The sequence below is a fragment of the Bradyrhizobium sp. CCGB01 genome, from assembly GCF_024199795.1.
Lineage (GTDB): Bacteria > Pseudomonadota > Alphaproteobacteria > Rhizobiales > Xanthobacteraceae > Bradyrhizobium.
In genome coordinates this window covers 6,175,096-6,228,500 of the sequence record NZ_JANADK010000001.1, presented here as the reverse complement: position 1 = coordinate 6,228,500, position 53,405 = coordinate 6,175,096, and the positions used below count along the sequence as shown (strand labels likewise).

General features: G+C 65.2%; 59 protein-coding genes and 2 tRNA genes (1 of these 61 running past the window's edge). 38 read left to right on the top strand and 23 right to left on the bottom strand.

Going from position 1 to position 53,405, the window contains the following annotated elements:
• Positions 1-127 precede the first annotated feature (127 nt).
• From NLM25_RS29100 to NLM25_RS29060, 9 genes are all read left to right on the top strand, one after another.
• Positions 128-613, top strand: a complete 486-nt coding sequence (locus NLM25_RS29100) for a (2Fe-2S)-binding protein (protein WP_008137528.1) — start codon at positions 128-130, stop codon at positions 611-613.
• A gap of 32 nt (positions 614-645) precedes the next feature.
• Positions 646-1,452, top strand: coding sequence for a xanthine dehydrogenase family protein subunit M (locus tag NLM25_RS29095; RefSeq protein ID WP_254120978.1), 807 nt, complete (start codon positions 646-648; stop codon positions 1,450-1,452).
• A gap of 61 nt (positions 1,453-1,513) precedes the next feature.
• Positions 1,514-2,452: a MoxR family ATPase gene (locus tag NLM25_RS29090; protein ID WP_254120976.1), complete on the top strand. Its 939-nt coding sequence runs from the start codon at positions 1,514-1,516 to the stop codon at positions 2,450-2,452.
• Positions 2,453-2,521: 69 nt separating this feature from the next.
• Complete coding sequence (locus NLM25_RS29085) at positions 2,522-3,724, top strand: VWA domain-containing protein (protein ID WP_254120974.1); 1,203 nt, start codon at positions 2,522-2,524, stop codon at positions 3,722-3,724.
• A 10-nt stretch (positions 3,725-3,734) separates the two neighbouring features.
• On the top strand, positions 3,735-4,058 hold the full coding sequence (locus NLM25_RS29080; protein ID WP_008564652.1) for an XdhC family protein: 324 nt from the start codon (positions 3,735-3,737) through the stop codon (positions 4,056-4,058).
• Between the two features lie 2 nt (positions 4,059-4,060).
• Positions 4,061-4,762, top strand: a complete 702-nt coding sequence (locus tag NLM25_RS29075) for an XdhC family protein (RefSeq protein ID WP_254120972.1) — start codon at positions 4,061-4,063, stop codon at positions 4,760-4,762.
• The gene (locus NLM25_RS29070; protein WP_254139277.1) at positions 4,759-6,363 is read left to right on the top strand and encodes an NTP transferase domain-containing protein; all 1,605 of its coding nucleotides are present in this window, start codon (positions 4,759-4,761) and stop codon (positions 6,361-6,363) included. The genes NLM25_RS29075 and NLM25_RS29070 overlap by 4 nt, the downstream gene beginning before the upstream one ends.
• Before the next feature lie 189 nt (positions 6,364-6,552).
• On the top strand, positions 6,553-6,942 hold the full coding sequence (locus tag NLM25_RS29065; RefSeq protein WP_254139276.1) for a DUF4189 domain-containing protein: 390 nt from the start codon (positions 6,553-6,555) through the stop codon (positions 6,940-6,942).
• An 80-nt stretch (positions 6,943-7,022) separates the two neighbouring features.
• Positions 7,023-7,433 carry a DUF2000 family protein gene (locus NLM25_RS29060; protein WP_254120969.1) on the top strand — a complete coding sequence of 137 codons (411 nt, stop codon included), beginning with the start codon at positions 7,023-7,025 and terminating at the stop codon, positions 7,431-7,433.
• 152 nt (positions 7,434-7,585) lie between these two features.
• Here the strand turns inward: NLM25_RS29060 and NLM25_RS29055 are convergent, their stop codons facing one another.
• Genes NLM25_RS29055 through NLM25_RS29045 form a run of 3 tightly spaced genes read right to left on the bottom strand, consistent with a single transcriptional unit; the run spans position 7,586 to position 8,805 of the window.
• Positions 7,586-7,999 (bottom strand): GFA family protein, encoded by a 414-nt coding sequence (locus tag NLM25_RS29055; RefSeq protein WP_254139275.1) that lies wholly within the window; start codon positions 7,997-7,999, stop codon positions 7,586-7,588.
• Between the two features lie 12 nt (positions 8,000-8,011).
• Positions 8,012-8,473, bottom strand: coding sequence for an SRPBCC domain-containing protein (locus NLM25_RS29050; protein ID WP_254139274.1), 462 nt, complete (start codon positions 8,471-8,473; stop codon positions 8,012-8,014).
• Positions 8,470-8,805 carry a helix-turn-helix transcriptional regulator gene (locus tag NLM25_RS29045; protein WP_212343221.1) on the bottom strand — a complete coding sequence of 112 codons (336 nt, stop codon included), beginning with the start codon at positions 8,803-8,805 and terminating at the stop codon, positions 8,470-8,472. The genes NLM25_RS29050 and NLM25_RS29045 overlap by 4 nt, the downstream gene beginning before the upstream one ends.
• 109 nt (positions 8,806-8,914) lie before the next feature.
• Between NLM25_RS29045 and NLM25_RS29040 the strand changes: the two genes are divergently transcribed.
• From NLM25_RS29040 to NLM25_RS28995, 10 genes are all read left to right on the top strand, one after another.
• Positions 8,915-9,610 (top strand): TetR/AcrR family transcriptional regulator, encoded by a 696-nt coding sequence (locus NLM25_RS29040; protein ID WP_254139273.1) that lies wholly within the window; start codon positions 8,915-8,917, stop codon positions 9,608-9,610.
• Positions 9,607-10,524, top strand: coding sequence for an HlyD family secretion protein (locus tag NLM25_RS29035; RefSeq protein WP_254139272.1), 918 nt, complete (start codon positions 9,607-9,609; stop codon positions 10,522-10,524). Before NLM25_RS29040 ends, NLM25_RS29035 begins: the two co-directional genes overlap by 4 nt.
• Entirely contained in the window at positions 10,521-11,453 is a 933-nt protein-coding gene (locus NLM25_RS29030; protein WP_254139271.1) for an ABC transporter ATP-binding protein, read from the top strand. Before NLM25_RS29035 ends, NLM25_RS29030 begins: the two co-directional genes overlap by 4 nt.
• Positions 11,450-12,613: an ABC transporter permease gene (locus tag NLM25_RS29025; RefSeq protein ID WP_254120958.1), complete on the top strand. Its 1,164-nt coding sequence runs from the start codon at positions 11,450-11,452 to the stop codon at positions 12,611-12,613. The genes NLM25_RS29030 and NLM25_RS29025 overlap by 4 nt, the downstream gene beginning before the upstream one ends.
• Positions 12,614-12,643: 30 nt before the next feature.
• The gene (locus NLM25_RS29020) at positions 12,644-13,951 is read left to right on the top strand and encodes an adenylate/guanylate cyclase domain-containing protein (protein WP_254139270.1); all 1,308 of its coding nucleotides are present in this window, start codon (positions 12,644-12,646) and stop codon (positions 13,949-13,951) included.
• Between the two features lie 145 nt (positions 13,952-14,096).
• Entirely contained in the window at positions 14,097-14,324 is a 228-nt protein-coding gene (locus tag NLM25_RS29015; RefSeq protein ID WP_254139269.1) for a hypothetical protein, read from the top strand.
• Positions 14,325-14,451: 127 nt separating this feature from the next.
• Positions 14,452-15,183: a GntR family transcriptional regulator gene (locus NLM25_RS29010; protein ID WP_254139268.1), complete on the top strand. Its 732-nt coding sequence runs from the start codon at positions 14,452-14,454 to the stop codon at positions 15,181-15,183.
• Positions 15,184-15,234: 51 nt separating this feature from the next.
• Positions 15,235-16,476 carry an MFS transporter gene (locus tag NLM25_RS29005; RefSeq protein WP_254139267.1) on the top strand — a complete coding sequence of 414 codons (1,242 nt, stop codon included), beginning with the start codon at positions 15,235-15,237 and terminating at the stop codon, positions 16,474-16,476.
• Positions 16,477-16,498: 22 nt separating this feature from the next.
• Entirely contained in the window at positions 16,499-17,398 is a 900-nt protein-coding gene (locus tag NLM25_RS29000; RefSeq protein WP_254139266.1) for an amidohydrolase, read from the top strand.
• A gap of 122 nt (positions 17,399-17,520) precedes the next feature.
• Entirely contained in the window at positions 17,521-18,435 is a 915-nt protein-coding gene (locus tag NLM25_RS28995; RefSeq protein WP_254139265.1) for a PhzF family phenazine biosynthesis protein, read from the top strand.
• Positions 18,436-18,481: 46 nt separating this feature from the next.
• Here the strand turns inward: NLM25_RS28995 and NLM25_RS28990 are convergent, their stop codons facing one another.
• Positions 18,482-18,943, bottom strand: a complete 462-nt coding sequence (locus tag NLM25_RS28990) for a DUF488 family protein (RefSeq protein WP_254139264.1) — start codon at positions 18,941-18,943, stop codon at positions 18,482-18,484.
• A gap of 9 nt (positions 18,944-18,952) precedes the next feature.
• A complete protein-coding gene (locus NLM25_RS28985; RefSeq protein WP_254139263.1) occupies positions 18,953-19,789 on the bottom strand; it encodes a DUF72 domain-containing protein in 837 nt (278 codons plus the stop codon).
• Between the two features lie 101 nt (positions 19,790-19,890).
• On the opposite strand from NLM25_RS28985, the gene NLM25_RS28980 reads away from it, so the two are divergent.
• The 4 genes from NLM25_RS28980 to NLM25_RS28965 all read left to right on the top strand — a co-directional run bounded on the left by NLM25_RS28980 (position 19,891) and on the right by NLM25_RS28965 (position 23,476).
• Positions 19,891-20,286, top strand: coding sequence for a hypothetical protein (locus NLM25_RS28980; RefSeq protein WP_254139262.1), 396 nt, complete (start codon positions 19,891-19,893; stop codon positions 20,284-20,286).
• 88 nt (positions 20,287-20,374) lie between these two features.
• The gene (locus NLM25_RS28975; RefSeq protein WP_254120941.1) at positions 20,375-20,572 is read left to right on the top strand and encodes a hypothetical protein; all 198 of its coding nucleotides are present in this window, start codon (positions 20,375-20,377) and stop codon (positions 20,570-20,572) included.
• A gap of 260 nt (positions 20,573-20,832) precedes the next feature.
• Positions 20,833-21,966 carry a glycosyltransferase family 2 protein gene (locus NLM25_RS28970; RefSeq protein ID WP_254139261.1) on the top strand — a complete coding sequence of 378 codons (1,134 nt, stop codon included), beginning with the start codon at positions 20,833-20,835 and terminating at the stop codon, positions 21,964-21,966.
• 7 nt (positions 21,967-21,973) lie between these two features.
• The gene (locus NLM25_RS28965; protein ID WP_254139260.1) at positions 21,974-23,476 is read left to right on the top strand and encodes a glycosyltransferase family 39 protein; all 1,503 of its coding nucleotides are present in this window, start codon (positions 21,974-21,976) and stop codon (positions 23,474-23,476) included.
• Positions 23,477-23,666: 190 nt separating this feature from the next.
• On the opposite strand, the gene NLM25_RS28960 is transcribed toward NLM25_RS28965, so the two are convergent.
• Positions 23,667-25,556, bottom strand: coding sequence for a CHASE2 domain-containing protein (locus NLM25_RS28960; RefSeq protein WP_254139259.1), 1,890 nt, complete (start codon positions 25,554-25,556; stop codon positions 23,667-23,669).
• A 61-nt stretch (positions 25,557-25,617) separates the two neighbouring features.
• Positions 25,618-26,142: a FecR domain-containing protein gene (locus tag NLM25_RS28955; RefSeq protein ID WP_254139258.1), complete on the bottom strand. Its 525-nt coding sequence runs from the start codon at positions 26,140-26,142 to the stop codon at positions 25,618-25,620.
• A gap of 665 nt (positions 26,143-26,807) precedes the next feature.
• Between NLM25_RS28955 and NLM25_RS28950 the strand changes: the two genes are divergently transcribed.
• Positions 26,808-27,893, top strand: coding sequence for a DUF2778 domain-containing protein (locus NLM25_RS28950; RefSeq protein ID WP_254120932.1), 1,086 nt, complete (start codon positions 26,808-26,810; stop codon positions 27,891-27,893).
• 75 nt (positions 27,894-27,968) lie between these two features.
• Here the strand turns inward: NLM25_RS28950 and NLM25_RS28945 are convergent, their stop codons facing one another.
• From NLM25_RS28945 to NLM25_RS28935, 3 genes are all read right to left on the bottom strand, one after another.
• Positions 27,969-28,793 carry an SDR family NAD(P)-dependent oxidoreductase gene (locus NLM25_RS28945; protein WP_254139257.1) on the bottom strand — a complete coding sequence of 275 codons (825 nt, stop codon included), beginning with the start codon at positions 28,791-28,793 and terminating at the stop codon, positions 27,969-27,971.
• Positions 28,794-28,870: 77 nt separating this feature from the next.
• Positions 28,871-29,509 carry a glutathione binding-like protein gene (locus tag NLM25_RS28940; protein WP_254139256.1) on the bottom strand — a complete coding sequence of 213 codons (639 nt, stop codon included), beginning with the start codon at positions 29,507-29,509 and terminating at the stop codon, positions 28,871-28,873.
• Positions 29,510-29,521: 12 nt separating this feature from the next.
• A complete protein-coding gene (locus NLM25_RS28935; protein ID WP_254139255.1) occupies positions 29,522-30,115 on the bottom strand; it encodes a cysteine hydrolase family protein in 594 nt (197 codons plus the stop codon).
• Between the two features lie 127 nt (positions 30,116-30,242).
• On the opposite strand from NLM25_RS28935, the gene NLM25_RS28930 reads away from it, so the two are divergent.
• From NLM25_RS28930 to lepB, 5 genes are all read left to right on the top strand, one after another.
• Positions 30,243-31,076: a LysR family transcriptional regulator gene (locus NLM25_RS28930; RefSeq protein ID WP_254139254.1), complete on the top strand. Its 834-nt coding sequence runs from the start codon at positions 30,243-30,245 to the stop codon at positions 31,074-31,076.
• 194 nt (positions 31,077-31,270) lie between these two features.
• Positions 31,271-31,341: transfer RNA gene (locus tag NLM25_RS28925), tRNA-Ser, on the top strand.
• Between the two features lie 4 nt (positions 31,342-31,345).
• A tRNA-Asn gene (locus NLM25_RS28920) sits at positions 31,346-31,411 on the top strand.
• A 335-nt stretch (positions 31,412-31,746) separates the two neighbouring features.
• Entirely contained in the window at positions 31,747-32,898 is a 1,152-nt protein-coding gene (locus tag NLM25_RS28915) for a slipin family protein (RefSeq protein ID WP_254139253.1), read from the top strand.
• Between the two features lie 155 nt (positions 32,899-33,053).
• Entirely contained in the window at positions 33,054-33,812 is a 759-nt protein-coding gene (gene lepB, locus NLM25_RS28910; protein ID WP_254120925.1) for a signal peptidase I, read from the top strand.
• A 136-nt stretch (positions 33,813-33,948) separates the two neighbouring features.
• On the opposite strand, the gene groL is transcribed toward lepB, so the two are convergent.
• Both groL and NLM25_RS28900 read right to left on the bottom strand, forming a co-directional pair.
• The gene (groL, locus tag NLM25_RS28905; protein ID WP_254120924.1) at positions 33,949-35,589 is read right to left on the bottom strand and encodes a chaperonin GroEL; all 1,641 of its coding nucleotides are present in this window, start codon (positions 35,587-35,589) and stop codon (positions 33,949-33,951) included.
• Between the two features lie 45 nt (positions 35,590-35,634).
• On the bottom strand, positions 35,635-35,949 hold the full coding sequence (locus NLM25_RS28900) for a co-chaperone GroES (RefSeq protein ID WP_008139213.1): 315 nt from the start codon (positions 35,947-35,949) through the stop codon (positions 35,635-35,637).
• A gap of 379 nt (positions 35,950-36,328) precedes the next feature.
• Between NLM25_RS28900 and NLM25_RS28895 the strand changes: the two genes are divergently transcribed.
• Both NLM25_RS28895 and NLM25_RS28890 read left to right on the top strand, forming a co-directional pair.
• Positions 36,329-36,616, top strand: coding sequence for an usg protein (locus NLM25_RS28895; RefSeq protein ID WP_254120922.1), 288 nt, complete (start codon positions 36,329-36,331; stop codon positions 36,614-36,616).
• A gap of 178 nt (positions 36,617-36,794) precedes the next feature.
• Positions 36,795-37,334 (top strand): cupin domain-containing protein, encoded by a 540-nt coding sequence (locus NLM25_RS28890; protein WP_254139252.1) that lies wholly within the window; start codon positions 36,795-36,797, stop codon positions 37,332-37,334.
• 124 nt (positions 37,335-37,458) lie between these two features.
• Here NLM25_RS28890 and NLM25_RS28885 read toward each other — a convergent pair whose 3' ends face one another.
• Positions 37,459-38,709 (bottom strand): NupC/NupG family nucleoside CNT transporter, encoded by a 1,251-nt coding sequence (locus NLM25_RS28885; RefSeq protein WP_254139251.1) that lies wholly within the window; start codon positions 38,707-38,709, stop codon positions 37,459-37,461.
• 159 nt (positions 38,710-38,868) lie between these two features.
• On the opposite strand from NLM25_RS28885, the gene NLM25_RS28880 reads away from it, so the two are divergent.
• A complete protein-coding gene (locus NLM25_RS28880; protein WP_254139250.1) occupies positions 38,869-40,107 on the top strand; it encodes an MFS transporter in 1,239 nt (412 codons plus the stop codon).
• 61 nt (positions 40,108-40,168) lie between these two features.
• Here the strand turns inward: NLM25_RS28880 and NLM25_RS28875 are convergent, their stop codons facing one another.
• From NLM25_RS28875 to NLM25_RS28845, 7 genes are all read right to left on the bottom strand, one after another.
• Positions 40,169-40,927 carry an SDR family oxidoreductase gene (locus tag NLM25_RS28875; protein WP_211385151.1) on the bottom strand — a complete coding sequence of 253 codons (759 nt, stop codon included), beginning with the start codon at positions 40,925-40,927 and terminating at the stop codon, positions 40,169-40,171.
• Between the two features lie 24 nt (positions 40,928-40,951).
• Positions 40,952-41,710 carry a proteasome-type protease gene (locus tag NLM25_RS28870; RefSeq protein WP_254120914.1) on the bottom strand — a complete coding sequence of 253 codons (759 nt, stop codon included), beginning with the start codon at positions 41,708-41,710 and terminating at the stop codon, positions 40,952-40,954.
• An 83-nt stretch (positions 41,711-41,793) separates the two neighbouring features.
• A complete protein-coding gene (locus NLM25_RS28865; RefSeq protein ID WP_254120908.1) occupies positions 41,794-42,201 on the bottom strand; it encodes a carboxymuconolactone decarboxylase family protein in 408 nt (135 codons plus the stop codon).
• Positions 42,202-42,254: 53 nt separating this feature from the next.
• Complete coding sequence (locus tag NLM25_RS28860; RefSeq protein ID WP_254139249.1) at positions 42,255-43,454, bottom strand: acyl-CoA dehydrogenase family protein; 1,200 nt, start codon at positions 43,452-43,454, stop codon at positions 42,255-42,257.
• Between the two features lie 111 nt (positions 43,455-43,565).
• On the bottom strand, positions 43,566-44,414 hold the full coding sequence (locus NLM25_RS28855) for a transglutaminase family protein (protein WP_254141285.1): 849 nt from the start codon (positions 44,412-44,414) through the stop codon (positions 43,566-43,568).
• Positions 44,415-44,481: 67 nt separating this feature from the next.
• The gene (locus NLM25_RS28850; protein ID WP_008143144.1) at positions 44,482-45,426 is read right to left on the bottom strand and encodes an alpha-E domain-containing protein; all 945 of its coding nucleotides are present in this window, start codon (positions 45,424-45,426) and stop codon (positions 44,482-44,484) included.
• A gap of 4 nt (positions 45,427-45,430) precedes the next feature.
• On the bottom strand, positions 45,431-46,849 hold the full coding sequence (locus tag NLM25_RS28845; RefSeq protein WP_254120904.1) for a circularly permuted type 2 ATP-grasp protein: 1,419 nt from the start codon (positions 46,847-46,849) through the stop codon (positions 45,431-45,433).
• Positions 46,850-47,070: 221 nt separating this feature from the next.
• On the opposite strand from NLM25_RS28845, the gene NLM25_RS28840 reads away from it, so the two are divergent.
• The 3 genes from NLM25_RS28840 to NLM25_RS28830 all read left to right on the top strand — a co-directional run bounded on the left by NLM25_RS28840 (position 47,071) and on the right by NLM25_RS28830 (position 49,094).
• Complete coding sequence (locus tag NLM25_RS28840; RefSeq protein WP_254139248.1) at positions 47,071-47,808, top strand: molybdopterin-binding protein; 738 nt, start codon at positions 47,071-47,073, stop codon at positions 47,806-47,808.
• A gap of 34 nt (positions 47,809-47,842) precedes the next feature.
• Entirely contained in the window at positions 47,843-48,370 is a 528-nt protein-coding gene (gpt, locus tag NLM25_RS28835; RefSeq protein WP_254120900.1) for a xanthine phosphoribosyltransferase, read from the top strand.
• A gap of 106 nt (positions 48,371-48,476) precedes the next feature.
• A complete protein-coding gene (locus NLM25_RS28830) occupies positions 48,477-49,094 on the top strand; it encodes a hypothetical protein (RefSeq protein WP_254120898.1) in 618 nt (205 codons plus the stop codon).
• Here the strand turns inward: NLM25_RS28830 and NLM25_RS28825 are convergent.
• A complete protein-coding gene (locus tag NLM25_RS28825; protein WP_254124465.1) occupies positions 49,091-49,321 on the bottom strand; it encodes a hypothetical protein in 231 nt (76 codons plus the stop codon). The two genes, NLM25_RS28830 and NLM25_RS28825, sit on opposite strands and share 4 nt — an antisense overlap.
• Complete coding sequence (locus tag NLM25_RS28820; protein WP_254139247.1) at positions 49,321-50,343, bottom strand: methionine synthase; 1,023 nt, start codon at positions 50,341-50,343, stop codon at positions 49,321-49,323. The genes NLM25_RS28825 and NLM25_RS28820 overlap by 1 nt, the downstream gene beginning before the upstream one ends.
• A 145-nt stretch (positions 50,344-50,488) precedes the next feature.
• On the opposite strand from NLM25_RS28820, the gene NLM25_RS28815 reads away from it, so the two are divergent.
• The 3 genes from NLM25_RS28815 (at position 50,489) to NLM25_RS28805 (ending at position 52,910) form a co-directional block, all read left to right on the top strand.
• Positions 50,489-51,190: a glutathione S-transferase N-terminal domain-containing protein gene (locus NLM25_RS28815; RefSeq protein ID WP_254139246.1), complete on the top strand. Its 702-nt coding sequence runs from the start codon at positions 50,489-50,491 to the stop codon at positions 51,188-51,190.
• 134 nt (positions 51,191-51,324) lie between these two features.
• Positions 51,325-51,933: a 2-hydroxychromene-2-carboxylate isomerase gene (locus tag NLM25_RS28810; RefSeq protein WP_254139245.1), complete on the top strand. Its 609-nt coding sequence runs from the start codon at positions 51,325-51,327 to the stop codon at positions 51,931-51,933.
• The gene (locus NLM25_RS28805) at positions 51,933-52,910 is read left to right on the top strand and encodes an NADPH:quinone oxidoreductase family protein (protein WP_254139244.1); all 978 of its coding nucleotides are present in this window, start codon (positions 51,933-51,935) and stop codon (positions 52,908-52,910) included. Before NLM25_RS28810 ends, NLM25_RS28805 begins: the two co-directional genes overlap by 1 nt.
• Before the next feature lie 97 nt (positions 52,911-53,007).
• Here NLM25_RS28805 and NLM25_RS28800 read toward each other — a convergent pair whose 3' ends face one another.
• Positions 53,008-53,405, bottom strand: the final stretch of a protein-coding gene (locus NLM25_RS28800; RefSeq protein WP_254141284.1) for a crotonase/enoyl-CoA hydratase family protein. Its footprint extends 493 nt past the window's final position; 398 of the gene's 891 nt are visible here — the last part of the coding sequence; its start codon lies off the right edge, out of view; its stop codon occupies positions 53,008-53,010.

Genomic DNA, 53,405 nt, shown 5'->3' with positions numbered 1-53,405 from the left:
GCCTTTTGGCATGGCCGCTTGCGCCCCGGGCGATGTTGCCCCGGGGCATAATGGCCCATATGATGGGTTGGAATAATTATAAGAACCGCTTCGACGGGACCCGTCGGGGCGCTGACAGAGAGTGCTTATGGCAAAAATCTCCCTCATCGTGAACGGCAATCCTGTTACGGCCAATGTCGATCCCCGCACCCTGCTGGTGCAGTTCCTGCGCGAGAATCTGCGCCTGACCGGCACCCATGTCGGCTGCGACACCTCGCAGTGCGGCGCCTGTGTCGTGCATCTCGACGGCAAGGCCGTGAAGTCCTGCACCACGCTGGCCGTGATGGCCGACGGCCACGAGGTCAAGACGATCGAGGGACTGGCCGCCGACGGCGCGCCGCTGCACCCGATGCAGGAGGCCTTCCGCGAGCACCACGGCTTGCAGTGCGGCTTCTGCACGCCCGGCATGATCATGACCGCGATCGACATCGTCCATCGCAAGGGCAACGAGCTCGACGATCACACCATCCGCGAGGAGCTGGAAGGCAATCTCTGCCGTTGCACCGGCTACCAGAACATCGTCGCGTCGATCTCCGCCGGCGCCAAGGCGATGGCGAAATCCGATCTCGCGTAACCGCGCGCGCATTCTGCGATCAGGACATTCAGATGTACGAATTCAAATATCATCGCCCTGGGACCGTTCGCCAGGCCGCCAATCTCCTGGTGAAGAACGAAGACGCCAAGGTGATCGCCGGCGGCCACACGCTGATTCCCGTCATGAAGCAGCGCCTCGCCAGCCCGCCGCATCTGGTCGACCTCTCCCATATCGAGGGGCTCGACACGATCGAGATGAAGGGTCGCGCGCTCGTGATCGGCGCCACCGCCAGGCACGCCGAGGTCGCAAGCTCCGCGATCGTCGGTGAAGCCATCCCGGCGCTGGCGAGCCTTGCCGGCCAGATCGGCGATCCCGCCGTGCGCCACAAGGGCACGATCGGCGGCTCGCTCGCCAACAACGATCCGACCGCGGACTATCCGGCCGCGGTGCTCGCGCTGGGGGCCACCATCGTCACCAACAAGCGCCGTCTCAAGGCGGAAGAGTATTTCCAGGGCCTGTTCACGACGGCGCTCGAAGCCGACGAGATCATCACCAAGGTGATGTTCCCGCTGCCGAAGAAGGCGGCCTACATCAAGTTCCGCAACCAGGCCTCGCGCTACGCGCTGGTCGGCGTGTTCGTGGCGCGGCGTCCGTCCGACGTGCGGGTCGCCGTCACCGGCGCCGGCTCGGAAGGCGTGTTCCGCGTCACCGCGTTCGAGGAAGCCCTGAAGAAGCGCTTCGCCGCGAAGGCGCTTGATGGCATCGAGGTGCCGGCGGACGGCCTCAACAGCGACATCCACGGCAGCGCCGAATACCGCGCGCATCTCATCGGGGTGCTGACGCGGCGCGCCCTCGATGCCGCCAATGCCAAGGAGTGAGTGAACCTCACGCCTCGGCCATACTTGTCCCCGGTGAGGGCGTAGCGAGACTGGCTTTTTCATGACCTCAGCGGCCAATACGTCCGGTGCCAATACTTCAGTTGTATTGCCGGCATCGGTCGATGCGATGCTCGAACTCCTGACGTCGCGCGGCTACCTCGCCGAGCGGTCGTTGGCGACGGTGACCTATCTGTCGCTGCGCATGGGGCGTCCGCTGTTCCTGGAAGGCGAGGCCGGCGTCGGCAAGACCGAGATCGCAAAAGTGCTGTCGGCAGCTCTCGGGCGGAAGCTGATCCGGCTCCAGTGCTACGAAGGCCTCGACGTGTCCTCCGCGGTCTACGAGTGGAACAGCGCCGCGCAGATGATCGCGATCCGGATGGCGGAAGCCGCCGGAGACACCGACCGCGAGCAGCTTTCGAGCGACATCTTCGCCGATCGCTACATGATCAAGCGGCCGCTGCTCCAGGCGCTGGAGCCCGACGTTGCCGGCCCGCCGGTGCTGCTGATCGACGAGCTCGACCGCGCCGACGAGGCGTTCGAGGCGTACTTGCTCGAAATCCTCAGCGACTTCCAGGTGACCATCCCCGAATTCGGCACCGTGAAGGCCCCACACCCGCCGATCGTGATCATCACCTCCAACCGCACCCGTGAGATCCACGACGCGTTGAAGCGGCGCTGTCTCTATCACTGGGTCGACTATCCCGCCGCCGAGCGTGAGCTCGCGATCGTCAAGACGCGCGTGCCCGGCATCTCGGCAAAGCTGTCGCAGCAGGTCGTGCGCTTCGTCCAGGCGCTGCGTAACCAGGACTTCTACAAGTCGCCGGGCGTCGCCGAAACCATCGACTGGGCCACCGCGCTGTCGGAGCTCGATGCCCGCTCGCTGACCCCGCAAGTGGTCGGCGACACGCTGGGCGCGCTGCTCAAGTACCAGGACGACATCACCCGGATGCAGGGCGATACCCTGCAGAAGGTGCTGAAGGAAGCAACGAGCGAGAATTGACGCTCCGCGTCACGACTGAGCTCGTCATTCGGCGCGCCGCGACGGGATGACGAGTGAGAGTGCTGAACCATGGCCATCAACCACCTGGCGCCCGAGCAAACCGAGCAGTTCGCCGACAACATCGTCGGGTTTGCCCGTGCGTTGCGAGCAGCGAGCATGCCGGTCGGGCCGGGGGCGGTGATCGACGCCATGAGCGCGCTCCAGGTGATCGACATCGGCAACCGCGCCGACGTCTTCACCACGCTGGAGGCGATCTTCGTCAAGCGCCACGAGCATGCGCTGATCTTCAAGCAGGCCTTCAACCTGTTCTTCCGCGCCTCGGAAGAGTGGAAGCACATGCTGGACTCGGTGCCGCTGCCGGAGCAGGCCAAGAAGAAGCCGCAGGCCGGCGCCCGCCGCGTGCAGGAGGCGATGTCGCAGCCGCGCATGACCGAGACGCCGCAGCACCAGGAGCAGGATCTGCGCCTGTCGGTCTCCGACAAGGAGATCCTTCAGAAGAAGGATTTTGCGCAGATGAGCGCGGCCGAGATCACCGAAGCGCTCCGCGCCATCGAGCGCATGCACCTGCCGCAGGCCGAGCTGCTGACGCGCCGGCACCGACCCGATCCGCGCGGGCTGCGTCTCGACCTGCGCCGCACGCTGCGCGCATCGCTCCGCACCGGCGGTGACATCATCGACATCCATCGCCTGGGGCGTATCGAGAAGCCGGCGCCGATCGTCGCGCTGCTCGATATCTCGGGCTCGATGAGCGAGTACACCCGCCTGTTCCTGCATTTCCTGCATGCCATCGGGGACGCGCGCAAGCGCGTCTCGGTGTTCCTGTTCGGCACGCGGCTGACCAACGTCACCCGTGCGCTGCGCCAGCGCGACCCTGACGAGGCGCTGGCAAGCTGCTCGGCCTCGGTCGAGGACTGGGCCGGCGGCACCCGGATCTCGGCCTCGCTGCACAACTTCAACAAATTGTGGGCGCGGCGCGTGCTGAGCCAGGGTGCCATCGTGCTCCTGATCTCCGACGGGCTGGAGCGGGAGGCCGATTCCAGGCTCGCCTTCGAGATGGACCGGCTGCACCGGTCCTGCCGGCGGCTGATCTGGCTCAACCCGCTGCTGCGGTTCGGCGGCTTCGAGGCCAAGGCGCAGGGCATCAAAATGATGCTCCCGCACGTTGACGAATTCCGGCCCGTGCATAATTTGAGTTCGATCCAGGAGCTGATCACCACGCTCTCCCGGCCGCTGCCGCCGCATCACCGCAGCCTGATCCGCTCCGTAGCCTGAGAGGCCAAACATGCTCGATCGCGACGAGGATATCCTGAAGGCGGCGGAGGACTGGCAGAAGGCCGGCCGCGGCGTCGCGCTTGCCACCGTGGTGGAGACCTGGGGCTCGGCGCCGCGCCCTGCGGGCTCGAGCCTCGTCATCAACGACGAGGGCACCTTCCTGGGGTCGGTCTCCGGCGGCTGCGTCGAGGGCGCCGTGGTCACCGAGGCCATGGACGTGATCGAGAGCGGGAAGCCCAAAATGCTGGAGTTCGGCGTGGCCGACGAGACCGCCTGGAATGTCGGGCTGTCCTGCGGCGGCACCATCCGCGTTTTCGTCGAGAAGGTCGGCTAGCCGTGAAGCTCGCAATCCTGCACGAACTCAACGCCGAGCGCGCCGCGCGCCGGGCCGCCATTCTGGTGACGGATACCGAGAACGGCGAGCAACGCCTCGTGAAGGCGAATGACTTCGCCAAAGATCCGCTGCGGGCCGAACTGGAAAAGCAGCTTCGCATGGGCAAGAGCGCCAGTGTCGAAGCCGGCGGCAAGAAACTGTTCCTCAATGTCTACGCGCCGACCGCAAAGCTCGTCATTGTCGGCGCGGTCCATATCAGCCAGGCGCTGGCGCCGCTGGCGCGCTCGCTCGGTTATGACGTCACCGTCGTCGATCCGCGCACGGCGTTTGCGAGCCCCGAGCGCTTTCCCGACATTCCGCTCGTCGCCGAATGGCCCGACACGGCGTTGCCGCCGCTCAATGTCGATGCCTACACGGCTTTCGTCGCGGTGACGCACGATCCGAAGATCGACGATCCCGCGCTGCTGCACGCCTTCGAGCGCAACTGCTTCTATATCGGCGCGCTCGGCTCGCGAAAGACGCATGCCAAGCGCGGCGACCGGTTGCGGGCGCAGGGTGCGAAGGAGAGCGACATTGCGCGCATCCACGCGCCCATTGGGCTGGCGATCGGCGCGGTCTCGCCGTCCGAGATAGCGGTGGCGATCATGGCCGAGATCACGGCGGTGCTGCGCCTGCCACCCAAAGAAAAAGAAGAAGCGGCATGAAGTTCGGACCGGCGAGCCCCAAGGATGCGATCGGCGGGGTGACCGTCCACACCCTGCGCCAGGGACCGCTGGTGCTGAAGAAAGGCACGACCATCGGTCCCGCCGAAGTCGAGGCTCTGGACCGCGCCGGCATCAAGGACATCGTCGTGGTGCGCATGGAGCAAGGCGACGTCTCCGAGGACGTCGCGGCCGCCGGCATTGCCCTTGCCGTCGGCGGCGAGGGCATTCATGTCGAGCGCGCCTTCACCGGCCGCGCCAATCTGTTCGCCGCGCGCCCGGGCGTGCTGGTGATCGACCGCGCCGCGGTCGACCGCATCAACAATATCGACGAGGCCATCACCTTTGCGACGCTCACCGCCTACAAGCCGGTGGTCGAGGGCGAGATGGTCGGCACCGTCAAGATCATCCCGTTCGGTGTCGAAGGCAATTTGCGCGACGCCGCGGTGAAGGCCGCAGGCCACGACGTGCTGAAGATCGCGCCCTACGTCATCAAGCGCGTCGGCGTGGTTTCGACGCTGCTGCCGGGCCTCTCCTCCAAGGTGATCGACAAGACGCTGCGTGTCACCGCCGAACGGCTCGCGCCGGCCGGCGCCGGCATCATCGCCGAGCGGAGGGTCCAGCACGATGAACGCGCGCTGTCCGCCGCGATCAAGGAATTGCTCTCTCTTGGCGCAGAACTTGTCATCGTGTTCGGGGCGTCCGCGATCGCCGATCGCCGTGACGTGATTCCGGCGGCGGTCACCGGGATCGGCGGCGAGATCGAACATTTCGGCATGCCGGTTGATCCCGGCAATCTGCTGCTGATCGCCCGCGCCGGCGGCGTGCCGGTGCTGGGCGCACCGGGCTGCGCGCGCTCGCCGGTGGAGAACGGTTTCGACTGGGTGCTGATGCGGCTTCTCGCCGGCATCAAGGTGACGCGCGCCGAGCTGATGGGCATGGGCGTCGGCGGCCTCCTGATGGAGATCGTCACGCGGCCGCAGCCGCGCGCACAGCCCGAAACCGAGGGCAACAGCCAGGTCGCGGCCATCGTGCTCGCGGCGGGACGCTCGACCCGCATGGGCGGGCCGAACAAGCTGCTCGCCGAGCTCGACGGCAAGAAGCTGGTGCGCGTTGCGACCGAGCAGGCGCTGGCCTCGAAAGCATCCGAGGTGATCGTCGTCACCGGGCATCAGGCCGAACTGGTCGAGCAGGCGCTGCAGGGCCTCAACGTGAAGTTCGTGCGCAACCCGGATTTCGCCGGCGGCATAGCAAGCTCCGTCAAGGCCGGCATCGCGGCCGTGTCTGAAGCCAGCGACGGCGCCGTGGTCTGCCTCGGCGACATGCCGCTGATCGATGCCGGCCTGATCGATCGTCTCATCGACGGCTTTGCGCCGGACCGCGGCAACCTCATCGTCGTGCCCGTCAGCGAGGGGCGCCGCGGCAATCCCGTGCTGTGGTCGCGCCGCTTCTTCAAGGAATTGATGACGCTCGACGGCGACGTCGGCGCGCGGCACCTGATCGCCAAGCACGCCGAGGCGGTCGCCGAGGTGCCCGTCGATGGCGAGAGCGCCTTCCTCGATATCGACACGCCGCAGGCGCTGGAAGCGGCAAGACGCGGATGACAGTGCCGTAGGGTGGATTAGCCGAAGGCGTAATCCACCATGCCCGCGGCTAGAGAAGGTGGTGGATTATGCTCCGCTAATCCACCCTTCGGCACTTCCCAACCCTCCGATTTCAACCCTCCGTTCACCATCTGGAAACGACCGCCGCTTACAGTTGGCTCGACCTGCCTTGGGGGGAGGGGTTTTTCCATGGCTTCGAACGTCGTCGCGCGCCGTTGCGCGATGTTTTTCTTTGCGCTGTCGGTTTGTGTTGCCGGCGCCCGTTACATCACCGAAGCCCATGCCGCCGGCGCCTTCGCGGTCGGCAAGTGCGGCGCCTATGGCCAGGCCTTTGACTATCGGGCTGAGCACGAGGCCCGCGTCGCGGCGCAGAAGCAGTGCAAGGGCGATTGCACGACCGTGACGATGAAGCGCGCCTGCGCTGCGATGTCGGTCGATCTGTCAAACCCTTGCGGCGCCTATGGCTATGCCGTCAAGCCGAAGATCTCCGCCTCCCTCAATGCCGCCACGCGCGAGTGCTACAAATACGGCGGCAAGGAATGCGTGATCCGCGCCTGGGCCTGCGACGCCAAAGGCTGATTCCCGAAGGGTTGATTCCTCTTGCCGTCATTCCGGGGCGATGCATAGCATCGAGCCTTGAATGACAGTTGGGGAATTCAATGCAGTTCGACACCAAGATCGCCGTCGTGATCCGCACCGACCTTCAGGCCTGGCAGAAGCTCAACGTCGCGTCCTTTCTCACCAGCGGCATCGCCGCGGCCTTTCCGGACTGCATCGGCGAGCCCTATGAGGATGCCTCGGGCACGAAATATCACGCGCTGATCGGCCAGCCGATCCTGATCTATGGCGCCGATACTCCGGCGCTGTCACGCGCGCTCGATCGTGCCCTCACGCGCAACGTCGCGGCGGCGGTCTATACCGAGGACATGTTCAGGACCACGCATGACGCCGCCAATCGCGAGGCGGTGAGGGCGGTGACGCGCACTGACCTCAACCTCGTCGGCATCGCGATGCGTGCCGAGCGCAAGGTGATCGACAAGATCGTCGACGGGCTGAAGTTTCACAGCTAGTGGGCGCGCTCGAGCGCTTCCACGTCGTCATTGCGAGCGCAGCGAAGCAATCCAGACTGTCGCCGCAGAGACAGACTGGATTGCTTCGTCGCACCAGCGCAAAATTGCTTCGCAATTTTGTCGCGGGCTCCTCGCAATGACGGAGTGCGTAGCTACCCCGGCGGCATGCCCGCGAATTTCGGCAGGTCCGGATCGAGCCGGTCCCACTCATGTCCGCGCGCCGCATAAGTCACCACCTCAGGCTTGTAGCGGGCGGGCTCGTCGAGGCTGGCGGCGCGGATGGTGAAGATGTCGGGCATGGCCGCGAAGGTCAGGTAGACCGGCAGACCGCACTGCGTGCAGAAGCCGCGCGTCTTCACGTTGCCGCTGTCGCCGGTCATGTCCCAATGTTTTGCTTCGCCCGTCAGCGTGATGCCGGCACGCGCGAAGGTCATGTAGGAGCCGTGGCCGCTGCCGCTTTCCCGCTGGCAGTCCCGGCACTGGCAGTGATTGCTGAACAGTGGCTCGCTGGTGATCGAATAACGGATCGCGCCGCAGGCGCAGCCGCCGGTAAAGGGCTTGGTCATCGCGATGTTTCCTCACTCCTCGCTGCTGATCTCGTCGAGCTGACGGACGACCTTCTTCCAGCCGCCACTCATGACCGTGTAGGCGGACTCGTTCCTGGGCATGACGAAGCCCGCGTGGACCAGGCGGATCCGCGTGCCGGCTTCGACCGGGGTGAGGGACCACGTCACGACGGTGTCGAGTGGCGCGCCGTAGCCGGTGTTGCGATCATCGCCGCCCTTCCAGGCGTAGACGAGGCGACGGTTTGGCACGACCTCCAGAACCCGGCAATGGATCACGCCATCCCAGTTGCCGCCCGGCGTGGTCTGGAACGTGAAGGCGTTGCCTTCGACGGCTTCAAAGCCGGTCGGTTGCATCAGCCAGCGCGCGATGAGCTGCGCGCTGGTGAGGGTTTTCCAGATGGTCTCTGGCGCGTGAGGGAAGACCTCGTCGATGACGATGTCTCTTGTCTCGGCTTTCAACGCGGCTGCACTCACGGATCGATCTCCTTCAAGAGGTCACGCAGGTTCTGGAAGCGCTCGCGCCAGAACACGCCGTAATGGTCCATCCAGGTGACCAGCGGCTCGAGTCCTTGCGGCGCGGCGCGGTAGTAGACGTTGCGGCCCTCGGCGCGCTCGGCGACGAGGCCGGCCTGCTTGAGGGATTTGAGGTGCTGCGAGACCGCTCCCTGGGTGACGCCGCTGCCGCGGGTCAGCTCGGCGACGCTGATCTCCTTGCTCTCGAACACGCGCTCGAACACGGCGCGGCGGGTCGGATCGGCGAGGGCGCGCATCACGGTGGTGACGGGATTTGGGGCGGCTTCGATCATGGTCATTCAATTAGTATAAGCTAATGCATTAGTCAATGCTAATTTATCTAACTGGTTGTGTCTGCACTGCTCACTTGACTATGACTGACTGGTCAGTCATAAATTAAGGATGACAACGAAGCCGACCAAAGCCGCCTTGCCATCCGCAACTCGCACCGATGCGAAGGGCAAGGCGCCCGATAGCAGCGAAGGGGCACCCGCTTCGAACCGCGCCGCGCGCGCTGCGGAGCGGCGTGCGGCGATCGTTGAGGCCGCGATGGAGGAGTTCATCGCGCGCGGCTTTGCCGCAACACGGCTCGACGACATCGCCAGACGTGCGGGCGTGGCGAAGGGCACGATCTACCTGCACTTCAAGGACAAGGAATCGATGTTCGAGGAGCTGGTGCGCACGGTGATCGTGCCTGTCGTGGCGAAGCTCAATGCGCTGCCGCCGCCCACGGGCTCGGTGCGCGATCTCATCGAGGCGTTTGCCGGCAATTTCCTGAAGGAGGTCATCGGCACCCGGCGCGGCGATCTCGTACGCCTGATCGTGGCGGAGGGGCCGCGTTTTCCGTCAGTCGCCGATTTCTACTACCGCGAGGTCGTCTCGCGCGGGATTGCCGGCATGCGCGCGTTGATCGAGCTCGGCATTGCCCGCGGCGAAATCCGTGAAAAGAACCTCGCGCGCTATCCGCAGATCCTGGTCGCACCCGCGATGATCGCGGTGATCTGGCAGAGCCTGTTTGCGCGGCATGCGCCGCTCGACGCGCAGGACATGCTGCGCGTCCATCTCGATTTGATTTTTGGCGAACGGAGGACGACATGAAGTCGTCACGAACCATCTCTCACCTCATCCTGAGGAGCGCGGAACGCGCGTCTCGAAGGATGCAGGCCGGGCTGCGGCTCCTCGCCCTTCGAGACGCCGCTTCGCGGCTCCTCAGGGTGAGGGCGCGACAGCCCCATCTGCCGCGCCTGTGTGCGATCGCGGTTCTGGTCCTCGCAACCAGCCTTGCCGGTTGCCAGGACAAGCGCGATCCCGGATTTCAGGGCTGGGTCGAGGCCGACATGATCTTCGTCAGCCCGGACGAAGCGGGCCGGGTGACGAAGCTCAATGTCCGCGAGGGCGACGAGGTGAAGGTCGGCGATGCCCTCTATTCCGTCGACGACGACCTCCAGCTCGCCGATCTCAACCAGAACAAGGCGACGCTGGCGAATGCGCAGCAGACCTATGACCGCGCGGCCTCGCTGAACAAGACCGGCTCCGGCACGCAGGCCAATCTCGACTCCGCCGTGTCGGCCTTGCGCGTTGCCGAAGCGCGGGTTGCGACGTCGGAGACGCGGATGGCGCGGCGCAAGGGCTTTGCGCCCGTTGCCGGCACCATCCAGCAGATCTATTTCCGCGAGGGCGAGATGGTGGCGGCGCAGCGGCCGGTGCTCTCGATCATGCCGCCCGGCAACATGAAGCTGCGCTTCTTCGTGCCGGAGACCGAGCTGCCGAAGCTCACGATCGGCGACACAGTGCGGATCGCCTGCGACAATTGCGCGGCCGATCTCACCGCAAAGATCTATTTCATCGCGACCTCGGCAGAATATACCCCGCCTGTCATCTACAGCCTCGATGAGCGCAACAAGCTGGTCTATCTGATCCAGGCGCGGCCCTCGCGGCCCGATGCCCTGCGGGTCGGACAGCCGATCAACGTCTACCTCAATCCAAAAACGCCGGTGGCGGACAAGCGATGAACGGCGGCAACGGCATCGCGATCGACGTCAAGGGGCTGACCAAATCGTTCGGCGGACGCGAGGTCGTGCACGATCTGTCGATGCAGGTGAAGCGCGGCTCGATCTATGGCTTCCTCGGTCCGAACGGCTCGGGCAAGACCACGACCATCCGTATCCTCTGCGGCCTGCTCACGCCCGACAGCGGCGAGGGCACCTGCCTCGGCTACGACATCCGCCGCGATGCCGAAAAGATCAAGCGCCAGGTCGGCTACATGACCCAGCGCTTCAGCCTGTATCAGGACCTCTCGGTCCGCGAGAACCTCGAATTCGTCGCGCGGCTCTATGGCCTCGCCGACGCACGCGGGGCTGCGCGCGACATGATCAAGCGGCTCGGGCTGTCGGGGCGCGAAGAGCAGCTCGCGGGCGAGCTCTCCGGCGGCTGGAAGCAGCGCCTGGCGCTGGGGGCCTGCACGCTGCCCAGTCCGAAGCTGCTGTTGCTGGACGAGCCGACCGCTGGCGTCGATCCGAAGGCGCGGCGCGATTTCTGGAACGAGATCCATGCGCTGGCGGCCGACGGCCTCACCGTCCTGGTCTCGACCCACTACATGGACGAGGCCGAGCGCTGCCACGAGATCGCCTACATCGCCTACGGCCATTTGCTTGCGCACGGCACGGTGGAGGAGGTGATCGCGAAGTCTGCCCTGACGACCTACACCGTGACGGGCGAGGACCTTAACGGGCTCCCGGCCGCGCTCACTGGCAAGCCCGGCGTGGACATGGTGGCGCCGTTCGGAACTTCGCTGCACGTTTCCGGGCGCGATGTCGCGGCGCTCGAAGCCAGCATCGCGCCGTTTCGCGAGAAGGCCGGCCTGCACTGGCACAAATCGTCGCCCTCGCTCGAAGACGTGTTCATCGAGCTGATGAGCCGCTCCAAGGATAACTTCCAATGAGCACCACTGAGCATCCCGCGCCGCTGCGCGAAATCCGCGAACGCTTCGGTTTCCTGCGGCGCTCTTACGCGATGCTGGTCAAGGAGTTCATCCAGCTCAAGCGCGACCGCGTCTCGTTCGCCATGATCGTGATGCTGCCGGTGATGCAGCTCATGCTGTTCGGCTACGCCATCAACACCACGCCGCACCATCTGCCGAGCGCCGTGCTGCTCCAGGAGGACTCCGATCTCGCCCGCTCGATCCTCAAGGCGCTGGAGAATACGGCCTATTTCCGTTTCCTCTATGAAGTGCACGACGTCGACGATTTCGACAATCTCCTGAAATCGGGCAAGGTGCTGTTCGGCGTCGAGATCCCGCGCGGCTTCGAGCGGGCGGTGCGGCGCGGCGACAGACCGGCGCTGCTGGTCGCGGCCGACGCGACCGATCCGGTCGCGGCGAGTTCGGCGATCGGCTCGCTCGGCATGGTGGTGCAGACGGCGCTCAAGCACGATCTCTACATCGGCGATCCTCCGGAAATGCCGTTCGAGATCCGCGCGCATGCGCGCTACAACCCGGCGGCGGCCTCCAGCCTCAACATCGTGCCGGGCCTCGTTGGCACCATCCTCACCATGACCATGCTGATCTTCACCGCGCTGTCGGTCACGCGCGAGGTCGAGCGCGGCACCATGGAGAGCCTGCTGTCGATGCCGATCAAGCCGGTCGAGGTGATGTTCGGCAAGATCATTCCTTACGTGCTGGTCGGCTTCGTACAGGCGTTCCTCATCATCGGCATCGGCGTCGGGCTGTTCGGCGTGCCCGTGCTCGGCAACCTGTTCCTGCTGGCGCTGCTCTCGACGCTGTTCATCACCACCAATCTGGCGATCGGCTACACCATCTCGACGCTGGTGCAGAACCAGCTCCAGGCCATGCAGATGTCGATGATGTTCTTCCTGCCGAGCATTCTCTTGTCGGGATTCATGTTCCCGTTCGCCGGCATGCCGGTCTGGGCGCAATATCTCGGCGAAGGCCTGCCGCTGACCCACTATTTGCGCATCGTCCGCGCCATCATGCTGAAGGGTGCGACCATGCAGAATTTGCGCTTCGACGCGCTGGCATTGGCGGCCCTGATGCTGCTCGCCATGACCATCGCCGTGACGCGCTTCCGCCGCACGCTGGATTGAGGCAAGATGCCCCTGAATCGAGGGGATGGAATGGTCAGCTTTGCGAGCAGGAGGATGCGGCAGCACGCCGCGCTATCGGAGGATTTCGAGCGCGAGTTGACACGGGAAGTGCTGCGCACCGAGCTGTTGCGCGTGCGGACACTGATCATCACTGGCTGCGTCATAATCTTGTTCCTCACCGCAACCTACCTGATCGACCCTGCTCTCGTGAACCGGGTCTGGCGCGGGACGGAGGGCCTCGTCCACGAATACATCCTCTTGGCGGGCTTCATCCTCTTCGAGATTTGGGTCCACACCCAGATCAGGCGAAACCTCAAGCTCGATCGCGACCTGCCGGTGATCAGGCGCTATATCGGCGCCCTCATCGAAACGTCGCTGCCGACGATCATCCTGATCCTGCAGATTCGCAGCATGGGCGCGAGCGAAGCGCTCGGTTTCGTGCTGCCACTGGTCTATTTCATTTTCGTCATTCTTTCGACGTTGCGGCTCGATTTCTGGCTGTCCACCTTCACGGGATTTGTGGCCGCAGCCGAACTTTTGGCCGTCGCGCTGTATTACAATTCGGCGAACGACGCCGGCGAACCCCTGATCTATTTTCATGTCGTGCGCAGCACCGTCATTCTGATCTGCGGCGTGCTCGCGGGCGCCGTCGGCGCGCGGTTGCGGCGGCAATTTGCGGCGAGCATTGCGGCCACCACTGCGCGCGACCGGGTGACGAACCTGTTCGGCCAGCACGTTTCGCCGCAGGTGGTGGAGCGGCTGATGGCAGAGGGGACAAGCGCAAGCGGCGATCTCCGCCGCGTCGCGGTGATGTTCGTCGATTTCCGCGGCTTCACAGCCGGCGCGCAGTTACGTACCCCGCAGGAGGTGGTCGACCGGCTCGACGGCGCCTTCGCCGTGCTGGTCGACATCCTCGATCGCCAGGGCGGCATCGTGAACAAGTTCTTGGGCGACGGCTTCCTTGCCCTGTTCGGCGCGCCGCTGGAGGCCTCCGATGCCGCGCACCGCGCGGTTGCCGCAGGTCGCGAGATGCTGACCGCGATGGATCGCATCAACGCGCAAACGAGCTGGCGGCTCAGGATCGGCATCGGCATCCATTTCGGCGAGGTCGTCGCCGGCAATATCGGCTCGCCCAGGCGCAAGGAGTACACGGTGATCGGCGACACCGTGAACTTCGCCTCGCGGCTCGAGGCACTCAACAAGGAGCTCGGGTCGCAGCTCCTGATCTCCGCTTCCGTGCGCGAGGCGCTCGGCAAGGACGGCGATGATGCCGTCGCGCTCGGCGAGGTCGAGGTGCGCGGCTACGAGCAGAAGGTCGCGGTGTTCCAGCTGGGATGACACGCCTTCAAATGCGAGTCGCGTTTCGTTGAAGCGGAGTCGCGGTCCGTTGAACGCGCGTGATGAACGATCTCTGGTAGCTTTCGGATCTCGCACGGTGGAAGCCGAAACATCTCGCCTTCCGTTTGCAATCCGGAGAAAGCCAATGACCCGAATGACCTTCGTTGCGGCCGCGCTGATCGCCGCCGCCGTCACCCAGACGCAGGCTGCATCTGCGCGCCACATTGCCCCGACGCGCGCCGCTGCAACTCAGGCGATGACCGACTCCTGCGTCAGGGCGCCGGCAGAGGGCGCATATGCCTCTGCACCCTACAATCAGCCGCCCTGCCTGCCGAATACGGGGTCCTCTTATCCGTATTCGTACGCCTACTAACGATCGTGGCAGACGAAGCCGGGCTGGCGAAAGTGTGCCAGCCTGGCGTCGCGGGCCAATCGTAATTGTCATGGTGGTATTTTAGTAGCGCTTGACTCGCATTTCATCTAGTCATCTATATGACTAAATGAATTCAGCTCCGCACGACGACCGCCTGCCGCGCTACCAGCGCCTGCGTGACGACCTTGCCGCGCGGATCAACCGCAATGAATGGCGGCCGGGCGAGCCGATCCCGTCGGAGGCTGAGCTGGCTGCGCATTACGGCGTCGCCATCGGCACCGTGCGCAAGGCGATCGACCAACTCGTTGCGGATACCGTGCTGGAGCGCCAGCAGGGCCGCGGCACCTTCGTGCGCCGGGCGCGCTTCAACTCCTCGCTCTTCCGCTTCTTCCGCTTCCAGTCCGAGAGCGGCGAGCGGCGCGTGCCGAAGAGCCGGATCATCCGGCGCAAGAGCGTTCCGGCGAATTCGGCCGTTGCGTCGGCGCTGCGCATCCCGGTCGGCGAGCCCGTGATCAGCCTGTCCCGTTTGCGCCTGATCGACGATGTGCCGCTGCTCGCCGAAGAGATCTGGCTCCAGCAATCGCGCTTCGCCCCGATCCTCGAGATCGACACCGCCGAATTCGGCGACCTGCTTTATCCGCTCTACGAGGAGCGCTGCGGGGAGGTGGTGGTGTCGGCCGAGGAAATCCTGACGGTCGAAGCCGCCAACGAGATGCAGGCCCGCCTGCTTCGGCTCGAGGTTCACGCACCATTGATTGTGATCGAGCGCCTCGCGCTCGACCTCGAGCGGCGGCCGATCGAATGGCGCCGCTCGCGCGGGCCGGCCGACCGCTTCCGCTATCACGCCGAGATCCGCTGAAAGCAGCGGTCTTCATCAACAAATCAAGCAACAAGAGTTCAGGGAGTAACAATGTCGAACTGGTACAGCGAAAGCTCGCCGCTGGAGCGGCGCACGTTCTGGGCAAGCTTTGGTGGCTGGGCGCTGGATGCGCTCGACGTCCAGATGTTCGGCCTTGCAATCCCCGCGCTGATCGCGGCCTTCGGCATCAGCAAGGCCGATGCGGGCCTGCTCGGCTCGATCACGCTGTTCTTCGGCGCGTTCGGCGGCTGGATCGGCGGCGCGCTCGGCGACCGTTTTGGCCGCGTCAAAGCGCTTCAGATCACGGTTGCGACCTTTGCGCTCGCGACCTTCGCCTGCGCGTTCGCGATGACCTACACCCAGCTCCTGGTCCTCAAGGCGATCCAGGGGCTCGGCTTCGGCGCCGAATGGGCCTGCGGCGCGGTGCTGATGGCCGAGATCATCCGCCCCGAGCATCGCGGCAAGGCGCTCGGCTCGGTGCAGAGCGCCTGGGCCGTGGGGTGGGGCGCGGCCGTGCTGCTCTCGGCCTTCGTGTTCACCTATGCACCCGCCGACATCGCCTGGCGGCTGCTGTTTGCGCTGGGGCTGTTGCCCGCGCTCCTCATCGTCTTCATCCGCCGCGGCTTGAAGGAGCCGCCGCGTGCGGTCGCAGCCGAGAAGACGCCGTTCTTCGCCACGCTCTCGGGCATCTTCCATCGCGACGTGCTGCGCTCGACGTTGATCGGAGGCCTGTTTGGCATCGGCGCCCACGGCGGTTATGCCGCCCTGACCACGTTCCTGCCGACATTCCTGCGCGAAGTGCGGCATTTGTCGGTGCTGGGCTCCAGCGGCTACCTCGCCGTGATCATCGTCGCCTTCTTCTGCGGCTGCGTCGCGAGCGGCATCATCAGCGACCGTATCGGCCGCCGGGCCAATGTCGCCTTCTTCGCCAGCGCCTGCATCATCACCGTGCTGATCTACATCTTCGCGCCGCTGACCAATGGCGAGATGCTGCTGCTCGGCTTTCCGCTCGGCTTCTTCTCCGCCGGCATTCCCGCCAGCATGGCCGCGCTGTTCAGCGAGCTCTATCCTGCCGGCGTGCGCGGCACCGGCGTCGGCTTCTGCTACAATTTCGGCCGTATCGTCTCCGCCGCGTTCCCCTTCCTGGTCGGCTATCTCAGCGACCATATCGGGCTTGGACCTGCGATCGGCATCGATGCGGCCTTTGCCTATTCGCTGGTGCTGATCGCGGTCGTGCTGCTGCCCGAAACCCGCGGCAAGGTTTTTGAACAAGCCGCAGCGAGCCGCGCCTGACGCCGGATGGGGAGCAGTCACCATGATGTCCCGAGAGCGCGGCCTGACGCGCCGCCAATTCGGCGCAGGTCTTGTATCGCTCGTGCCGGCCGCGGCCGTCGCGAGCCGAGCGAAGAGTGAGACAAGCTTGCCGACGATCGATACCCATGCCCATGTCTTCCACCGCGGCCTCAAGCTTGCCCCCGGCCGGCGCTATGCGCCCGATTACGACGCGCCGCTGGCGCTCTATCTGGAACAGCTCGACCGCAATGGCATGAGCAACGGCGTGCTGGTGCAGCCGAGCTTTCTCGGCACCGACAATTCCTATCTGGTCGAGTGCCTGAAGACGGCCGGCGGACGCCTGCGCGGCATCGCTGTGGTCGAACCCGCTGTTACCGCGGACGAACTGGGCGCGCTCGATCGCGCCGGCGTAACGGGCATTCGGCTCAATCTCGTCGGCCAACCCTTGCCCGATCTCGCGGCCGGCGAATGGAAGGCGTTGCTCGGAACTGTGAAATCGATGGGCTGGCAGGTCGAGGTCCAGCGCAACGCGTCCGACCTCGCACTGCTTGCACCGCGGCTGCTCGATCATGGCGTGACCGTCGTGCTCGATCATTATGCGCTGCCGGATCCGAAGCTCGGCGTCGGCGATCCCGGCTTCCAGTCGGTCCTGAAGTTAGGGCCGACGCGAAGCGTCTGGGTCAAGATCTCGGCACCGTATCGCAACGGCGCGGCAGGCGAGAGTTTCGCCAGGGCGGCCTATCCGCTGCTGCGCGAAGCTTATGGGCTCGACCGCCTGCTGTGGGGCAGCGACTGGCCGCACACGCAGTTCGAGGCGTCGCAAGACTATGCGAAGAACCGTCAATTTCTCGATGCGCTGATCGTTGACCAGAACGAGCGCGCGCAGGCGCTTGCATCGCCGAATGAGCTCTTCCGCTTCTGACTCCTCCTTGCGCGATTGCTCCGAGTGCTCCGAATTTTGGGGCATGACGAGCGATGTTTCCGGCCTGTAGACTGCCGCGCGATGCGGCCGGTCGCGGCCGCGATTGGCATGGGGAAGTGAAGATGCAGCGCCGCTACGTCACTGTCGACGTGTTCACCGATCGCGCCTTCGGCGGCAACCAGCTCGCCGTGGTGCTGGATGCCGGCGGGCTCTCGACCGCGCAGATGCAGGCGATCGCGACCGAGTTCAACTATTCCGAGACGACCTTCGTACTGCCGCCCAAAAACCCCGGCCACGATGCGGAGGTTCGCATCTTCACGCCGGTGCGGGAGCTTCCGTTTGCCGGCCACCCCAATGTCGGAACGGCCTTCGTACTGGCCCGGCGCAGCAATGAGCCCTGGCCGCGCCTGCTGTTCGAGGAGAAAGCGGGAATCGTGCCGGTCGAGATCTGGCGGGAGCAGGGCAAGGTCGTCGGCGCCGAGCTGACCGCGCCGCAGCCGCTGGCGCGTCTTGCAAAGTTGACCGCCGCCGAGGTCGCCGCATGCCTGTCTTTGACCGCGGACGACGTCAGGACCGATCGCCATGCGCCTGAGGTCGTCGGCGTCGGCACGCCGTTCGTCGTCGCGGAATTGCATTCGCGCGACGCGGTGCGCCGGGCGAAGCCCGATGCCGCGGCGTTCGGCCGGACGCTGCCGCGCGACGGCGCGTTCGCGATCTATTTCTACACGCGCGACATTCCCGCGGCGGAAGCAGGCTGTGACCTCCAGGCGCGGATGTACTTTCCGGGCGCCAGCGGCCTGATCGAGGATCCCGCCACCGGCAGCGCGACAGTCGCCGCCGCCGCCTTGCTCGCCACGCTCGATCCGCTTCGCGACGGCGAGGTGAAGCTCACCATCGGCCAGGGCTTTGACATGGGCCGGCCGAGCATTCTGCGGACGACGGTGGAAAAGCAAGGCGGTGCCCTGCTCGACGCCTATGTCGGCGGCAATTGCGTGCAGATGATGGAAGGGACGTTCGAGCTGGCGGGGGAGGGGTAGTTCGTAGCCCGGGCTCACGCAGCGCGCCCCGGAATGACGGCTGCGGCTACACCTGCCGCCCCGCCAGATTCCTCACCGCGACGCCATCGCGCTCCTCGATGATCTCCGCGATCATCTGGCGATGGCAATGGGTGTGGTCGCGCTCGTAGCAGAGCAGGCACACGGGGCCGGCCTTCATCACCAGCGCCGAGAGCTCGTCCATCTCTTCTCTCGCTTGCGGCGTCTTCAAGTGCTTCGCGTAGATCTTCTCCAGCACATCGTATTGCCCGCTGCGCGCGGCGAGGCGGCCCTCTTTGGGCGTGCCGAGGGCGGCGAGATGGACATAGGCGATGCCGCGCTCATCGAGGCCAGCAGAGAGTTGCTTCTTGGAGAATCCGGGCCGCCGCGATGAGGTCACCGCGCGCACGTCGACCACGAGCTTCACGCCGGCCTGTTCCAGCTCGTCCAGCACCGCCTTGGGCGGCGTCTGCTCATAACCGATGGTGAAGAGCTTCTTCGTCTTTGCCATGAACCATCCTCAGCTCACCCGCGCGATCAGTTCCATGGCGCCGGCCGGCGCGCGCACCTTGCCCTCGTGGATGACGTAGGCGAACACGTCGCGCGGCTCTTTCTTCGGCTTGGCCTTGTCGACCTTCGGCAGGTCGTCGGGTTCACTTCCCTCGGCCCAGTCCTGAAAGCGCTTGGCCCAGGCATCGAGCTGCTTTGGCGGATAGCATGTCTTCAGCTCGTCGTTGCCCTTCTGCAGGCGCGCGTAGACGAAGTCGCTCGCGACATCGGCGATTGCCGGATATTTGCCGTGCTCGGCGAACACGACGGGCGTCTCGAACTCGCGGATCAGCGCGACGAAGTCCGGCGTGCAAAAGCTGTCGTGGCGGACCTCGACGACATGGCGCAGCGCACGGCCCTCCAGCTTGCGCGGCAACAGCTCCAGGAACTTGCCGAAATCGGCCCCGTCGAACTTTTTCGTCGGCGCGAACTGCCACAGCACCGGGCCGAGACGGTCGCCGAGTTCCAGCACGCCGGAATCGTAGAACCGCTTGATGGAATCGCCGGCCTCGGCGAGCACGCGGCGGTTGGTGGCGAAGCGCGGTCCCTTCAGCGAGAACACGAAACCATCGGGCACTTCGCCCGCCCATTTGCGAAAGCTCTCCGGCTTCTGCGAGCCGTAATAAGTGCCGTTGATCTCGATCGAGGTCAGCTTCGAGGCCGCGTAGGACAGCTCCTTCGCCTGCGTCAGCTTCTCCGGATAGAACACGCCGCGCCAGGGCTCGAAAGTCCAGCCGCCGATGCCGATGAAGATGTTGCCGGATTTTTTGGACGCGGTTTTTGCTTTGGCCACGGGAGGATCTCGCATCGACGGGGGAGGGACCTCATCCTAATCAAACCAGATGTGATTGGCCAGTTGCCGCGCCCGGTCTAAGCTTTGCGACGGACCCGCGAAAAAGGAGAACAAGAATGCGGATGCTGATGCTGGGAGCGGCGCTCGTCATGATGACATCTGCTGCCATGATATCTTCGGCCATGATATCTTCAGCCATGGCGGATGACGATGACGCCAAGGGGGCGCAGAAGCTCGCCCAGCAGGGCCGCGACGATTACTGGCATTGCCTGGCGCGGGAATATTCGCGCGACTCCAATCAGGGACTGTCGGAACAGGATTTCGGCCGTTCGGTCGCGGGAGCCTGTCCGTCGGAGCGGCAATATTACCGGGTGGCGCTGCTCGACTATCTCACCACGCAATATCCCAACATCGATTCCGGCGCCCATCTCGCCACCGCGAACAGGGCGGTCGAGTCGGCGCAGAAGGACATTGTGACGGCCTTCGTCAAGCACCGGCTGCCGCAGAAGTAGGCCATTCACCGAGGCCGTCCGGGAGCTCTTCCGGCGCCGCGCGCATCCATGGTATCACTGGGCGCATCTGGAACAGGGGTGGGCTTCCATGTCGTCTGAGTCGGTGGGTGGCATTCTGGGCGCGATCGTCGCGGCGGTCGTGCTTGCGGTCGCCATCGTGTTCGGGCCGATCGGCCAGTACGGCAAGCCGCCCAGGCCGGTAAAGGTCGAACCGGCTGCGGCGGCGCCCGCTGTCCCGGCCGCACCCGTGCCACGTGGGCCGGTGATCAAGGAAGTCCCGAACTAGCAAGGGTCTGAAAAAGGAGCCTTTTGGCCCTTGCGAAGCGGTTTTGCCGTTCCTATCTAGCTTCTAACGGCGACGTTGAGCGAAAACTCCGGCGCTGGGACGACCTTGGAATAGCCTGGACCTGCGCCGGATGTACGCGCGGTCCGCCGTTCCGGGGTCGTTGGCATTTTAGGGCCCTTTTGGGCCGTTCCCCAGAGAAACCCTCGCTTGGCAGCGCTAGAACTTGGCAGCGCAGGACGCGGCGGATATACGCTCCCGTCATGAATGAAGCGATCAGACCGGGCCCCGACACGTCCCCGCAGGCTCAAGAGGCGCCGGAACTGTCGGTGATCGTCCCGACGTTCAACGAGCGCGACAACGTCACGGTGCTGTACCGGCGGCTGGAGGCGACACTCGCCAACGTCGCCTGGGAAGTCGTGTTCGTCGACGACAATTCGCCCGACGGCACCTGGGATGTCGTGCGCGCACTGGCGCAGCGCGACAATCGCGTGCGCTGTGTCCGCCGCATCGGTCGTCGCGGCCTGTCGGGCGCCTGCATCGAGGGCATTCTGGCCTCCAGCGCGCCCTACGTCGCCGTGATCGATGCCGACCTTCAGCACGACGAGACCCAGTTGCCGAAGATGCTGTTGCTGCTCGCGAGCGAGCAGGCCGATCTCGTCGTCGGCAGCCGCTACATCGAGGGCTACAAGAGCGAAGGCTTCAACAAGCAGCGCGCCGGCGCCAGCGCGCTGGCGACCGAGGTCGCAAAGAAGATGCTGCGGGTGGAGATCGCCGATCCCATGAGTGGCTTCTTCATGGTTCGCCGCGACCGTTTCGAGGAGCTCGCGCCGAAGCTGTCGGTGCACGGCTTCAAGATCCTGCTCGATCTCGTCGCCTCCGCGCAAGGCACGTTGCGCGCCGTCGAGATTCCCTACACCTTTGGTGCCCGCCAGCACGGCGAGAGCAAGCTCGATTCCATGGTCGCACTAGACTTCCTCGGCCTCGTCCTGGCCAAGCTGAGCAACGACATCGTCTCGCTACGCTTCATCCTGTTCGCGATGGTCGGCGGCATCGGCCTCGTCGTGCATCTGACCACGCTGTTCATCGGACTTGAGCTGTTCAAGGCGCCGTTCGCGGAGGCGCAGGCCGCGGGCGCCATCGTCGCCATGACCAGCAATTTCGTCCTCAACAACTTCCTCACCTACCGCGACCAGCGGCTGAAGGGCTTCGCGCTGCTGCGCGGCCTGATCGCGTTCTACATCGTGTGCAGCGTCGGCCTGCTCGCCAATGTCGGCGTCGCCTTCTCGGTCTACGACCAGGAGCCGATCTGGTGGCTGGCCGGCATGGCCGGTGCGCTGATGGGCGTGGTGTGGAACTACGCGATGTCCGGACTGTTCGTCTGGCGCAAGAAATAGCTGCAGGATGGGTGGGGCTGACGCGCGGATCGTCCGCAACACCGTACTGGTGATTCTTGCGCTGGTCGGATTGCGGCTGGTCGCCGCCGCGTTCACGCCGATCACCTTCGACGAAGCCTATTACTGGATGTGGTCGAAGAACCTCGCCGGGGGCTATTACGACCATCCGCCGATGGTCGCCTATGTGATCCGCGCCGGCACCATGATCGCCGGCGACACCGAGCTCGGCGTCCGCCTGGTCTCGATCCTGCTCGCGCTGCCGATGAGCTATGCGATCTATCGCTCCGCCGCGATCCTGTTCGGCGGTGCGCGGGTGGCCGCGACCAGCGCAATCCTGCTCAACGTGACGATGATGGCCTCGGTCGGCACGCTGATCGTGACGCCGGATGCGCCGCTGCTGGTCGCCTCCAGCTTCGTGCTGTTCTTTCTCGCAAAAGTCCTGGAGACCGGCCGCGGCGTCTGGTGGCTCGCAGTCGGCGCGGCGGTCGGCGCGGCGCTGCTATCGAAATACACGGCGATGTTCTTCGGCGCCGCGATCCTGATCTGGCTCGCCTCCGTGCCGAAGCTGCGGCACTGGTTTCTGTCGCCCTGGCCGTATCTCGGCGGCCTCGTTGCCCTCGCGCTGTTCTCACCGGTGATCCTCTGGAACGCAGATCATCAATGGGTCTCGTTCGCAAAGCAGCTCGGCCGCGCCAAGATCGAAGACTTCCGTCCGGTCTTCATCGCCGAGCTGATCCCGACCCAGATCGCGTTCGCGACCCCGCTGGTCTTCATTCTCGGTGCGATGGGTCTGCATGCGCTGACCTGGCGCAGGGCCGGCGCGCTGGCCTCGCGCGTGCTGATCGAGGCGATGTTCTGGACCATCGTCGCCTATTTCGTCTGGCATTCGCTGCATGCCCGCGTCGAGGCCAACTGGTTCGCGCCGGTCTATCCGCCCTTCATCGTTGCCGCGGCCGCCGCCGCCAATCTCGTGCAGTGGCAGCCGCGCGCACGCCGCCTGGTCGATTTTTGTCTGCGCTGGGCGGCGCCCACCGGCATCGTGATGTTTGCCGCGCTGATCGTGCAGGCCAACACCGGCTGGCTGTCGGGCCATCGCCGCGATGCGACCGTGCGCAGCGTTGGCGTCGGCTGGCGCGAGCTCGCCGCCGAAATCGAAGCCGTGCGCGCGCGCAATGGCGCGAGCTGCGTGCTCGCGCCGGATTACGGCACGACCGGCTGGCTCTCGTTTTACCTGCCGCGCGGCACCTGCGTGCTGCAGCAGAACCAGCGCATTCGCTGGGTCAACATGCCCGAGCCCGATCCAAAGCTGCTTGCCGGCAAGCTGATCTATGTCGACGAGCTGCGCTCGGACGGCCGTCCGGCTCTCGAGGATCTCTTCGGCAGCGTGACACAGGTCGCGCAATTGCAGCGCAAGCGCGGCCCGCTCGTGGTCGAGACCTACGGCATCGATCTGCTCGAAGGCCCCAAGGGCGACGTGCTCGATCGCTCGCCGCCGCCGGAAGCGCGGTAGCCCGGCGTCCCTTCCTCTACTGTCGTCCCTGCGAACGCAGGGACCCATACCGCCAGGGAGTGGTTTGACGAGGACTGGTCGTGAGCAGGTCTTCGCGCGGTACAGGCACCGCGCTCATCGATAGATCACGCGGTATGGGTCCCCGCGTGCGCGGGGACGACAGCAGTGTGTTGGGCAACAGCGGTGGTTATTAGCCGATCACCTCGGCCCTGGTCGCCGCCTGGCCCGGCCCATCCTGATCGCGCCAGAACCACACGGTCACGACGCCGGAGCGGCCGCGGACCTGCGTGAGCAGGGGGCCTGACAGAACGCCGTCGGGCGCGCCGTGGAAGTCGGCCGCATCCAGCAGCGTATCGGTCAGTGCGAGCCGCGCATCGTTCTGGGCGGCGACCTCCATCAGCCGGCTGGCGACGTTGACGGTGTCGCCGTTTGCCGTGATGTGCTGGTGGCTCTCGCCGAGACGGGAGGCGACGATCGGGCCGAAATGCGCTCCGATCTTGAAACCGAGACAGCCGCCGATCGCTGATGGCAGTGACGCGATCCAACGCTCGGCGCCGCGGTGCAGGTCGATCGAACATTTCAGCGCGCGCGCCGCATCGTCGGGCATCGCACTTGGCAGGCCGAACAGGATCATCGCGCCGTCGCCGAGAAAACTGGTGATCATGCCGCCGCAATCGACCGCGGTCTTGTCGATCAGCACGTGGAACGCCTTCAGAATGTCCTGCAGCTCGTCCGGATCGATCCGTTCGCTCAGCGCCGTGAAGCCCGAGAGATCGATGAAGACGACGGCGGCGTCTTGCCGGACCGGTTTCGACAGGAAATTCGGATCACGCGCCAGCCACTCCTGCACGGCCGGCGCCTGGAATTGCGCGAGCGACCGGCTCTTGGCGGCAAAATATTGCGTGCGGCGGCCTCCCGCCCACAATTGCACGCCGGCAAAGACTACCACCGGCGGCACGGCTGCGGCGAGCGTGGTCGCGGCGTTCAGCCAGACGCCGTGCGTGAACGCGAACAGGTTGAGGCCGGCCCAGGCAATCATCGCCGCGGCTGCCGCTGTGATGCCGAGCGCGCTGCGCCGCCAGGCGAGCAGGCCCACCAGCAGCATCGGCAGCAGGATTGCGGTGAGCGCGTCGGCGATGTGGACCTTGCGGTCGCGCACGATGCCGTCGCCGGCGACCAGATGGGTGATTGCGGTCGAGACCACCTCGACTCCCGGCATCAGGGAATCGAACGGCGTCGGATAGAAGTCGCCGCCGCCGGCGACCGAAGCGCCGATCACCACGATCCGGTTCTCGATCGCCGCGCGATTGAGCGTGCCGTCGAAGATGCTCTGGGCGCTGACAGTGCGGATGGTGCGGCGCGGGCCGTAATAGGTGATCGGCAGCGCGAAGTCAGTGTCGGTCGGCACCGCGCGGTCGCCGAGCATGAGATGATCCGGCGCGATCGTCAGCGGCTTGTCGAGCGCGCGCGTCGCAACGCGCAGGGGAAATGACAGCTCGACCTTGTCGCGCGTCCGGAACAGCATCGGCACCGCGAGCGGCGAGCCCGATTGTCCCGTCGCGACGTTGACGACGCCGACCTCGGCGTGATCGGCGAACGCCGGCAGCGGCAGCAGGAAGCGCTCGGCCTGCGGGAGAACGGCGAGGGGGCCCTGGCTGCTCGGCTCCACGGTCTCGCTTGCAGACGGGAAGATCGCCGCGGCGGCGAGCACCATGGGACCGGTGGCGAGCGTGTTGGCCAGCGTGGCGTCGCCGATCGCGGCGCTGCGGTCGACCAGAAGCAGGTCGATCGCGACGACTTTCGGCTTGAACTGCACGATGGTGTCGACCACGCGGGCGAGATCGGCGCGCGGCAGCGGATAGGTGCCGCCGCGCTTCACCACGGTGTCGTCGATCGCGACGATGGTGACGAGATCGGGCGCAGCCTTCACGCCGCGGACTTGCGTCCGCCAATCCGTCAGCGTCGCCTCGAGCCGATCGAGAAAGCGCAGATGACCGTTGGCGTGGCCGGCATAGATGCCCGCGCCCCACAGCGCGGTGAGGACGAGTGCCACCAGGATCTGAACGCGTCGGCTACTCATGCGGTCGGTCTGCAATCTTCCTGTGTCCAAATCTCATTGGCTGAGCCTTATCGACCCGGCCTCATTGTCCGAGGCGTGCCATCAGCGCGTCGATGCGCGGCTTGCCCCACTGCTTGACGCTCAGAGGGCCGGTCGCTTCCACGTCGACGCCTTCGCCGGGACCTAAAACGACGCCGCGCCCGCGGCTCCTGCGGGTCACGCCGACGCGGCCGTCGGCGACGAACACCGAAGTCTTTGCATCGGCGACGTCGACCGCCCATTTCGTCCCGCGCACGGCGGCGATCGCCTGCGGCGTCAGCACCTTGAAGGGATTGCCGCCGGGCTTTCTGGGGACCTCGACCAGCAGCGCTTTGCTGCTCAACTCCACGGAGTCTATATGTCCGTCGCGGTTGGCGTCCTTAAGTTCAAATCTGGCGCCGTTTTCCGCAACGATGGTGATGCCGTTGTCGCAGCGCCAGGTCTGCGTGCCGGCCGCCGATGGCGATGCCGTGCAGCCCGCATTGGTGGCAGGCTGCGCAGTCGCAGATCCAATCAACAGAAGCGACCCCGCCAGGGCGAAAAACCCTGTGCGCGCGAACCCTCTCATGCCAGCCTCCGTTTGCGTGCTCGGCACAGTTCAAGGCGATGTTGATACGGTACCGTATCACGCGCAGAGGCTGCTGAAAAGTGCCGAGGTTGCAGCTATTTTCTCGGCACGGCCATTTCCAGACGGGCGCGATCAACTTTCAGTCACGGCGCCGTGCGGTGTCAGCGCTCCATGCGCGATGGGCGAGTTGCTTCCGCCGTTCTGCCGACACGCGCGCGTGGCGGGAGAGGAAGGAGGGCCTGCGCGCACCAGCCCCGCGCAACGCTCCGGCGCTATGGTCGGGCCGATTTGATGACCACGAAAAGGACTTGGTTGGATGCGTTTAGGAAGGCGGCCGGTGAGGTCCGCTGACCGCTCCGATCCGGCCGAGAATTATAGTTAACAGACCCGCCTAAGTCCGTAGTTCTGCGGACTTTTTTCTCGAAATGGGACAGCGTGAACGCGCCGCCCCATATCCGCCCGAACTTAATCCGCATTTAACTAAAAGTCGCCTTAATGACGCTCCGACCTCCTGCGAGATGCTGGTCCCGGATCGTGACCAGCGGCACTTCGAAGGGGGACTGAGTGACACCGTCCTGGACGCAAGGCGAATGAGTACGAGTATCGCTGCGCAGAGTAACGCGGCACGGAAGTCCAAGAATTCATATCGGAAGCCTTCCCGGAAAATGACTGCGACCAATTGGCTTGGCGCCGCGGCGATCGGCTGCGCCGTGATCGGCGCCGGCTGGACCATCTACAGCAACGTGTTCGGCGCCAGCGTCTATCCGACCGTCGGCAGCATTGGCTACGACGAGCCCGTGATCAAGCGAGCGCCCAGGGTGGCGCTGCGCGAGGCCGGCGAGGCCATCAACGAAACCTTTGCGTTGTTGCCCGACCGGTTGCAGGTCGCCGCTCCGATCTCCCGCGAGATGTTCAACGAGCGCTTTGCCGCGGCTGCGACGCAGGGCGTGGCGTCCAATGCGGCGAGCGCTGCACCCGCAGCCCAGGTTGCTGTGGCCAAGGACGCGCCGAAGCAAGGCGTGATCGCGAAGGTCGCGGAAGTGCTGAAGCCTGCCGCGGCGAAGGTCACTGAGAAGGTTGCGGATGCTGCCAGGGGCAAGCGCGGCGCCGACGCGCCGGTGCAGCTGGCCTCGGCCGATCCGGCCGAGATCGTGCCGGCGCCCGAAGCAAAGCCAAAATCGTTTGCCGATCGCGCCAAGGCCGCGGTGATGTCGATCACCGGACCGCGCCAGTCGATGGTCGAAAAGCTCTGGGGCAAGCGTGAGCCGTCCGGCGGGCTGCTCGCTTACGCCTCCGCCGATGCCAGCGTGACCGCGTCGATCGCGCCGAAGGAGCAGAACCCGATGCTCGGCGGTTCGGCGCCCTATGAACGCGACACCGCGGTCTATGACATCACCGCCAAGACGGTTTACCTGCCCGACGGCACCAAGCTCGAGGCGCATTCCGGCCTCGGCTCCAATCTCGACGATCCGCGTTCCTCGCGGGTCCGCATGCGCGGGGTGACGCCGCCGCATATCTATACGCTGAAGCCGCGCGAGGCGCTGTTCCACGGCGTGCCGGCGCTACGCTTGACCCCGATCGGCGGCGAGAGCGCGATCTACGGCCGCGACGGCCTGCTCGCCCACACCTTCATGCTCGGCCCGAACGGCGATTCCAACGGCTGCGTGTCGTTCAAGGACTACTACGCGTTCCTCGACGCCTACCGCAACAAGGGCATCCGCAAGCTCGCCGTGCTGGCGCGGGTCGAGTGATCTCAGCTCATCCTGGATAATGCAAAAGGGCCGCTTGCAGCGGCCCTTTTCTTTTTGTGCCTCGCTCGCGCGTTTTCAGCCCGGCCAGCACTGGCCGCCGCCGTCGATCCGCAGCACCTGGCCGGAGACGAAGGCGCCCATGGGACCTGCGAAGAATTCGACGACGCGGGCGACCTCGTCGACGGTCGCGATGCGGTCGAGCGTGCCGGTCTCGACCATCCGGTCCGGGTCCACCGCGCGGGTGCCGAGGAAGCGGCCGGTGCGGGTATCGCCGGGCGCGATGCAGTTGACGGCGATGTCGTAGGGGCGGAGCTGGTCGGCCAGGCATCGCGTGTAGTGGGTGACGCCGGCCTTCGACACCGCATAGATCGAGCCCTGGGTGCGCCCCTTGAAGGCGGCGACCGAGCCGAGCGTGACGATGCGGCCGCGCTTGCGTTCCATCATGCCTTTTGCGACCGCCTGGCAGGTCAGGATGGTCGAGAGCAGATTGCGCTCCAGCACCGCGCGCACATCGGCCTCCTTGATGTGCACCGCGTCGTTCGGGTCGGGTTTGCCGCCGGCGGCTGCGATATCGCCGCCGGCATTGTGCACGAGAATGTCGATCGGGCCGAGCGCGGCTTCCGTCTCCGCAATCACGCGCGCGATGTCCTCACCCCTGGTGAGATCGCCGAGCACGCGCTGGCTGCGCACACCGAACTGCTGGCCGATCTCCGCGGCCACCGCGGTGAGGGTGGTGCCCTCGCCATATTCCGCCGGCCCGTTCTCGCGCATGCCGTGGATGGCGACATCGGCACCGAGCGCGGCGAGCTTCTCCGCAAAGGCGCGGCCGAGCCCGCGCCCCGCGCCCGTCACCAGCGCAACCTTGCCTGCCAGAAGCTTCGCCGTGTCATGCGATGTCATGATCTTGTTCCCGTTTTTGAAAGTTCAGTCGGTCACAAGATCTAACCCATTCGGCATCACCTGTACCAGTGATCCCTTCATGCCGCGCTTGCGGCCATGGCCTTGCGCAGCGCCATCTCGGTCGCGATCGCTTCTCTCACTGTGGGGCGCGCCTGCATGCGTTCGAGATAGGAAGCGAGCGACGGCCATTGCGCGACGTCGACACCTGCGGCACGGAGCAGCAGCAAAGCCCAGGCGAGATGTGCGTCCGCAACGGTGAAGCGTTGGCCCACGAGGAATTCACGGTCCGTCAGATGCGCTGCTGGCACCGACAACGTCTGTGCGATCCTTGCGCGCGGTTTGGCGAGCGAGGCATCGTCCTTGTACCAGAAGGTCGGAAACAGGAAGGCCTTGTGGATCTCGGTGCCGATGAAGCTCAGCCATTCCTGCAGGCGGTAGCGATCGGGATCGCCGGGCGGCGGCGCAAGGCCGCGCTCGGGCTTCAGGTCGGCGATGTATTGCAGCACCGCTGCGCTTTCCGTCAGCCGCTCGCCGTTGTCCAGCACGAGGACCGGCACAGCGCTCTTCGACGAAATGCCGCGAAAATCGCTGTCGTCGTCCGCGACTGTCTTGGTCGCGAGATGCACCAGATGATAGCGCGCATCGAGGCCGGCTTCCATCAGCGCGATGCGGCTCGCAAGCGAGCAGGCCATCGGCGAGAAATAGAGCTGCAGCATCGCGTTGCCCCGCTATGTCAGCGCATCGCCGCGCGCGATGATCGCGAAGCGGTCGGATAGCTCGGCGAGCGCAACCTCGTGGATGGCCCGGGCGTCCAGCGTGCCGCCGCGTCCGTCGGGCAGGTCGCGCGTGGCGCAGGAATCGGCGTCGATCGTCGTGCGAAAGCCGAGGTCGAGCGCGGCGCGCGCCGTGGAGCTGACGCACATATGTGTCATGAAGCCGGCCAGCACGATGTTCTTGCGGTCGGTCGCGTCAAGGCGCGCCTTGAGATCGGTGCCGGCAAACGCATTGGGCAGCTCTTTTTCGATCACCAGCTCGCCGGCACGGGGCGTGAGCTCAGCGACAATGGCGCCCCGCTCGGCGGCGCGATCGAACAGACTGCCCGCCTTGCCGCGGTGGGCGATATGGATGATCGCGGCTCCGCTCTCTCGGGCCCGCGCCAGCAGCGCAGCTGCCCGCGCGATCGCGGGCCTGGCGTCGGGCAAGGCGAGGGGGCCTGTGAGATATTCGTTCTGGATGTCGATCAGCACCAGTGCGGCGTTGCCAAGTCGCGGCGGGTTGAGGTCGGCACCGGCAAGCTGCAGCAGGGTCTTTGCGGTCGTCATGGTCTGGAAATCTCCGGGGCAAAAGGCACGACGAGCATAGCCCCATGAGCACCTGCCGATATGCAGGGATATTGCAGCTGGTGGCTGCGATATTGCAGGCTGCGCCCGGCCGATATAACCTCGAGCGATGAACTGGGACGATCTGCGCATCATCGCTGCCGTCAGGGACGAGGGCACTTACGCCGGCGCCAGCGCGCGGCTGCGCATCGACGAGACGACGGTCGGGCGCAGGCTGTCGCGCATCGAGCGTGCGCTCGGCCTGCGTCTGTTCGAGGCCGCCGACGGCGTCCGCAAGCCGACACGGCAATGCGAAGCGGTGCTGGCGCATGTCGAGGCGATGGCGGCGCATGCCGCCGAGATCGGCCGCGTCGGCGAGAGTCTGGCAGGTCCGGTGGGACGCCTGCGCATCGCCTCCACCAACACGGTCGCCGAGGAGGTGCTGTCGCCGCGCGCGAGCAATTTCCTGCGCGCCAATCCCGGCCTGACGCTGCAATTCCTCACCTCGAGCGAGAACGTCAAGTTCTCGCGCTGGGAAGCCGACCTCGCCATCCGGCTGCGCAAGCCCGACAAGGGCGACTTCGCGATCTCAAAGCTCGGTGAGACCCGCATCTACTATTTCGAGCCTGTTGCGAGGGACGCCGAGCCGATGCTGTGCGCCTATCCGGACGAACTCGGTGCCATTCCCGAGATGCAATTCCTGCGCACGAAGCAAGCCCGCTCGCGCTGCGTCACCGACAACGTTCGCGTCATCCGCAGCCTGATCCTCTCGTATCAGGCCGCAGGCGTGCTGCCGGAGTATGTTTGCGCGGATCTGCTCGGCGATCGTCGCCTGCGCGCGACGCTGCTGCCGAAACGGCGCGACGTCTGGCTGCTCGTGCAAAATCACCTCAAGCGCGACGCCGCAACGCGCGTGACGATCGACTGGGTGAGGGCGTGTTTTCAGGACATGTCGCGCAGTTGAGGCGTTGCTGCGGTGTGACGATCGCGTCACAGCGAAAGGCGCGTGACGAAAAAATCTTGCACTCCCCTCTTGCAACCCGAACGTGCTTCGTCTATTAGCCCGCTCCTTCGCTAGGCCATGGGTTCGGGCTCTCTGAGATCCCGACTGGCGCGGGCCGCTCTGCGGTTTCGTGTTCCGCCGAATGAAGCAGAAACGCAGGACGTAGCTCATGGAGAGCGTCGGGCTTGAACACCCGAAGGCATCGGTTCGATTCCGGTCTCTTGCACAAAGGATAGCTCAGTTTGGTAGAGCAGATGACTGTTACTCATCGTGACGCGGGTTCGAATCCCGCTCCAGCGCTCCGTTTCAGCCTGAAAAGCTGATACCTCTGACGAGGACCGGACGCGCGCTTCAGTCGCCGTCCGGCCGTTTTGCCCAAAAAGGCTTCCGACCGAACAACGACACTGTGAAACCGGCTCCGTGCCGCGGTGGATACCGCTTGCGCTGATGCCGGGTGGCTTCGTGCGAACGCCCGACGCGTGTCGGGCGATCGCGCGCGTGCGCCCGTCATCGTGCAAGCTCAAGCCACGGCCCGCCGATTTTTCAGGAAGCGTCGTCCGCGTCCTCACGTCCTTTGCAAACGAAACCTGTTGTCCGGCATCCGGCCGGGCGCAAACGATGGAGGCGTGTCATGACCTGGCACTTGCTGACGACCACGGTCACCGTGAAGGACGGTGAGCGCGCGCTACTCACGCGAAACGGCCAGCTTGAGCGTGTGCTCGCGCCTGGGCGGCATCGCCTGTTCGATCTGCGCAACGAGTTGACGGCCACCGTGTACAACGTCGTGGGGACCGAATTCCCCGCGGATCGCTACGCGGTGCTGAAGGCCGCGCGGCCTGATCTCGCCGCCGAGCTGTTCGAGGCGGTCGAGACCAAGGCGGACGAGGTCGCCATCGTCAGCCTCGACGGCCGGCCCGTGCATCTGATGACGCCCTGGCAGATCCGCGTCTACTGGAAGGTCGCGACCCGCATCGATGTCGAGCGCATCGATGTGTCCAGCGATCCCCGGGTCGATGCGCGGCACCTGACCATGATCGAGCGGAGCCGCTCGACCGTCGTGAGCGAGACGGTGGTCGAGAACCACGAGGCCGGCCTGCTCTATGTCGAGGGCCGGCTGGTGCAGCGGCTCGCGCCCGGCCGGCACGCTTTCTGGACCGTCGGCCGCAAGATCGAGGTGAAGCGCCTCGACCTGCGGCCCCAGGCGGTCGAGATCACTGCGCAGGAGATGCTGACCAGGGATCGCATCGCGCTGCGGGTGACGCTGACGGCGTTCCGCCGGGTGGTCGATCCCGAGCGGACGGTGGCGACCGTGCCCGACGTGGATGCGTGGCTGTACCGGCTGGTGCAGTTCGCGATCCGCGAAGCGGTCGCCGGTCGGACGCTGGACGAGGTGCTGTCCGCGAAGGCGGCGCTGGACGCGGAGCTGCGCGACTATGTGCGGGCACGCGTCGCGGAGTCCGGCGTGGAGGTGACCGAGCTCGGCGTCAAGGATGTGATCCTGCCCGGCGAGATCCGGGAACTGGTGAACAAGGTGGTCGAGGCGGAGCGGGTCGCCAAGGCGAACCTGATCCGCCGGCAGGAGGAGACCGCGGCGACGCGTTCGCTCCTGAACACCGCACGCCTGATGGAGGAGAACCCTCTGCTGCTGCGGCTCAAGGAGCTGGAGTCGCTGGAGCGGCTGGTCGAGAAGGTCGGCCGCATCGATCTTCACGCCGGCAACGGCGAGGGCCTCGATGCTCTCCTGACCCGGCTCGTGCGCCTGAAGGCGCCCGAGAGCGCATGAAGCGGAAGGGCCGCCCACGGGCGGCCCTTCACATGTCTGTCGTGTTCATTTGGCGTGAACGCGTGAGCGTGCCGGTGCGACCAAGATAACTGAGCGGGATTGCAGGCGCGCGACGGTTGCGTAATCTCGCGAACAGTCTCGATCAAGGCAGGCGCATGACCGCTCTCTCGCAAACCATCCGGCCGTCGAAGGCGCAATCGCGGGAATGGAAGGCGATCGTCGTCCTGATCCTGTTGATCCCGGTGCTGTGGTCGCCGCCGTTCCTGTTTCGCTTCTTCCTGTACCAGCCGTTCAACATCCCTTCGGGTTCGATGGCACCGACGCTGATGATCGGCGACTATGTCTTCGCCTCGAAGTTCGCTTATGGATACGGACCCTATTCGTTTCCGTTCGCATCCTCGCTGATCACGCACCGCGTCTTCGCCGCGGAGCCCGAGCGTGGGGACGTCGTGGTATTCCGGACGCCCAAGGACACATCGGTCGATTACGTCAAGCGCGTGGTCGGACTGCCCGGCGACCGCATCCAGATGCGGCAGGGGCAACTTGTCCTCAACGACAAGCCGGTGAATCGCGTGCCGCTGAAAGAGGTGGACGGCGAAGCCGCCTGCGGCACCGACGACGCGAAGGCCAAAAGCTGGCTTGAGACGCTGCCGAACAGTAGGCCCCACGGCCCGTCCTACACCACCTACGACTGCATCGAGAACGGCTATTACGACAACACCAACGTCTACACGGTCCCGCCGGGCCACTTCTTCGTGCTCGGCGACAATCGCGACAACTCCACCGACAGCCGCGTGATGGCGACGATCGGCTTCATCCCCATGGACAATCTCGTAGGCCGAGTGACGCGGATCATCTGGTCGCTCGACGATGACGGCGAGCCGCGCTTCGAGCGGATGGGGAAGGTGCGGTGAGGCTTTAGTCTCTCCACCCGTCATTCCGGGCTCGCGCCCAAGAGGGCGCGCCCCGGAAGGACTGGGGATAGAGCGTGCCCAAACAAAAACCCCGGCATCGCTGCCGGGGTTTCGTAGGTCTTGAGGTGGTTGGACCTTAGAAGTCCATGCCGCCCATGCCGCCGCCGGGGGGCATCGCCGGACCGGCGCCGCCCTTCTTGGGCAGCTCGGCGACCATGGCTTCCGTGGTGATCAGCAGGGCCGCAACCGAGGCTGCGTTCTGGATCGCGGTACGGACCACCTTGGTCGGGTCGATGATGCCCTTCTTGACGAGGTCGGCGTATTCGCCGGTCTGGGAGTCGAAGCCGTAGGCGTACGCCTTGTTCTCCAGCACCTTGCCGACGATCACCGAGCCGTCTTCACCGGCGTTGATCGCGATCTGGCGAGCGGGAGCCGACAGCGCCTTGCGCACGATCTCGACGCCGGTCTTCTGGTCGTCGTTCTTGGTGCGCAGGCCCTTGAGCTGCTCGGAAGCACGGAGCAGGGCGACGCCGCCGCCCGGGACGATGCCTTCCTCGACAGCCGCGCGGGTCGCATGCATCGCGTCATCAACGCGATCCTTGCGCTCCTTCACCTCGACCTCGGTCGCGCCGCCGACGCGGATCACCGCGACGCCGCCCGCGAGCTTGGCAAGACGCTCCTGGAGCTTCTCACGGTCGTAGTCCGAGGTGGTCTCCTCGATCTGCGCCTTGATCTGGGCCACGCGCGCCTCGATGTCGGCCTTCTTGCCGGCGCCGTTGACGATCGTGGTGTTCTCCTTGTCGATCATCACCTTCTTGGCGCGACCGAGCATGTTGAGCGTGACGTTCTCGAGCTTGATGCCGAGATCTTCCGAGATCGCCTGGCCGCCGGTCAGGATCGCGATGTCCTGCAGCATGGCCTTGCGGCGATCGCCGAAGCCCGGAGCCTTGACGGCCGCGACCTTCAGGCCGCCACGGAGGCGGTTCACGACCAGGGTGGCGAGGGCTTCGCCTTCGACGTCCTCGGCGACGATGACCAGCGGCTTGCCGGTCTGCACCACGGCCTCGAGCAGCGGGAGCAGCTCGTTCAGCGAGGAGAGCTTCTTCTCGTTGATGAGGATGTAGGCGTCGTCCATTTCAACGCGCATCTTGTCGGCGTTGGTGACGAAGTAGGGCGAGATGTAGCCGCGGTCGAACTGCATGCCCTCGACGACGTCGAGCTCGGTCTCGAGCGACTTGGCTTCCTCGACGGTGATGACACCCTCGTTGCCGACCTTCTTCATGGCGTCGGCGAGGAACTTGCCGATCTCCGCGTCACCGTTGGCCGAGATGGTGCCGACCTGGGCGATCTCGTCGTTCGAGGTGACCTTCTTGGAGTTCTTTTGGAGGTCCGCAACGACGGCTTCGACCGCGAGGTCGATACCGCGCTTGAGGTCCATCGGGTTCATGCCGGCGGCGACCGACTTGGCGCCTTCCTTCACGATCGCCTGGGCGAGCACGGTGGCGGTGGTGGTGCCGTCGCCGGCCGCGTCAGCGGACTTGGAGGCGACTTCGCGCACCATCTGGGCGCCCATGTTCTCGAACTTGTCGTCGAGCTCGATCTCCTTGGCGACGGTGACGCCGTCCTTGGTGATGCGGGGAGCGCCGAACGACTTGTCGAGCACGACGTTGCGGCCCTTCGGACCGAGCGTGACCTTCACCGCGTTGGCGAGAACGTCGACGCCGCGCAGCATCTTGTCGCGCGCTTCAACCGAGAATTTGACTTCTTTGGCTGCCATCTGAAATTTTCCTTGAGGTGTTTGACTGGAGGGAGAGAGGGGCTCTTAGGCCGCCTTCTTCTTGGAAGCGGGGACGTCGAGGACGCCCATGATGTCGCTTTCCTTCATGATCAGCAGATCGACGTTGTCGATCTTGACCTCGGTGCCCGACCACTTGCCGAACAGCACACGGTCGCCGACCTTCAGGTCGATCGGGATCAGCTTGCCGGCTTCGTCGCGGCCACCCGGGCCGACGGCGACGACTTCACCCTGGGAGGGCTTTTCCTTGGCAGTGTCGGGGATGATGATGCCGCCGGCGGTCTTCTCTTCTGCGTCGATACGCTTGACCACGACGCGGTCGTGAAGCGGACGGAATTTCATGCAGCTCTCCTAAGCATTTGCACGAGTTGATGATTTTCAGATTGTTAGCAATCGATGCCCGCGAGTGCTAGCACAGGCGAGGTTGAAATAGGACAGGAATTTTGCGGGGGCAAGGGCTTCTAGCAGAAAATTTGGCGCTCAGAAGGCCTCCCTGCCAGAATCTCCTAACCATCGTTAACCGGCGCCGGGACCGTATTAGCACGGAGCCATGTCTGCTGCTAAAGCATTGAATTTCAACAGCTTGTTAAACTTTTGGGCTTGAGATGGGTTGTCAGTTTGCGTCACATTTCTCTCATGTGAGCGCATCAGTACCGGGTGGCTCGTAAAGGCGCACACCGACTAGCCGCCCCTTGAATGCGCTCCTGCAAAGGAGGTTGGCATGGGCTTGCGGAGTGGGGGCGTTTCCGAGGACTTCCGGAAACAGCTTTTGGGTTACGGGCTGACGACCGCGCAAATTCTCTATCGGATGCCGGATCATCCCTCGCTGCTCCAGACTTACGTCTGGCAGAACTACGACATGTTTCCAAAATTTCCGGCGCTGAAGGATTTCCTGGCGTTCTGGCAGGAGAGGCTCGACGGTCCGCTCCATTCGGTGACCGTGGCGCATTCCAAGCTGATCAGGCCGGCCGAGCTGCGCGCGGTGGACGGCGTGTTCCGGCTGCATTGAGAGGGGATGCGTAGGGTGGATTAGCCGGCGGCTGCGCGAAGCGCGGTCGCCGGCGTAATCCACCTCTTTGCTCTCCACGCGTCGAAAGAGAAGTGGTGGATTACGCCTTCGGCTAATCCACCCTACAATTTCGCATTCTGTGCTAGCCTCCGCCCATAACAACAACGGGAGGCGGCCCATGGCCAAGAAAGCAAAATCGCGCAGCGCAGCCCAGGCCGCGGTGAAGAAGCGGAGCGGAGCCAAGGCTCCCGCGAGATCATCCGCGCGCAAGGCCGTCAAGGCGAAGGCGCACACGACGCCTGCCAAGTCCTCCGCGAAAAAGCCCGCACGTCCCAGACAGCGCATCGCCATCAGCCATCACCGCGAGGAAGATTTCAAGGCCGACGGCCTGCGCGCCTACGCCAAGTACCGCGACCTCGGCATTGCCGAAGCCAGTCACGGCCTCGCGCAAGCGCACGTCATCCGCCTGCAAGGCCCCTGCGATCCCGCCGAAGTGTCGAAGCTGCACTTCCACGACGTCGAATTCCAGATGGTCTACGTGCTCAAGGGCTGGGTGAAGACCTACATGGATGGCCAGGGCGAAACGCTGATGAAGGAAGGTAGCGCCTGGACCCAGCCGCCGAAAATCAAGCACATGATTTTGGATTACTCGGATGACGTCGAGCTGCTGGAGGTGATTTTGCCGGCGGAGTTCAAGACGGTGGAGCTGAAGGCGTAGTTGCTCCGCTCGCAATGACGGGGTGCTTCGTAGCCCGGATGAGCGCAGCGATATCCGGGAAAGTCTCTCCGCGGCGAAGCTGGTCCCGAATATCGCTGCGCTCATCCGGGCTACGGGACCGTCGCTACGCCAACACCCCCACCACCGCCCCCATCAGGCACGTCGTCAGCGTCCCCGACACGATCGACTTCAATCCGAGCGCGTTGATCTCCTCGCGGCGCCCCGGCGCCATCACACCCAGGCCGCCGATCATGATGCCGAGGCTGGCGAAATTGGCGAAGCCGCACATCGCGTAGAGCATGATCAGGCGCGAGCGCGGATCGAGCGCGTCGGACGACAGCTTCGAGAAGTCGACATAGGCGATCAGCTCGTTGAGCACGGTCTTGGTGCCCATCAGGCTGCCGGCCGTCACGGCCTGGTCCCAGGGCAGCCCCATCAGCCAGCACACCGGCGCCATCACGAGGCCGAGCAGGCGCTGCAACGAGATCGCGGCGCCGCCGATATCGGGCAGCAGGCCCAGCATGGCGTTGACGAGATAGACCAGCGCCACCAGCACCAGCAGCATAGCGACGATGTTGATCAGCAGTTCGATCCCCGCACTCGTCCCCTTCACGATCGCATCCATCGTGCTGGCGACCTCCATCTCGGGATCTTCCAGCGCGCCGCCGGTGCGCTTGTCGGATGTCTCCGGCACCATGATCAGGCTGACGAGGATCGCGGCCGGCGCGCCCAGCACGGAGGCGATGACGAAATGCGCGGCGGCGTCAGGAATGAGCGGAGCAAGGAGCGTCGCATAGAGCACCAGCACCGTGCCGGCGATGCCGGCCATGCCGCCGGTCATCACCAGGAATAATTCGCTGCGCGTCATCTGCTTAAGATACGGCCGCACGAACAGCGGCGCCTCGACCATGCCGAGGAAGATGTTGGCGGCGGTCGAGAGCCCGACCGCGCCGCCGACCCCCAGCGTCCGTTCGAGCAGCCACGCCATGCCGCGCACGACCGGCGGCAGCACGCGCCAATAGAACAGCAGCGTCGTCAGCACGCTCATGACCAGCACGATCGGCAGCGCCTGGAACGCCAGGATGAAATCGGCGCCAGGCACCTTCGCGTCGAAGGGCAGGGGACCGCCCCCGATATAGCCGAACACGAAGGAGGAGCCGGCGCGCGAGGCCGCGGAGATCGCGCCGACCGCGTCGTTGATCGCCCCAAAAGCTCGTGCGACGACGGGCACTTTCAGGAGGACGGCCGCGGTGACGAAGGTCGCGACGAGGCCGATCGCCGCCTGCCGCAGCGAGACGGCGCGCCGATTCTCCGCCAGCGCGAAGGCTATCAACAGCAATGCGAAAATGCCGAGTGCCGATTGCAAGCGCAGCATGATGTCCCCAAAGCCCCAATGATTATGGCCGCGCCCGCGTTGCAAAGGCAATGCCGGGACATGCGGGAAAGGTCCCGCTGTTGACAAGCAGGTCCGCCTCAGTCACGCGAGGGCACGTCGATATCAGGGGGCGGACGGTCCGGGGTGACCCAAGAGGCGATGCCAGAGCAGCCAACATCAACCAGTCCGCCGGTCAGTGCCCGTGCGCTCCTCGCCCACCGCGCCTTCCTGTTCTTCCTGCTCTCGCGCAGCCTGTCGCGCTTCTCCAGCCAGATCGCGGCGGTCGCGATCGGCTGGCAGATCTATGATCTCACCGGCTCGGCCTTCGACCTCGGCATGGTCGGCCTCGTGCAATTCCTGCCCACCGCGCTGCTCGTGTTCGTCGCCGGCCACGCCGCCGACCGCTTTGAGCGCAAGCGCGTGGTCCAGCTCTGCCAGCTCGTAGAAGCCGCGACCGCGCTCTATCTCGCAATCATCACCTATCTCGGCGCGGTCAGCGAGGTGCAGATCTTCATCGCAACCTTCGTGCTCGGCATCGCCGGCGCGTTCGAGAGCCCGACCACGGCGGCGCTGCTGCCGCTGATCGCGCCGCAGGGATCGCTCCAGCGCGCCACGGCCGTCGCGAGCGGCGCGGGGCAGGTCGCGACCATCACCGGCCCGGCGCTCGGCGGCTTCGCGTACGCGATCGCGCCGCATCTGGCCTATGCCGTGATGGTGCTGTTCTGGATTTTCGGGATGATCCTGACCGGCTTCATCCGGCCGCGCCCGCAGGCGGTCGCCAAGGAGGGGACGGGCTCGGACAACATCTTTGCCGGCGTCCGCTTCATCCGCCGCAACCCGGCGATCCTCGGCACCATCTCGCTCGATCTGTTCGCGGTGCTGTTCGGCGGCGTCACCGCGCTGCTGCCGATCTATGCCCGCGACATCCTCCAGACCGGCCCGGTCGGGCTCGGCGTGCTGCGCGCCGCGCCCGCGGTCGGTGCGTTGTTGATGACCATGGTGCTGGCGCGTCACGCCATCTCGCGGCATGTGGGCCTGCGCATGTTCCAGGCCGTGATCGTGTTCGGCGTTGCCACGGTCGTGTTCGCGCTGTCGTCCTGGATGTGGCTGTCGGTGCTCGCGCTTGCCGTGCTCGGCGCGGCCGATACGATCAGTGTCGTGATCCGCTTCTCGCTGGTGCAGCTCGCCACGCCCGACGAGATGCGCGGCCGGGTCGGCGCAGTGAATTTCCTCTTCATCAACGCCTCGAACCAGCTCGGCCAGTTCGAGAGCGGCGTCGCGGCCGCGCTGCTCGGTGCCATGCCTGCCGCAGTCCTCGGCGGCGTCTGCACCGTCGCGGTGGCGCTGCTGTGGATGAAGCTGTTTCCGAGCCTGCGGCAGGTGGAGAGCCTGGAGTAAGGAGCTCTTCTTTGCCTCTCCCCGCTTGCGGGGAGAGGCTGTCACGCGCCGCGTTTTTTGTTCAGCCCCGGCCGACGAACGGCATCTTGGTCGCCATGACCGTCATGGTCAGCACGTTGGCATCGAGCGGCAGGCCGGCCATGTAGGCGACGGCATCGCCGACCGCTTTCGCATCCATGCGCGGCTCGTGCTTGGTGGTGCCATCGGGCTGCAGCACGCCGGGGCCGTTGACCATGCGGTCGGTCATCGGGGTCGCGGCATTGCCGATGTCGACCTGGCCGACCGCGATGTCGTACATGCGGCCGTCGAGGTTAGAGGCCTTGGTGAGGCCCGTGATGGCGTGCTTGGTCGAGGTGTAGGCCGCCGAGAACGGCCGCGGCGCATGCGCCGAGATCGAGCCATTGTTGATGATGCGGCCGCCGCGCGGGCTCTGGTCCTTCATGATGCGGAAGGCGTGCTGGGTGCACAGGAAGGGGCCGGTGAGGTTGGTGTTCACCACCGCCTGCCACTGCTCGAGGCTGAGGTCCTCGAAGTTGACGGCCGGCGCGCCCATGCCGGCATTGTTGAAGAGCACGTCGAGGCGGCCATAGGTCGCCTTCACCTTGTCGAACAGCGCGGCAATCGAATCCGGCTTGGTCATGTCGGCGGTGACGCACAGGCTCTTGCCGGCGGGGCCGAGCTTGGCGGTCTCCTCGAGCATGTCGAGGCGGCGCCCGACCAGCACCACGGTGAAGCCGGTGTTCATCAGCGCCAGCGATGCCGCGCGCCCGACACCGGTGCCGGCGCCCGTCACCACTGCGATCTTTTTTGCTTCACTCATCGTTTCCTGCCTTTTCTCTTGCTGTCAGGTTTTGGGTTCTTTTTCGTTCTTGTAGGGCGGCCGCGGAATGTTCTGGTGCGCCGCGCGCAGTGCTGCCGACCAGCGCGAGCGCAGGTCGTGGAAATAGGGCTCGCCCGCCTCGATGCGGTGGTTGAGATCGGCATCGCAGGCGTCGGCGCGCACCACCAGCACGTCGATCGGCAGGCCGACGCCGAGATTGGAGCGCATGGTCGAGTCCATCGAGATCAGGCCGGTCTTCAGCGCCTCGTAGAGCTCGACGTCGTAATGCATGGCACGGTCGAGCACCGGCTTGCCGTATTTGTGCTCGCCGATCTGCAGGTAAGGGGTGTCGGTGGTGCACTCGATGAAATTGCCTGCGGTGTAGACCATGAACAGGCGCATCCGGGCGCCCTTGATCTGGCCGCCGAACAGGAACGAGACGTCGAAGGAGACGTCTTCGGATCGCAGCGCCGGACCTTCGGTGGCGTGCACCGCGCGGATCGCCCGGCCGATGCGCTGGGCGGCCTGGAACATGGTCGGCGCGTTCATCAGCGTCTCGAGCTCGCCCGTGTTGGGGTCTTCCAGGCCTTCGGTCAGCGTCGACAGCACCGACTGGCTGATGGCGAGGTTGCCGGCGCTGGCGATCGCCATGATGCGGTCGCCGGGCTTGGAGAAGATATGGAGCTTGCGGAAGGTCGAGACATTGTCGAGGCCGGCATTGGTGCGGGTGTCGGCGATCATGACGAGCCCGTCCCGAACCAGAATTCCGCAACAATAGGTCATTTCCAGTCCCCGAACGCGTTTGCGCGGAATTACTAGCCAATTTCGGGGGCCGCTCCAACCCCCGATTCCCCGGGGGCGGGACCTCAGTCAGCCGCATCGACCAGAAACGCCTCGTCGACGGGAACGCCGAGCGCCGTGACCAGCCGGTTCGTCTCCGCGGCCATGCCGACGATGGCGAGCAACTCGCCATATTCGGCCTCGGTCATGCCCTTGGCCCGTGCGCCGGCGGTGTGGGAATGGATGCAGTAGCTGCAGCCATGCGCGATCGAAACCGCGACATAGAGCATTTCCTTGACCTTGGGATCGAGCGCGCCGGGAGCCATCACCTCCTTGATGCTTTCCCAGGTCCGCCGCAGCGTCTTCGGATCATGCGCCAGCGCGCGCCAGAAATTGTTGACGAAGTCCGACTTCCGCACCTTGCGGATGTCGTCGAAAACGGCGCGCGCTTCAGGGGAGAGCTCATCGTCGGACAGCAGCTTTACGGTCGCCATGGGGGCCTCGCGGGATCAAATCTGATCCCGCGAGTGTAGCACGGCTCGCGTGGTCAACCGGCATGCCCGGCCGACCGGCGCAAGGCGAGCTTGCCGATGTCAACATATTGCCGTTGCTGCGCGTGAGCATGCTGCGCGCCGATGTGAAGATCGCGCAGGCGCCGCTGCAGCGGCGAGTCGTCGTAGACCGCGCCGCTTCCGGCCAGCGCAAAGCAGGCGTCCGCAATGCCGACGCAGGTGGTGGCGAGCCAGACCGCGGACCGGGCGCCCTCGATCATGACGTCATCGTCCTTCAGCGTTCCCGCCAGCGCGCGGCGCCAATGGCTGGCGACCTGAACCTCGTGGAAGGCCTGCGCGGCCCTGAGGCCGGCGGAAATCCGGCCGAGCTCGTACTGGAAGGTCTCGGACTCGCGCATCGGGGTGGCCGCATACAATTGCTGCTTCCCGGTATGGGCCAGCGCGAGCAGGTCATCGACGGTGCCCTCGGCCATGCTCACCGAGAATGCGCCATGCACGATCGGCAGCCATTGCCGCAGCGCCTGATAGAGCGGGCCCGACAGGCGCGGGGCGGCATCGATATCGAACAAATGTTCCTCGGGAACGATCCTTTCCCGCAGCGTGATGTGATGGCTGCCGGTGCCCTCGAGGCCCGCCGCGTACCAGGTGTCCTCGATCTCCCAGTCGCGCGCCGGCAGCGCGACGGCGCGAATCTGAGGCTTGCCCTGCGGGCCGGGGACCGGTTTGCCGTTTTCGGTGACGATGCAGAAGCCGCCGATCCAGTCGGCATGCGTGCAACCGCTCGCGAACGGCCAGCGGCCCTTGACGCGATAGCCGTCCGCCACGCGCTCTGCCGTGCCATTCGGCTGAGATGAGCCGCAGACCGCCACATCCGGTCCGTTCTGATAGATGCGCTGGTACAATTCAGGGCGGGCCGCGGCGACGATGAGGCTGCCGATTCCGGCGACGATCGAGATCCAGCCCATTGAGCCGTCAAGACGGGTCACCGCCTTGATGACCTCGAGGCCAGCCGGAAAATCGAGCTCCAGCCCACCCTGGCTTCGCGGCACGAACATGCGAAAGAGCCCGAGATATCTCAGCCGTTCCACGATGTCAGGCGGAATCCGGCGCGCAGTCTCGATCTCGGCGGCGCGTACCTTGATCTCGGGGGCCAGTTCTCGGATGCCCGCAAGGATGTCCTCTTGGGGATCACGCAGTGGCACGGAATGATGGCTGATTCTTTCTTGAAGCCGCATCTGTCTCAACCTCTGTTGCAGGGACGGATAGCAACAAAGGTTGGACAGAGGGCGCTACGGGGTGGTTTCAGCGCTGCGGTTGTCGGTTACGGCTGTAGCGCTTCCGCGTGCCTAGCTCTGCCGCTGGGACTGCGATTGTGATTGCCCGCCGCGGCCGGCCTGCTCGACCTTCACGGCCACCGTCAGCGTCTCCGCACCGCCGCCATAGCGGGTGCCGCGCACGGGGGCTGCGCCGAGATAGTCGAGCCCGATCGCGACGCGGACATGGGCGTCGGTGGTGCAGATGCAGTTGGCGGGATCGAAGCCGACCCAGCCGAGACCCTCGACGTAAGCTTCCGCCCAGGCATGGCCGGCATCCTGGTGCACCGTGCCATCCGAGCGCAGGAAATGGCCGGAAACGAAGCGCGCCGGCACGCCGCCGCTGCGGGCGCAGGCGATGAAGATGTGCGCGTAGTCCTGGCAGACGCCGCGCTTGAGCGTGAACGCATCGGCCGCCGACGTGCCGCTGTTGGTTGGATCCTCGTCGAAGGTCATGTGGTCGCTGATCTGCGTCATCAGCGTGTGCAGGAAGCCGAGCGTGTCGCTCTCGGCTTCGCTGCGCAACTGCCGCGCGACCGCCGTCATCGCGGGATTGACCCCGGTAAGGTCGGTGGCGCGCAAGAACATGCCGGCCGGAAAGCGCTCGTCGGCGCCGCGCAGCACGCCGCCGGTGTCGTGGGTCTCGATCAGGCCCTCGGCAGTGATCTTGATGTCGCCGACGGGTCCGCAGGACAGCACGTGGGTGACGTTGCCGAAGGCGTCCTCATGAGTGTCGAGCCTGGTGTCGGTCGAGACGTCGATCTGCCACTCCGCCACATATTGCCCGTCATGGCTGCCGGGCGTCATGCGCAGGATCTGGATCACGCTGGTGGCCGGCGGCTCGTAGCGATAGGTCGTGGTGTGCTGGATTCGCAGGCGCATGGTGGACCGTTGTTCTTCCGTCGTCATTCCGGGCTTGCCCTGCGGGCGCCCGGGAATGACCGCAGTATCAGATCAAATACTGCTTCGTGATGATTTCGCCCAGCCTGGAATTGTCCGCGATGAATTCCTGAATGAATTCATGCACGCCGTGCTGGAAGATGTCGTTCATATTGCTGTGTTCCAGCCGGTTGCGGATGCCGCGGGCGTGGCGCTGGGCGGGGCCCTGGCGGCCATAGGCGACGCCGATCTGGTCGAGGTTGCGCGTGAGATTGTCGTAGCAGCTCGCCAGCGAACGCGGCAGCGTGCCGTTGAGGATCAAGAGATCCGCGACCAGCCAGGGTTTCAGCGTCTCGCGATAGACCCAGTGATAGGCCGTCAGCGCCGAAACCGAACGCAGGATCGAGCTCCACTGGTAGAAGTCGAGCGGGCCGCCGACATGCTCTTCCTCGGGCAGCAGCACGTGATACTTCACATCGAGGATGCGCGCGGTGTTGTCGGCGCGCTCCAGGTGCAGGCCGAGCCGCGAGAACCAGTAGGCGTCGTTGCGCAGCATGGTCCGGTAGGCCGAGCCGTCGAAGCGCAGCGAGGTCTCCTGCACGAAGCGCAGGAATTTTGCCAAATCCTCGCGGGTCGAGGTGCCCTTGCTCCAGACCTCCTGCAATTCGATCCAGGCCGAGTTGATGGTGTCCCACATCTCGCTGGTGAGCGCTGTGCGCACCGAGCGCGAGTTCAGTCTCGCCGCCTCGATGCAGTTGCGGATCGAGGACGGGTTGTCGGCCGAGAAGGAGAGGTAGTCGACGACGTTGCGCTCGTTGGCTTCCTCATATTGCTGATAGAAGCTGGTGGCGACGCCGGCGGTGAGAAGCGCCGAGTCCCATTCATTGGTCTTGCCGATATAGGCAGCGGGAAGCGCGGTGACGCGCAGTGTCGCATCGATGGTGCGCGCGAGGTACTCGGCCCGTTCGACATAGCGGGCGAGCCAGTAGAGGTTTTCGGCGGTACGCGACAGCATCTGACTACTCGTCCAGGATCCAGGTGTCTTTGGTGCCGCCGCCCTGGCTCGAATTCACCACCAGGGAGCCTTCCTTCAGCGCAACACGTGTCAGGCCGCCCGGCACGATGGTGGTCCCCTTGCTGCCGGTGAGCACGAAGGGCCGCAGATCCACGTGGCGCGGCGCGAGGCCGGATGCCGTGCAGGTCGGGCAGGTCGAGAGCGCCAGCGTCGGCTGGGCAATGAACCCTTCGGGCTCGCGCTTGAGCTTCTCGCGGAAGGCTTCGATGGTCGCCTTCGTCGCGGCGGGGCCGATCAGCATGCCGTAGCCGCCCGAGCCGTGGACTTCCTTGACGACGAGCTCGCCGAGATTGTCCAGCACATAGGCGAGATCCTTCGGCTCGCGGCAGCGCCAGGTCGGCACGTTCTTCAGGATCGGCTCCTCGCCGAGGTAGAATTTCACGATGTCGGGCATGTAGGAGTAGATCGCCTTGTCGTCGGCGATGCCGGTGCCGACCGCGTTGGCGAGCGTGATGTTGCCGGCCGCATAGGCCGACATCAGCCCGGGCACGCCGAGCACGGAGTCGGGGCGGAAGGTGAGGGGATCGAGGAAGTCGTCGTCGACACGGCGGTAGATCACGTCGATCCGCTTCACCCCCTCGGTCGTCCGCATGAACACTTCGTTGTTCTTGACGATGAGGTCGCGGCCCTCGACCAGCTCGATACCGAGCTTGTCGGCAAGGAAGGAGTGCTCGTAGTAGGCCGAGTTGTAGACGCCGGGCGTGAGCAGGGCGACGGTCGGCTCGCCCGAGGCGCTTTGCGGGGCAACCGAGCGCAGGGCGGAGAGCAGCTCGTCCGGATAGCGTTCGACCGGCGCCACCCTGTGGCGGGCGAACAGGTCTGGAAACAACCGCATCATGATCTCGCGGTTTTCCAGCATGTAGGACACACCCGACGGCGTGCGGGCATTGTCCTCCAGCACGATGAAGTCCTCGGCATCGACCCGGACGATGTCGATGCCGGCGATGTGCACGTAGACGTCGTGCGGCACCTGCTGGCCGTTCATCTCGGGGCGGAACACCGGGTTCTGGAAGATCAAATCGTCGGGCACGATCTCGGCGCGCAGGATGTCGCGGCCATGATAGATGTCGCGCAGGAACATGTTGAGCGCGCGCACGCGCTGCTTCAGGCCCTTCTCCAGCAGCGCCCATTCCTTGCCGGACATGATTCGCGGGATCACGTCGAACGGGATCAGGCGCTCGGTGGATTCGGAATCCCCATAGACCGCGAAGGTGATGCCGATGCGGCGAAACAGGAGCTCGGCCTCCTGGCGGCGATATTCGAGCGCCTCGGGAGGCGTCTCCTTGAGCCAGCGCGCCAGCTCCTGATAGGCGGGGCGAAGGTCCCCGCCGGGAATATTCATTTCGTCAAACGCGACTGCCATAGATCCCGACTGTCTCTGTCGCCATGCGGCAAGAGTGCATGACTTTCATGTGGTAGCAAGGGGCGGGCCAGCGCGATAAGCATTGATGGAGGGCATTTGCCGGGGATGGCCGGGAGCTTGCCTGAAAAAATGGCTGAGGACTGCTTATTTCGGCAGCAAAACCGCGTGACTTCAACGCGTTACCTCGGCAAAGTCGGGCCGACAGGTGAGGGACTTCAGGTATGAGCGACATCGTCACGGCGGGCATTCTGGTCATCGGGGATGAAATCCTGTCCGGCCGGACCAAGGACAAGAATATCGGCTTCATCGCCGAATATCTGACCAATATCGGCATCGACCTGAAGGAAGTCCGGGTCGTCTCCGACGACGAGTCCGACATCATCGCCGCATTGGATGCACTGCGGCATCGCTACACCTATGTCTTCACCACCGGCGGCATCGGACCGACCCATGACGACATCACCGCCGACAGTGTGGCCAAGGCGTTCGGCGTCGGCATCGACCATCATCCGGAGGTGGTCGCGCGATTCCGCGAGCGCTGGAGCGAGCAGGACCTCAACGAGGCCCGCCTGCGCATGGCCCGCATCCCCGATGGCGCCGAGCTGATCCAGAGCGCCACCATCCTCGCCCCCGGGTTCAAGATCGGCAACGTCATCGTGATGGCCGGCGTGCCCTCGATCATGCAGGCGATGATGGACATCGTCTCGCCCAAGCTGAAGTCGGGCGTGCGCATGCTCTCCGAATCGGTTCGCGCCAATGCGCGGGAGGGTGACATCGGCAGCCCCCTGCGTGCGATCGCCGCCGCCCATCCCGACACCATCATCGGCAGCTATCCGTTCATGGACGAGGAGCAGAAGCCGAACACCAATCTGGTGGTGCGCTCGCGCGACGCGGACAAGCTCGCATCCGCGATGGCCGCGGTGAAGGAAATGCTGGCAGGATTGAGCATCACCCGCTAGCAAACTGCCCGCAGACCAATGGCAGGAGACGACAATGGCTGGTGAAGCACCGGAGCTGAATGCGCAGGAGAAGGCCGGCAGGGCCTTCCCGGTCTCGTGGGACCAGTTCCACCGGGACTGCCGGGCGCTGACCTGGCGCCTCAACGAGGTCGGTCCGTTCCATGCGGTGATCGCGATCACCCGCGGCGGGCTGGTGCCGGCCGCGATCGTGGCGCGCGAGCTCGGCGTGCGCGTGATCGATACGGTCTGCATCGCCAGCTACGACCACAACAAGCAGGGCGAGCTTCAGGTGCTCAAGGGCATCTCGGAGGCCGCGATGAAGCTCGGCAACGGCACTGGCAAAGGGCTTTTGATCGTCGACGACCTCGTCGACACCGGCAAGACCGGCAGGCTGGTGCGCGAGATGCTGCCGGATGCGCATTTCGCCACGGTCTATGCCAAGCCGATGGGACGCCCGCTGGTCGACACCTTCATCACCGAAGTGTCGCAGGACACATGGATCTTCTTCCCGTGGGACACTGCGTTGTCATACCATCCGCCACTTCGCGACGGGGCGGCGTAGTTATCGCCGTCATTGCGAGGAGCGAAGCGAGGAAGCAATCCAGACTGCCGCGGTGGAGACGGTCTGGATTGCTTCGCTTCGCTCGCAATGACGAGTGGAGGCGACCATGCCCCTGCAAAACCGCGTCACGCCCACCGGCGACATCATCGCCACCCCGCACCGCGGCCTGTTCACCGGCAATCGCGGCATCATCCACGATCCCGCGACCAAGACGCTGCTGAAGAAGCGCTGGTCGACGCCGGCCTGGCTCACTTGCACTTGCGAATTCCGCGGCCGTCGCCGCGAGGTGATGGCACAGCGGAGCTGGACCGAGCTGTTCTTTCTCGACGAGGCCACCGCGCTCGCCGCCGGCCATCGCCCCTGCTTCTATTGCCGTCGTGACGACGCCAATCGATTCCGGGCTGCGTGGGAGAAGGGCAACCGCGTGCATGACGTCCGCATGCACGACATCGACACGGTGCTGCACCACGAGCGGCTCGATCACGGCAAGAAGCGGCTGCATGCGCTGCTGGTGCCGCTCGACCAGCTTCCCGACGGCGCGATGGTGCTGCAGGCCGAGGAGAGCTTTCTGGTGACGCAGGGCAGGGCGCTGCTGTGGTCGCCAGCGGGTTATTCCGCGGTCGAGCGTCAATTCGGCGAAGCAACACTCCTGACGCCGCCCTCGACGCTGCGTACGCTGAACGCCGGCTATCAGCCCACGCTGCATCCGACGACGCTTTCCTAGCGCAGCGGCCGTCCCTGTTCGTCCACCGTCGTCCGCGCATCGCGCAGGGCCCATTCGCGGATCACCTGGCGGCAGCGTGTCAGCTCAGCCTCGCTCGCGGTGCCGGCCGCCTTCTCCGCGCGCTCCACCATGGCCTTGCAGTTCAGCAGCACGGAACGATCCTCCGCGTGCGCGGGCAGCGCGAGCGCCGCAAGAGCGGCTGCGACGAGAAACGGGCGGATCACCATCACCCAAGCTTCTCGCGCGCCAGCGCGGCACCGGCGCCGAGCGCCATCAGCTTGGCCTCGGCGATCTCGCGCCGCATCGGCGCCATGCCGCAATTGGTGGTCGCGATGATGTTGCTCTTGGGAACGAACTTCGACACCGCGTCGATCACCTGCACGACGTCCTCGGCCGTCTCCACCGTGTCGCTGGCGACGTCGATGACGCCGGCCTGCACGATCTTGTTCTTCAAGAGGGCGAGCAGATCGAGCGGGACCTTCGAGTTGCGGCACTCGATGGCGACCTGCTGGATCGGGCTGGCGTCGATCGCCGGAAAGATCTGCTCATACTGCCGCCATTGCGCGCCGAGCGTTTCCTTCCAGTCGGTGTTGGCCTTGATGCCGTAGCCGTAACAGATGTGCACGGCGGTGGCGCAGGTGAGGCCCTGCGCGGCGCGCTCCAGCGCCTTGATGCCCCAGTCGTTGACCTCGTCCATGTAGACGTTGAAGGCGGGCTCGTCGAACTGCACGAGATCGATGCCGTCGGCCTGCAACGCCTTGGCCTCTTCGTTGAGCAACTCGGCGAAGGCAAAGGCCATCTTGACGCGATCGCCATAGTAGCGATCTGCAATCGTGTCGATGATGGTCATCGGGCCGGGCAGGGTGAATTTGAGCCTCTTCTTCGTATGCGTCCGTGCAACGCCCGCCTCGAAGGCATGGACGCGGCCCTTGAGCCGGAGCGGCGCGACCACCTGCGGCACCATCGCTTTGTAGCGATCTTTCCGGATGCCCATCTCGACCTTGTGGGCGAAATCGATGCCCTCGATCTTCTCGAGGAAACCGTGCACGAAATGCTGGCGGGCCTGCTCGCCCTCGGTGACGATGTCGATGCCGGCGTCTTCCTGGATCTTCAGCCAGATCAGCGTCGCGTCGCGCTTGGCGCGGAGCAGCTCGTCGCCTTGGGACTTCCAGGGCGCCCAGAGCATGTTGGGCTCAGCGAGCCATTCCGGCTTCGGCAAGGAGCCGGCGATCGTGGTTGGAAACAGCATGGCGGCCCTCCCGGCAGGTTGAGTTGCGCCCCTTCCTGCCATGTCCTAACGTCGAGGTACAGAACAACGAAAGTCGCTCTCTATTCCAGCGGCGGCGACAGGGAAGGCCCAGGAAAGGGCCAGCGGAAAGGCCAAGGGAAAGGTCATGATCGACCTCTATTATGCGCCAACGCCGAATGGCTGGAAAATCTCGATCATGCTGGAGGAACTCGGGCTTCCCTACACGGTGAAGCCGGTCAATATCCGCGCCGGCGAGCAGTTCACTCCTGAGTTTCTGGCGATCTCCCCGAACAACCGTATTCCCGCGATCGTCGATCATGATCCCGCCGATGGCGGCGCGCCGTTCTCGGCGTTCGAGACCGGCGCGATCCTGATTTATCTGGCGGAGAAGACCGGCCGTTTCTTGCCCACCGATCTGCGCGGCCGCTCCACCACCATCCAATGGGTGATGTGGCAGATGGCGGGCCTCGGGCCGATGCTCGGCCAGCACGGCCATTTCGCGCTCTATGCAGCGGAAAAGATTCCTTATGCGATCGAACGCTACCGCGACGAGGCCGCGCGGCTCTATGGCGTGCTCGATCGGCAGTTGGCCAGGACCGGCGCCTATGTCGCCGGCGACTATTCCATCGCCGACATCGCCTGCTTCCCCTGGACCATGACCCACAAGGCGCAGGGCTTTACGCTCGACGAGCATCCGCACGTGAAACGCTGGTACGCCGAAATGCGCGCAAGGCCGCAAGTGCAGGCGGGACTGGCGATCGGAAAATTCGTGAAAGAGCCGTTCGACGAGGAATCACGCAAGATCATGTTCGGTCAGCGTGCGAAGGAAGTGTTGGGAAAGACATAGGTCCTCACTCCTCATGGTGAGGAGCGCCGTAGGCGCGTCTCGAACCATGAAGGCCCGACTTTCACCGCGGCCATCCTTCGAGACGGCCGCTACGCGGCCTCCTCAGGATGAGGTCCGTCATAAAAGGAAACGCCATGATCGAATTCTTCTTCGACTGTTCCAGCCCCTGGACCTATCTCGCCTTCCACAACATCCAGCCGCTCGCCAGGGAGGTCGGCGCCGAGATCATCTGGCGGCCGATCCTGGTCGGCGGCATCTTCAACACGGTCAATCCGAGCGTCTATGCGCAGCGTGAGACACCGGTGCCACTGAAGGCGCGCTACATGAAGAAGGACCTCGGTGACTGGGCGCGCTCGGCAGGGCTCGCGATCAAGATGCCGCCGACGGTGTTTCCCGTGAACAGCGTGAAAGCCATGCGCGGCTGCATCTGGCTCGGCAAGGACATGGTGCCGTTCGCCACCGCCGTGTTCGAGGCGTATTGGGGCGAGGACAAGGACATCTCGCAGGACGCTGTGCTCGCCGGGATCTGCAAGAAGGTCGGCATCGACGAGCCAAAATTCTTCGCCGGTATCTCTGAGCAGGCAATCAAGGACCAGCTCAAGGCCAACACGGAAGAGGTCGTCGCGCGCGGCGGCTTCGGCTCACCAACGATTTTCGTGGGCAAGACCGACATGTATTTCGGCAATGATCGCCTGCCGCTGATCCGCGAGGCGCTGCTGCGCAACAAGGCGAGTGCGGCCTGATGGTGCGGGCTGTCGTCTGCCACGCGCTCGGCGCGCCCGAGACGTTGCGGCTGGAGGAGTTTCCGTCGCGCGCCCTGAAGCCGGGCGAGGTGCGCGTTTCGATCCGCGCCGCCGGATTGAACTTTCCGGACGTGCTGATGGCGGCCGGCGAGTACCAGCTCAAGCCGGAGCTGCCGTTCACCCCCGGCATGGAGGCCGCCGGTGACGTCACCGAGGTGGGCGCGGAGGCAAGCGGCGTTTCCGTCGGCGACAAGGTCATCGTGAAGATGCGCCATGGCGCCTTCACCGACGAAGCCGTGGTGGCGCCGTCGCAGCTCACGCCGATGCCGTCGACCTTCGACTACGCCGAAGCCGCGACCTATCTCGCCGGCCACGGCACCGCCTATCATGCGCTGATCGATCGTGGCCGGGTCGAGCCGGGCGAAGTGCTGCTGGTGCACGGCGCCGGCGGCGGCGTCGGCCTTGCCGCCGTCGAGATCGGCAAGATGCTGGGCGCGACGGTGATCGCGACCGCGTCCAGCGACGAGAAGCTTGCCATCGCGAAATCGCGCGGCGCCGATCATCTCGTGCGCTACGACCGCGAGCCGTTCCGCGATGCCGTCAAGCGGATCACTGACGGCCGAGGCGCGGATGTCGTGTTCGATCCCGTCGGCGGCGAGGTGTTCGAGAATTCGATGCGCTGCATCGCCTGGGGCGCCCGGCTGTTGGTGATCGGCTTTACGGGCGGCATCGGCTCGGCCAAGACCAACCTCCTGCTGATCAAGGGGGCCAGCGTGTTAGGAGTGCGCGCGGGAGAGGCGGTGCGGAAAAATCCTGATCTCGGCGAGGTGCGGCTGAAGGCGCTGCTCGCATGGGCGGAGGAGGGCAAGCTGCGCCCCAACGTCTCGCATCGCCTGCCGCTGGAAGACTACGCCAAGGCGATGCGGTTGTTGCTCGACCGCAAGGCGATCGGGCGTGTGGCGCTGGTGATGGCGTGACCTCCATCACTGTCATTCCGGGGCGCCCGAAGGGCGAACCCGGAATCTCGAGATCCCGGGTTCGATGCTTCGCATCGCCCCGGGATGACGCTTCGCGTCACTTGTACTCCCGTTCCGTCCACCACGGGAAATAGTCGGGCATATCGCTCGACACCTTGTTCTTGAACTGCGCCGGGCGCTTTTCCAGGAACGACACCACGCCTTCCTTCACATCGTCGGAGCGGCCGCGGGCGTAGATGCCGCGGCTGTCGACCTTGTGGGCTTCCATGGGATCGTCGGCGCCCATCATGCGCCACATCATCTGGCGGATCAGCGCGACCGACACCGGCGCGGTCTTGGCCGCGAACTCCTTGGCGAGGGCGCGTGCGGTCGGCAAGAGATCATCCGGGGCGACGACCTTGCTCACGAGGCGGCCGGCGAGCGCCTCCTGCGCCGGGAAGACGCGGCCCGAATAACACCATTCCAGCGCCTGCGCGATGCCGACGATGCGCGGCA

Bases quoted from the DNA above. Each gene is read 5' to 3' on its own strand.
- NLM25_RS29100 (WP_008137528.1), top strand. From the start codon at position 128: ATGGCAAAAATCTCCCTCATCGTGAACGGCAATCCTGTTACGGCCAAT.
- NLM25_RS29095 (WP_254120978.1), top strand. From the start codon at position 646: ATGTACGAATTCAAATATCATCGCCCTGGGACCGTTCGCCAGGCCGCC.
- NLM25_RS29090 (WP_254120976.1), top strand. From the start codon at position 1,514: ATGACCTCAGCGGCCAATACGTCCGGTGCCAATACTTCAGTTGTATTG.
- NLM25_RS29085 (WP_254120974.1), top strand. From the start codon at position 2,522: ATGGCCATCAACCACCTGGCGCCCGAGCAAACCGAGCAGTTCGCCGAC.
- NLM25_RS29080 (WP_008564652.1), top strand. From the start codon at position 3,735: ATGCTCGATCGCGACGAGGATATCCTGAAGGCGGCGGAGGACTGGCAG.
- NLM25_RS29070 (WP_254139277.1), top strand. From the start codon at position 4,759: ATGAAGTTCGGACCGGCGAGCCCCAAGGATGCGATCGGCGGGGTGACC.
- NLM25_RS29065 (WP_254139276.1), top strand. From the start codon at position 6,553: ATGGCTTCGAACGTCGTCGCGCGCCGTTGCGCGATGTTTTTCTTTGCG.
- NLM25_RS29060 (WP_254120969.1), top strand. From the start codon at position 7,023: ATGCAGTTCGACACCAAGATCGCCGTCGTGATCCGCACCGACCTTCAG.
- NLM25_RS29055 (WP_254139275.1), bottom strand. From the start codon at position 7,999: ATGACCAAGCCCTTTACCGGCGGCTGCGCCTGCGGCGCGATCCGTTAT.
- NLM25_RS29045 (WP_212343221.1), bottom strand. From the start codon at position 8,805: ATGATCGAAGCCGCCCCAAATCCCGTCACCACCGTGATGCGCGCCCTC.
- NLM25_RS29040 (WP_254139273.1), top strand. From the start codon at position 8,915: ATGACAACGAAGCCGACCAAAGCCGCCTTGCCATCCGCAACTCGCACC.
- NLM25_RS29035 (WP_254139272.1), top strand. From the start codon at position 9,607: ATGAAGTCGTCACGAACCATCTCTCACCTCATCCTGAGGAGCGCGGAA.
- NLM25_RS29030 (WP_254139271.1), top strand. From the start codon at position 10,521: ATGAACGGCGGCAACGGCATCGCGATCGACGTCAAGGGGCTGACCAAA.
- NLM25_RS29025 (WP_254120958.1), top strand. From the start codon at position 11,450: ATGAGCACCACTGAGCATCCCGCGCCGCTGCGCGAAATCCGCGAACGC.
- NLM25_RS29020 (WP_254139270.1), top strand. From the start codon at position 12,644: ATGGTCAGCTTTGCGAGCAGGAGGATGCGGCAGCACGCCGCGCTATCG.
- NLM25_RS29015 (WP_254139269.1), top strand. From the start codon at position 14,097: ATGACCCGAATGACCTTCGTTGCGGCCGCGCTGATCGCCGCCGCCGTC.
- NLM25_RS29010 (WP_254139268.1), top strand. From the start codon at position 14,452: ATGAATTCAGCTCCGCACGACGACCGCCTGCCGCGCTACCAGCGCCTG.
- NLM25_RS29005 (WP_254139267.1), top strand. From the start codon at position 15,235: ATGTCGAACTGGTACAGCGAAAGCTCGCCGCTGGAGCGGCGCACGTTC.
- NLM25_RS29000 (WP_254139266.1), top strand. From the start codon at position 16,499: ATGATGTCCCGAGAGCGCGGCCTGACGCGCCGCCAATTCGGCGCAGGT.
- NLM25_RS28995 (WP_254139265.1), top strand. From the start codon at position 17,521: ATGCAGCGCCGCTACGTCACTGTCGACGTGTTCACCGATCGCGCCTTC.
- NLM25_RS28990 (WP_254139264.1), bottom strand. From the start codon at position 18,943: ATGGCAAAGACGAAGAAGCTCTTCACCATCGGTTATGAGCAGACGCCG.
- NLM25_RS28985 (WP_254139263.1), bottom strand. From the start codon at position 19,789: ATGCGAGATCCTCCCGTGGCCAAAGCAAAAACCGCGTCCAAAAAATCC.
- NLM25_RS28980 (WP_254139262.1), top strand. From the start codon at position 19,891: ATGCGGATGCTGATGCTGGGAGCGGCGCTCGTCATGATGACATCTGCT.
- NLM25_RS28975 (WP_254120941.1), top strand. From the start codon at position 20,375: ATGTCGTCTGAGTCGGTGGGTGGCATTCTGGGCGCGATCGTCGCGGCG.
- NLM25_RS28970 (WP_254139261.1), top strand. From the start codon at position 20,833: ATGAATGAAGCGATCAGACCGGGCCCCGACACGTCCCCGCAGGCTCAA.
- NLM25_RS28965 (WP_254139260.1), top strand. From the start codon at position 21,974: ATGGGTGGGGCTGACGCGCGGATCGTCCGCAACACCGTACTGGTGATT.
- NLM25_RS28960 (WP_254139259.1), bottom strand. From the start codon at position 25,556: ATGAGTAGCCGACGCGTTCAGATCCTGGTGGCACTCGTCCTCACCGCG.
- NLM25_RS28955 (WP_254139258.1), bottom strand. From the start codon at position 26,142: ATGAGAGGGTTCGCGCGCACAGGGTTTTTCGCCCTGGCGGGGTCGCTT.
- NLM25_RS28950 (WP_254120932.1), top strand. From the start codon at position 26,808: ATGACTGCGACCAATTGGCTTGGCGCCGCGGCGATCGGCTGCGCCGTG.
- NLM25_RS28945 (WP_254139257.1), bottom strand. From the start codon at position 28,793: ATGACATCGCATGACACGGCGAAGCTTCTGGCAGGCAAGGTTGCGCTG.
- NLM25_RS28940 (WP_254139256.1), bottom strand. From the start codon at position 29,509: ATGCTGCAGCTCTATTTCTCGCCGATGGCCTGCTCGCTTGCGAGCCGC.
- NLM25_RS28935 (WP_254139255.1), bottom strand. From the start codon at position 30,115: ATGACGACCGCAAAGACCCTGCTGCAGCTTGCCGGTGCCGACCTCAAC.
- NLM25_RS28930 (WP_254139254.1), top strand. From the start codon at position 30,243: ATGAACTGGGACGATCTGCGCATCATCGCTGCCGTCAGGGACGAGGGC.
- NLM25_RS28915 (WP_254139253.1), top strand. From the start codon at position 31,747: ATGACCTGGCACTTGCTGACGACCACGGTCACCGTGAAGGACGGTGAG.
- lepB (WP_254120925.1), top strand. From the start codon at position 33,054: ATGACCGCTCTCTCGCAAACCATCCGGCCGTCGAAGGCGCAATCGCGG.
- groL (WP_254120924.1), bottom strand. From the start codon at position 35,589: ATGGCAGCCAAAGAAGTCAAATTCTCGGTTGAAGCGCGCGACAAGATG.
- NLM25_RS28900 (WP_008139213.1), bottom strand. From the start codon at position 35,949: ATGAAATTCCGTCCGCTTCACGACCGCGTCGTGGTCAAGCGTATCGAC.
- NLM25_RS28895 (WP_254120922.1), top strand. From the start codon at position 36,329: ATGGGCTTGCGGAGTGGGGGCGTTTCCGAGGACTTCCGGAAACAGCTT.
- NLM25_RS28890 (WP_254139252.1), top strand. From the start codon at position 36,795: ATGGCCAAGAAAGCAAAATCGCGCAGCGCAGCCCAGGCCGCGGTGAAG.
- NLM25_RS28885 (WP_254139251.1), bottom strand. From the start codon at position 38,709: ATGCTGCGCTTGCAATCGGCACTCGGCATTTTCGCATTGCTGTTGATA.
- NLM25_RS28880 (WP_254139250.1), top strand. From the start codon at position 38,869: ATGCCAGAGCAGCCAACATCAACCAGTCCGCCGGTCAGTGCCCGTGCG.
- NLM25_RS28875 (WP_211385151.1), bottom strand. From the start codon at position 40,927: ATGAGTGAAGCAAAAAAGATCGCAGTGGTGACGGGCGCCGGCACCGGT.
- NLM25_RS28870 (WP_254120914.1), bottom strand. From the start codon at position 41,710: ATGACCTATTGTTGCGGAATTCTGGTTCGGGACGGGCTCGTCATGATC.
- NLM25_RS28865 (WP_254120908.1), bottom strand. From the start codon at position 42,201: ATGGCGACCGTAAAGCTGCTGTCCGACGATGAGCTCTCCCCTGAAGCG.
- NLM25_RS28860 (WP_254139249.1), bottom strand. From the start codon at position 43,454: ATGCGGCTTCAAGAAAGAATCAGCCATCATTCCGTGCCACTGCGTGAT.
- NLM25_RS28855 (WP_254141285.1), bottom strand. From the start codon at position 44,414: ATGCGCCTGCGAATCCAGCACACCACGACCTATCGCTACGAGCCGCCG.
- NLM25_RS28850 (WP_008143144.1), bottom strand. From the start codon at position 45,426: ATGCTGTCGCGTACCGCCGAAAACCTCTACTGGCTCGCCCGCTATGTC.
- NLM25_RS28845 (WP_254120904.1), bottom strand. From the start codon at position 46,849: ATGGCAGTCGCGTTTGACGAAATGAATATTCCCGGCGGGGACCTTCGC.
- NLM25_RS28840 (WP_254139248.1), top strand. From the start codon at position 47,071: ATGAGCGACATCGTCACGGCGGGCATTCTGGTCATCGGGGATGAAATC.
- gpt (WP_254120900.1), top strand. From the start codon at position 47,843: ATGGCTGGTGAAGCACCGGAGCTGAATGCGCAGGAGAAGGCCGGCAGG.
- NLM25_RS28830 (WP_254120898.1), top strand. From the start codon at position 48,477: ATGCCCCTGCAAAACCGCGTCACGCCCACCGGCGACATCATCGCCACC.
- NLM25_RS28825 (WP_254124465.1), bottom strand. From the start codon at position 49,321: ATGGTGATCCGCCCGTTTCTCGTCGCAGCCGCTCTTGCGGCGCTCGCG.
- NLM25_RS28820 (WP_254139247.1), bottom strand. From the start codon at position 50,343: ATGCTGTTTCCAACCACGATCGCCGGCTCCTTGCCGAAGCCGGAATGG.
- NLM25_RS28815 (WP_254139246.1), top strand. From the start codon at position 50,489: ATGATCGACCTCTATTATGCGCCAACGCCGAATGGCTGGAAAATCTCG.
- NLM25_RS28810 (WP_254139245.1), top strand. From the start codon at position 51,325: ATGATCGAATTCTTCTTCGACTGTTCCAGCCCCTGGACCTATCTCGCC.
- NLM25_RS28805 (WP_254139244.1), top strand. From the start codon at position 51,933: ATGGTGCGGGCTGTCGTCTGCCACGCGCTCGGCGCGCCCGAGACGTTG.